This window comes from Pseudorhodoplanes sp., assembly GCA_032027085.1.
GTDB lineage: Bacteria > Pseudomonadota > Alphaproteobacteria > Rhizobiales > Xanthobacteraceae > Pseudorhodoplanes.
Window position 1 is genome coordinate 4,882,098 of record JAVSMS010000001.1, and the last position, 57,671, is coordinate 4,939,768.

Sequence of the window (57,671 nt, forward strand, 5' to 3'; positions counted from 1 at the left end):
GCGTCGGCGATGCGCCGGTGACGCAATATGAATTCGCCAAAGCCGGCGTCGTCACCAAGGAGATGATCTATGTCGCCGAGCGCGAGAATCTCGGCCGCAAGAAGATGCTCGAGCGCGCGGAAGCAGCCCTGGCCGACGGCGAAAGCTTCGGAGCGTCCATTCCGCCGTTCATCACGCCGGAATTCGTGCGCGAGGAGATCGCGCGCGGCCGCGCGATCATTCCCTCGAACATCAATCACGGCGAACTCGAGCCGATGATCATCGGCCGCAATTTCCTGGTGAAGATCAACGCCAATATCGGCAACTCGGCTGTCACCTCTTCCGTCGAAGAAGAGATCGAGAAGATGGTGTGGGCGATCCGCTGGGGCGCCGACACGGTGATGGACCTCTCCACCGGCCGCAACATCCACAATACGCGCGAATGGATCATCCGCAATGCGCCGGTGCCGATTGGCACGGTGCCGATCTATCAGGCGCTGGAGAAGGTGAACGGAGACCCGGTCAAGCTCGACTGGGAATGCTACAAGGACACGCTGATCGAGCAATGCGAGCAGGGCGTGGACTATTTCACCATCCATGCCGGCGTGCGCCTCGCCTATGTGCCGCTCACCGCCAACCGCGTCACCGGCATCGTCTCGCGCGGCGGCTCGATCCTGGCGAAGTGGTGCCTGTCGCGGCACAAGGAAAGCTTCCTCTACGAGCGCTTCGATGAGATCTGCGACATCATGCGCAAGTATGATGTGGCGTTCTCTCTCGGCGACGGTTTGCGTCCCGGCTCGATCGCCGACGCCAATGACCGCGCGCAATTCGCCGAGCTCGAGACGCTCGGCGAGCTCACCCAGATCGCCTGGAAGAAAGGCTGCCAGGTCATGATCGAGGGCCCCGGCCATGTGCCAATGCACAAGATCAAGATCAACATGGACAAGCAGCTGAAGGAATGCGGCGAGGCGCCCTTCTACACGCTCGGACCGCTCACCACCGACATCGCGCCGGGCTACGACCACATCACGTCCGGCATCGGCGCCGCCATGATCGGCTGGTTCGGCTGCGCCATGCTCTGCTACGTGACGCCGAAGGAGCATCTCGGCCTGCCCGACCGCGACGACGTCAAGGAAGGCGTGATCACCTACAAGATCGCCGCCCATGCCGCCGATCTCGCCAAGGGCCATCCGGCGGCGCAATTGCGAGATGACGCGCTCTCGCGTGCGCGCTTCGACTTCCGCTGGGAGGACCAGTTCAATCTCGGCCTCGATCCCGACACCGCGCGCGAATATCACGACGAGACGCTGCCGAAGGACGCGCACAAGGTGGCGCATTTCTGCTCGATGTGCGGACCGAAATTCTGCTCGATGAAGATCACCCAGGACGTGCGCGATTACGCGGCGAGCCTTGGGAACAATGAAAAAACCGCACTCGAAGGCATGGCGGAGATGTCAAGGAAGTTCGCCGAACTTGGCGGCCAGGTTTATGTCGATGCCGACAAGGTGAAGGAGAGCAACAAGGCGCTGTAATTCACAGACCTTGTCAGAGAATTATTTTGTGGCCGGGCTGTTGCCCGGCCACTTTCTTTTTCAAAAGCAACACGAGCGTCAATTCACTCAACCAACCATTAGGGTTGTTATCACGACCCATTTCTCTCAACACACTTCCACGTCTAAATTTGCGCGGATCGCGCAGGATAGTGGCAATGAGAAAATTTCTGGTCATCGGCGTGTCAGGCGTAGCCGTTGCCGCCCTTGCCGCATCGTTGTTCCTGGCCCGGACCGATAGTGGCCTTCCTTGGCTGCCACTCACACGTTCGGACCTCATCAGGCTGCTTGCTGGTGACAAGAGCGGCGACGTCGTCAAAATTGAAACACCGGAAGATCTGTTCGTCACAACGAAAGCTGGCGATCAGAAGGTGATCGCAAAGCTTGAAAGTAGATTTAAAGCTGAAAAGTCGCGGTTGTCCAATGCACTTGCTTCAGGCGAGACAGTTTGGGTTGCGTCCAACCCAGAAATTCCTCTCTCCGTAATCGCGGCAGGTGAGGGTGAACGCATACACACACTCCGGGTAAACTTCCCAATCGTCAATTACACCGAAAGTCAGTCAAAGCGCGCGCTCGACGCGCTCTCAGCTCTATTTATGAGTGTGTATCCGGAATGGACTGAAGCAAATGAATGGCCCAAGCAATCTTTGAAGAATTCGTGGGATACATTCGGCTCAAAAGCGATGAAAAACCCAAACGATCGAATCGTCAAGAAGACATTAAACGGCTTTACAAGCGCGACATTCGGCATCCCACCCGATATTGTCGTTTACACGATTACGGCGCGGGAAAATTGCATACCTAATGCCAACCACGGAAATCCATTTCAACGTATCATCTGTTGAATCGCACAAGTGCAGGCAAGCGTTGAGGTCTAGCAAGCGTAGCCGGATTTCGCTCACGCTAATCCGGGCTGCGCTTTCTAAGAATGGGAAAGCGGCAGCCAAATTCATACAGCAAGTGTAGGCCGGATTGAGCATCGGCGAACGCAAGCGGAGCCCGGATGGAGCGAAGCGCAATCCGGATTCCCATTTATAACCAATTTTCTGCGCCCCACATTTTCCCATCGGGCTATTCGCTTTGAGGCGGCACCGCAGAGCACCGCTCTGGCACCCGCGCCCTACTCCCGCGCCGTGAACAGGAAATAGTCCACCGTGCCGAACAGCGCGCCGGACTTCTGCAATTGCGCGATCTCAGCATCCCATGCCGCGCGCTCGGCCTGCGAGATCGCGCCGTCCTTTTGCGCATTCTCCGCGGTGCTGGAAAAATATTCGGCGCCGAGATCCTGCGGAAAGATCACAACGCGCGTATGCACCGCTATATCGCGCAAGCCGAGACCGGTCAGCATTCCGGCGAGCTGACCGGGCAACCAGCTCTGCTTCACGGCGGTGTCGGCCTCGTGCGCCATCACACGGCGGACCAGCGCCCGGTCGCTGACATTGACCGTGGTCGTTCCGAAGTCCGGCTCGATGAGCGCGATCACGCCGCCGGGCTTCAGCACGCGCTTCATCTCGGAGAGCGCGCGGCGCACATCGGTGAGATAGATCAAGAGGCGCTCCGCGCGCACATGAACGAATGACGCATCGGCGTAAGGCAGCTTTTCCGCCACTCCCGCGCGGTAATCGATCTTAAGTCCCGCGGCCACTGCGCGGCGTTTGGCGACCTCGATGAAATGCGCGCTCTCGTCGATGCCGGCGGCAGGCTGGCCAGGTGCGAGCCGCGCCAGCCGTTCGGTCTCCAAGCCGAACCCGCAGCCGACATCGAGAACGCTTGATTGCGGCGTCACCGTTGCGCGCTCGATGCGCTTCAACTCCTGAAGCTGCTCGATCGCGTCGAACGCTGTCAGTGCGTCGATATAAGTCTGCAGCGCCTTGACCTCGTCCATTGAACGAAATTCGCTGAGCGAGATGTCCTCGGTCATGTCTCATCCCTCCGGGGAAGCCTGACGGGCTGTCGGGGCATCATGCCCGACCAGACGCACCTGCGCTCACCGCGCAGCGGTGCCATCACACGCTTGCGATCAGAGGCCGGTGCGATGGCGCTGATCGCAGCGGCACGGCCCGCATGAGCAGGTGAACCGGCGCAGAGCAAGCGTAGCCCGGATGGAGCGGACCGCAATCCGGTTTTCCATTCGCCACCGATTTGCTGTTCCTACATGTCGCCACGCGGGTACTCGCTTTAAATCCGCAGCACCCATTGAGCGGAGGTTGGCTGTGATCCGCGCGTTTGCGAACGCCATTGTCCATCCAGGCGGCAGGCGGTACGCTGGCGCGCGGCAAACTGGATAGCAGCGTCCGGGCCACCAATGCGTTCCGGTCAGCGCATGGCTATCCAATGGTCTTGCGGCACCCGCGCAATGTCTTCACGGCACCCAGCATGACTCATTTCGCCGCCCGGTTCTTTGCTCCGGAGCTTGCCGCCTGGCGGGGGCAGCAGCCGCTTTGGCGAGTGTTCTGGCTGTACGGGGTAGCGGTCAGCAGCGCGATGATCGCGACATATCTGCTTGCGTTTCTTGCCGAGGCCGTTGCGCTGCGTCAGATTCTCCTGCTTTGCTTTATTCCCTATACCGTCTGGATTCTTGTTTCGATCTGGCGATGCTCGAACAATGTCCACGAGCAGTTCTGGCGCATGCTGGCCCGGCTCTTGACCGTTGCGTGGGCGTGCAACGCGATCTTGATCGTCATATTTGTCGAAATGAATCTGATTACGCATTATTACCTGCAACACTGAGATTTTGGCGCCACACAGCAGCCGTCGCCGCCCTTTTTCTTGCAAGGTGAACCAGTAGTCCGGATGGAGCGTAGCGAAATTCCGGTCTTCCCATTCGATCTCGCGTTCCGATTCGCTTCATGAGTGCTACGCACTGAAGGCCACCGGTGTTCACATCTGTTCGCGGAGAACGAATCGGGCTCGTGCTGTTCGGCTTTGGACAAAAGTTAAGAGACGTTTTCGAGCGCGGTTCTGGCGGCGAGAAAAACCAAATCTTTCATTGCCGTTGCCGTGGCGGACCATGTCCTGAGAGAATTTGCGCGGTTCCGCGCATGGCGTTGCGGAAGGCGTCGTCGAAGCCGACACCGCGCAGCTCCCACTCCTGCGTCCTGCCCTCATGCACGACGCGCCACCGGGCGATCCAGCCGAGCGCCTCTTCGCTGAACATCATCCGGCCGACAAGCGCCGCGTCGCCCCCGCTCTCGCGCGCAAGCGCCAGCGCGTCGGCCATTGTCACATTGGCCAGCGCTCTCGCATCCAGGCCGCGGGCCTCCAGCCGGTCGCGCGCGGGAAATGTCAGCGGAATTGCGAGCTGCTCCGCGGCGGCCGCAAAGGATTCGCGCATGTCCTCGCTGCGGTCGAGGTCGCCATCTGCCGCCAGCATGTAGGCGGCTTTGACGTTTTCCACGCCCAGCATCACGACCACGCGCGGGCGGACGGCACGCCACGGCGTGCGGCCGAGCCTGTGCACCAGCGCATCGATCTTGTCCGCATCGAAAGCAACGGTGAGATTATGCGGCCGGTCATAGGTGCCTTGCTCGTCGCGTAACGGTCTGCCTTCGAGGCGGTCCCGATAGCTGAAGCTCCGCACCAGCGAGACGGCATTTGCCGCCATGTCCGCCAAGCGGCGATCCTCCACAATGGTCGAGTCGCCGGTCAGCTTCACCAGCACATCACGAAGCCCCTGCGCAAAGCCGGTCATGCGGTTCTGTTCGCCGGTCCCGGTCACGACCACGACCGCGCGATACAGCGAGTCCGCCGGCGCGGCGCCCTCGCCCAATGCGCCGGCAGCAGCCACCAGAACCGATGCGGCCAGCATCCAGCTTATCGCAATTGCGTGTCGTCGCATGTCGGCAGCGTACTCCGTGCAAGGCGCGCCGCAATCGGGGGCTTCCGCCGCGGCTATCACCGGAAGCGTTTCACATTGGCACACAGTTCGCATTTGTTCGCGAAGAACGAATCGCGACCCCGATTGGACGCACCCAGCAAATCTGAAGAGAGTATTAGCCGTTTATCCCGATCATCGCGTTCTTCGGTTCGGAGACTCGCATGAAGATTCGTTATCTTGCCGCTGCCCTTGCCCTCGCCGCTCCGCTCTTTGCAGGCCCGGTTGCAACGGCGCAGGAGCAATCACTTGCCGCGCTTCTGGAAAACACGCGCAAGGAGTTTGGTTTGCCGGCGCTTGCCGCCGCCGTTGCAAAGAACGGACGCATCGTCGCGGCCGGAGCGGTCGGCACGCGCATGCTCGGCCGCAACATCAAGGTGACGCTCGACGACCGGTTTCATATCGGCTCGGACACCAAGGCGATGACCGCGACCCTCGCCGGCATGCTGGTGGAAGAAGGCAAGCTGCGCTGGGACTCGACGATCGGCGAGTTGCTCGGCGCCGACCTGCCCGGCATTCATCCGAAATTCGCGGCGATCACGCTGGAACAATTGTTGTCGCATACCAGCGGCATCCCGACGGACACCAAGGAAATCTATGAACTCTATATCAGCGGCGACGCTTACGAAGAGACGCTCCCGCAGGCGCGGCTGCGCATCCTGCGCACTTTCGGCAAGCACGAGCCGGTGGTGAAGGCGGACGCGCCGTTTCAATATTCCAATCTCGGCTACATGGCGGTCGGCGCGATGATCGAGAAGGCGGCGGGCGTCTCCTGGGACGAACTCATTACACGACGTGTTTTCGAACCGCTCGGCCTGAAGACCGCGGGTCTCGGCCCGCAGGCCACCATGGGCCGGATCGACGCGGCGGTCGGCCACGATGTCGATGCGCAAGGCAAGGTTACACCGCGCCCGTGGGGACCCGGCGCGGATGTGCCGGCGGTGATGGGACCGGCCGGCATCGCGCATCTGTCGATCCGCGACTTCGTGCGCTGGGGCGCATGGAACGCGTCACAGGGCAAGCGCGGGCCGGCACTGGTGAAAGCAGACACGCTGAAACGCCTCCACCGCGAGCGCGTTACGATGACCATCGACAACCCGAAACCGGGGACTCCGAAATCCGGCGGCTATGCACTCGGCTGGGGCATCGTTGCCTATGCATGGACCGGCAACCGTCCGGTGCTTACGCATAACGGTTCGAACAGCATGAATCTCGCGACCATTCTGATCGATCCGCAAAGCGACACCGCGATTGTGGTCGCGACCAATTTCCCCGGCGAGAAGGCCGATCAGGCGCTGCAGACAGTGGCCCGGTCCCTTTACGCGCGCTACGCACAGACCACCGCGCGGTGACGGGCGATGACGTCTTAAATGACGAAGCGCTGACGTTGCCGCCGGGAATTATCGCTGTTCGGCACTGAGCAACCGGGCCGCGTCGCTGGCAATCTCGCTGTGATCGAATGCGAGATCAAGCTCGCGCCAGTCGGCCCGGAATTCGGCTTCGGCGGCGTCGTCGCCCGCTCTCGGCGTGGTGCCCTCGGTGACGGCCAGATAGGCAATGCCAATCGTGTGGCCGCGCGGATCGCGATGCGGATGTGAATAAACGCCGACCAGGCGCAGGCTGCGCGCCGCAAGTCCGGTTTCCTCCAGCAATTCGCGCCGCGCCGCCGCTTCGGTACTCTCGCCATAATCGACGAATCCGCCGGGCAGCGCGAACTGGCCGGCGAAGGGTGGGTTGCGGCGGCGAATCAAAAGCAGGCGGCCGTCCTCGTCAAACACAACGCAATCGACAGCTACGCTCGGGCTTTTGCGAGTCATGGCGGCAAGGTAACTGGACCTGCGCTCGCAGCAAGGTGCCGCGGCTTGCCCACACACGCCGGGTTTACACCAACGCGATGCTGGACGATGCTTTCACCCTATTCCTGATTGCAAAATCACCGAAAAGGATCGTGAAATGCTGCACCGTGCCGCGCCCACCGGCCTGTCGAAGCGGACCGGACGCTGGCGTGCCGGCCGCATGGCCAACATGTGCCGCAGCCTGACGCAGCTTCTCTTGAGCGGGCTGACGACGGCATTGGCCGGCGCCGCGCTGATCGCGGTCGCCATGCCGGCACCCGCTTCGGCCTGCGCGTGCTGCACTAATCCCGGCGCGCGCCTTGTGGCGACTGAAAAACTCGACGCGCATCGGCTGGGCATTGTTGAACGGCTGGCTTTCGGCAAGACCGCGCAACGTTATGGCGGCGAAGCCGACGACGAAGACAGCCTGATCGACGGCGCCGGCCCCTTCGCGCTCATGGTGCAGCGGCAGAAGGACAGGCTGGTCTTCACCTTCCGCAACAAGCAGGGCCAGACGGGTGCCGCGACGCTCGTTCTTCCGCGCAGCATCTCGATCTTCGAAGTCGACCCGCACGGCGAGCGCAAAGATGCCGGGCTTGGCCCCAGTCTCTACAAGGAATGGACGCTCACCACGCCGGCCACGGTGAGCGGTATCCTGCAGCGCGCCGGCGGTACCGGTCAGAGCATCAGCCTGATCCTGCATGGCGGCGGCAACGCCTGTACCGACGAGAGCCATTTCACTGACTGGACGTTGCATTTTCGCGGCCCCAAGGGGCAGACGATTGTGTTCGGCCCCCTGCAGTCGGGCGCACGCTAGGCGCTGGCGATCGCAGCCGGAGAGCCGGGCCGCGGTTGTGCGATGCACAAGTACGGGCTGCGCGCATCGGCGATCCGCCCCGCATCTCCGGCAGGACGAACCGGCGTGCGGGTGCGGCGCTGCGTGAGATCGTCACGCCGCGCCGGCTTGCATCGGAGCGAGGTGGTCGTCGACAATCATGGGCGATAGCGACATGAGGGGCGGCCAGCATGACGCGTAGTATCGGACGATGGCGGTTCGCGCCGGCTTTGGCGATGGTCGTCGGCCTCGCCTCGTCTGCCGAGGCGGCAACCGCATCGGCGCCACTTGATCTGACGCGGCATCCGGTCGGCTATCTGTCGCTCCTGATCTTCTTCGTGGCCTACGGCTTTGTCGTCATCGAAAAGGCCATTCAGCTGCACAAATCAAAGCCGGTGATGCTGGCGGCCGGCCTGATCTGGGCGCTGCTCGGCCTCGCCTATGCCATGCATGGCGAGAGCGCCGCGCTGGAAACCGCCGCCAAGCACGTTCTTCTCGATTACGGCGAGCTGATGCTGTTCCTGGTGGTGGCGATCACTTATGTGAACACCATGCAGGAGCGGCGCGTGTTCGACGCGCTGCGCACGCGGCTGGTGACGATCGGCCTCTCCTACCGCCAGCTGTTCTGGATGGTGGGCGGCCTCGCCTTCCTGTTCGGGCCGATCATCGACAACCTCACCACAGCTTTGGTGCTGGGCACGGTGGTGGTGGCGGTCGGGGTGGGCCATTACCACTTCATCGTGCTCGGCTGCATCATCGTCGTCGTCGCGGCCAACGCCGGTGGCGTCTTCTCCCCGTTTGGCGACATCACCTCCCTGATGGTGTGGCAGAAGGGCAAGCTGCAATTCCTGGAATTCTTCTATCTGTTTCTTCCCTCGCTGGTGAATTTTCTCGTACCGGCAGTCTTCATGCATTTCAGCGTTCCGAAAGGCACGCCGCCATCGTCGGGCGAGATCAGGCGTTTGAAACCCGGCGGCGCCGTGGTGATCTGGCTATTTGCGGCCACGCTCGCGACGGCCGTCTCGTTCAAGAGCTTTTTCAATCTGCCACCCGCGCTCGGCATGATGCTGGGCCTCGGATATCTGCAGATGTACAGCTACCTTCTCCAGGTCACTGCGCGTCGCATCGACAACAGCGATATGGCGCTGGATTCCTTGAAAGAGATGCGGCGCGTGGAATGGGACACGCTGCTGTTTTTCTTTGGCATCATCTTCGCGGTCGCCGGACTGGGCGTCATCGGCTATCTCGCGCAATTGTCGAACTATCTTTACATCGATCTCGGACCCACCTTCGCCAATATCGCTATCGGCATTCTCGGTGCGGCCTTCGATAATATTCCGCTGATGTTCGCCGTGCTCACGATGAACCCCGACATGTCGAGCGGCCAATGGATGCTCATTACATTGAGCACCGGTGTCGGCGGCAGTCTTGTGTCCATCGGCTCGGCGGCGGGCGTGGTGCTGATGGGCTTGGTGCGCAACCACTATACCTTCATGAACCACCTCCGCTGGGCCTGGGCCATTGCGCTTGGATACGTCGCCAGCGTCTTGACCCATCTGTGGGTCAATGCCGACCTGATGTAGCTCCTCATTTTGACCCTGCGGCTGCAACATCTCGATACCAGCGGCGAAAGGCGCGCAAAAGCTTCCCACCCGCCGCGCGGCTTAGATCGGGGATCAAGGTCTAAATGGAGGGGCCAAGAAGCTTTGATTTGCGAACGCCATCCGGCATGTCATCGTGGAACATCGTGGCGCGATGAACCCAATCCTTTGATGCACGACTAATGACGGGCGCGCTGGCACTGCGCCGCATGAATTAAGGGGGCTGCTATGGATTCTGTTCGTAGATTGCTGTTCGCCGGAGGCGCTTGCCTTCTCGTTCAACTTCTCACCGTCCCGGCCACCGCGCAGGTACAGGCGCCGCCCTCACCCACGCAGTCGCTCACCGAAAAGATGAACGCCTATGTCGGCTGCATCAACCGATTGTCCGAGCGCTCCTATTCCGCCCGCGCACGCTATTTCAGCTGGGCTGCGAAGAGCGGGCCGACCGGCAAAGAGCGGATCATCTACGGGACCTATACCATCTATGACACGTCTGGCTGCCGCAAGAATGTCGAAAGGGCCAACTCCCTGGAGCCGCGCGATCAGACGCTCGAAGCCGCAGCTTCCGCCTATGCGGACGCGGTAGGCAAGCTTGAGCCGCTTCTCAAAGACGCGGACGACTATTACTCGCAGGAGAACTACAAGGATGACAAAATGGCCAAGGGAAAGGCCATGCATCCGCGCCTCGTTGCCGCCTGGGATGCGTTTGCCGAAGCTGACAAGACACTGCGCGACAAAATAGAAGCCGTCAACGACCGGCGTGCGGCAGAAAGGCTCGCCGAGATCGAGCAGAAGGAGGGGCGCAAGACGCGTTATCACGTCGAGGCAATGATGATCCATGCCAAGCGCGTGCTGCGCGCGCAGAACACGGAGAAGCCTGATCTTGCGGCGCTCACGCAGGCCTTGAACGAGTATGAAAACACTATCAAGGCAACCGAACACCTCGCCGCGTCCGGCGGCGACGCCAAGATAGGTTCAATGTTCATCGGCCACGCCAAAGCCTATCTCACGACATCCAAGAAATTGATGCGCCGTGTGCGCGACAAGATGCCGTATAGTTCCGGCGACCGGATGATGCTCAGCGCCGGCAGCGGCTGGATGGTCGAGGGATCCCCCCAACGCCTGCTGCGCGACTACAATCAGCTTATTGACAGCTACAATCGCGGGTACGGGATTTAGGTCGATTGAGCGTTCCCCGACCTTGCACTCGTGGCGTGACAGGTTACGCTTCTTCATCAGCGAGCTCTGACACGCCTCCCGATGGCCGATCTCACCCTTGCCCGCGCGCTGCACGTTCTGTCAGTCGTGCACTGGATCGGCGGGGTTGCCTTCGTCACGATGGTGCTGCTGCCGGCGGTACGGCACCTCGCTGCGTCGCGTGAGCGCGTGGCTCTGTTCGAGAAGATCGAGCGCCGCTTCGCCGTACAGGCACGCATCTCGACACTCACTGCCGGCCTGTCCGGCATCTGGATGACCGCGCGGCTCGACGCTTGGTCGCGCTTCGCTGACCACCGCTTCTGGTGGATGCATGCCATGCTCGGCCTCTGGGCGATCTTCACCCTGATGCTGTTCGTGCTGGAGCCCCTGGTGCTGCACCGCTGGTTCATGGCGCGGGCGCAGAGCGATCCCGAGGCAATCTTCACGCTCATCCAGAGGCTGCACATCGCTTTGTTGAGCGCAAGCGCCTTCACCGTTGCCGCCGCCGTGCTCGGCGCGCATGGTTGGCTATGAGCGGAGTCACCTGCCGGCGGTCCTACGCCCCGGACGCCGAGACAAATCATGATGCAGACGACAACGCCGCCGGATGCTCAACTCCGCAACTGGCATGACACCGTCGTCATTCTCATTCTCGGCTCCGCCAATCTTCTCGCTGACGGTTCTTCCATGGGCGTGACAACGTGTTGTCGCGCCGCTCGATACCGGAGCGGAGGCGCTGCCAACCTGGCGGCACGCGGCGCCACACGGCATCGCGACCTTTGCCGGTTTCGTTGTCGCCGGTATCGTGCCGCTGGTTTCCTATCTTGTGCGCTGGGTCGTGACCATCCGCTTTGCGGCGGCGACAATACTGGCTCTGGCGGCATTGTTCGCGGTCGGCGCCGGCCGAGCGCGCTTCACCGCACGCGGCCGGCTGGTTTCGGGGCTGGAAATGCTCGTGCTGGGCGCGCTCGCAGCCGCGGTGGCATACGGCGTCGGCGCAATGGGCGCATTCATCATCGGCAACACGCAGGCTGAAAGAGCATGCGTTTTCAGCCGGAATCGCCGGCCGCGGCGAAGATTGCCCCTAAATCGTGTGCGCCATCGGTTCGAAAGTCCGACCAGCTATTTGGTCAGACCCAGCCAGCGACCCGCCGTCCGCATCGGCACAAACAGGCAGCGCGTATTCGCGCCCTGATGCCTGATCCAGTGCTTGTCGCCCTGATCGTAATCGCAAGCGCAACGATAGAACTTGCCGTCGGGCGACCAATCGGTGCGCTTGCGAATCTGGCCGGTGGCGACGATCTGCCATTCATCGTTCGGCAGCGGCCGCACTTCGCGCTCCGATATTTCCCAGCAGCAATCGTTGGTCACGCAACAGGTCGCCGGGATCCACGACAGCAGCCATGGATTCGAGTGGTATTCCTGCGCCACCGCCATGCCGGCGATCGCGAGCGCAATGGCCGACGCTGACACGACGGCAGCTCTCACTCGCGGCCAGCGCAACCGCAAGAGAGGAAACCACGCCCTGAAACGCGCAGTTGGGTAGGCGGGTGTTTTGCCCCGTATTCCGCCGGAGTTGGAGAGCCGATGTGACATGACTTTTCTTTTCTTGGTCGTGCACCTCCGCCACTTCTCTGGACAACCAAGCACCGCGTCAACTTGCCGCAGAGGTTGATTGTTCCATGTTGGCAGGGATGCATTTTTGAAGGAGGTCGTACGATGAGCGCGCACGCCAGCGTCAAACCGAAAATTGCCCGCGTCTGGCGCGGACAGGTCCCCGAGGCCAAGGCAGATGACTATGCCCGGTATCTTTACGAGCAGGGCATCCGCCCGCTTGAAGAGAAGGCGCTGGCGGTTCAGCTCTTGCGCGAGGACCGCTCCGGAGAGAGCGAGTTCATCACAATCTCCTATTGGGAAAGCGTGGAAGCGATGTCGCGCTTTGCCGGACCGGATCCCCAGCGCATCCACCACCTACCGCGCGATGCGGAATTTCTTATCGAATTGCCAGAGAGCGTACAGGTGCTGCAGATCGCGGCCTCGAAGGGCCTTTTCGATACGATTTAATCATTGCAGTATACACGCATAAGTTGCAGAATGTCCGCGGAAGCAGGAGGGCATCTTGCAGGCGCCTGGCGGCCCTGTTCGGATCTTGCGCGGGGCCTCGTACTCGGCGGCCTTCACGCTGCTGTCCCTGTGTCTCGGCGCCTGCGCCCAGGACCTGGTCCGCACCGAGCCCGAGCCACAAGAACCCGACACCGGTCAGTGGAAATTCGAGCGGCGCCACGATCCTGTAGGCGGCTCGGAGGTGACCACCGCCTGGCTCTCAATCAGCCGATTTCACATCCTCTCCGGGAATTTTTACGAGGGCGAAGTGCAGCTTATGTGCTTCCGGACCCGGCCGGTGATCCGTCTTCGCTTCAATACGCGAATTGGCTCCGACCGCACCGCCGCCCTTGCCTACCGCTTTGACGAGAAGCCCGGCCGCTTCCCCAAAGCCAAGTTCTTCGCGCGCGAAAAGCTGATCATCATCGACGACAAAAAGGAAGTCTCGGAGTTCGTCGATCAACTGCAATCCGCGCAGAATCTGCTGCTGCGTGTCACCAGACTGAGAGCTGGCACCTTCACCGCGAAATTTCCGGTGCATGGCGCGTCACATGCGATCGAGGTGGCGTTTGCCGAATGCCCGGTCACGGAGAAGTCGAAGCTCCGCACCAGCGAAATCTTCGGGCCCAGGTCTTCGGCTAGCTGACCAGAAGCTTGATGATGCGCGCCGCGCAAACGGAGCCAGCAGCATTGCCGTCAACACCGCTGCCATTGCAGCCAGGATCAGCATGTCTCGTGCTCACCGCGCTCGGCTTGCCGTCCCTTCCTGAACTTCAACAGTTCGCGCACGACATTCACCGCTTCGCGCGGCGTCAGCAGCCGGCCTTCCTCACCATCAAGGACGCAGCCCTCGGTCGCGCGCGCATAGGCGGCGCCCGCCATATAGGCGCAGATGCATTCGTCGATGTATCCGCCGAAACGGAGAGCCAGAACATGCCGCCACCGGCGGCTGAACTCGATGTCGGCAAAACCATCCATGATCTCGCCGGCGTCATAATGATCGCACTCGCAACCGGAGCCCCGGCCTTCGAGCTGCATCGGCAAAAAGCCGCTCAGTGCGGCAAACGGCCTCTTGTCCGAAATGCGCAGGGCGAAGCTCTCGGCATCGACGGCCCCTTGCCACTCGGCAATGGAGCCCAGCCGGCGATCTGAAAAGACGAAAATTTCCATCGACATGGCACCCCTCCCCTTTCGTGTCCCTCGACGCATTAGAACAAAAAGGGAACAATAAATCAATCATAAGTTGTATTATCCAATGGCACAATGTGCCTGCCGAGTCGATCCAGATGGCAGCGAAGGCGGGGTCCTGCCAAATATAACTCAGCCCCTGATCTTGGGTGACGTCTGTCGCGTGGCGTTCAGTTCGCGCCCTGTTGGGGATGCCGCCAGCGAACTGTTGAGTGCTGGACTCTCAGCGAAATGGCCGGGCATGGAGCACATTCTTATTTCAGCTACAATGCGGGGAGTGATGACAAAGCCCCGCATCGAAGGTGCGCGGTGAGCCAGAATATCGGCTGATCGATGAACGCCCACCTTCTTGGTGATCGATTCCGTAAATCGAACATCGCAAGGCCCGACCTCGTCGACCGTCCACTCAATCCCACGACGCAGTTGACGATCCACTTGCACAGGAATCTCGCGATTGGCGACGTCATCATCGATCAGCATTGTCGTGTCGTGGAATTGGTCGACGGCGACCTATTTCTCTGAGCTTGCATTCATTCCAACTGCGGAGACGCGATCGAATAATAGCGGCTCAGCGCCTCGAAATTCAGTTCATGACCAATTACACGTGAGCAGAATGGCGGAGATTGAATGCGCTGTCCTCGTCTCATAATGACACAAGGTTCGCTTCTGTTCGCGCCGAACGAATCGCGTCCGCGAATCTGAGCGCGCATCACATCTTAAGAGAGTCTTGCGTGATATCGCGCCGCTGATGCCTGCAGATATTTCGACCGGGCATGAGTGAGCGAAGCGGACGAGGATGCGGCCAAAGGCGTCAATGAGTCCTGAAAGGATGTGAGTTCACCATCACGCGGACGAGATATCGCTGGAGCTCAGCGCGGCAAGACTGGAGCTCTCCGCGCGACTTGAGGCCCGATCATCAGGATCGCCGGCATCGTGCCGCAATCATGCCATCCCAGGCCAAGCAACCCTTTGCAAACCATCACGAAAACGTCACCGCTCGGCCGGCCGGGACGTTCAGACATTGTTCACACGCAAAGCGGGAACCTGTCGGCAAGGAAACCGTTGTATTGCGCTAAACTCGCGTGAGGAACGCCATGACCAAAACCATGACTGCCGTCGCAGCCGCCGCGCTTGTTGCTGTTGCGGCGATCGCCTCTCCGACCGAAGCCGAGGCCCGCCGTGGCTGGTGGGTCCCCGGCGCCGTGATCGGCGGACTGGCGGCCGGCGCCATTATTGCTGGTGCAGCCGGTGCCTACGGGCCCTACGGCTATTACGGACCAGGACCATATTATAGCTATGGTCCGGGTTATGGCCCGGGCTGCTACATCCAGCGCCAGCGCGTCTGGAACGGGTACGGCTGGGTCGTCCGGCGCGTCCGCGTCTGCTACTGACGCCTGTCCCCCTGTTGATAACGGGGCGCCGAAGGGCGTCCCGGCCATCAACGCTTTGTCCATCAATTTTACGCCAGAATTGCCGCCCAAGAGTTCCGCCGGGAGCGGGTTGACGCTATAGACCCAGAGGGACGAGGCGCCCGGCGATTCCGCCGGCGCCGCTTCAGGAGAACACTGATGAAGAAGGTTTTCATTGCACTCGTTGCCGCCGTGACCCTGACGGGTTCGGTGATTGCGTTGTCGAGTGAGGCCGAGGCCAGCAAGAGCGGCCGCGCCCTGACATATGGCATCCTCGGCGGCGTCGCTGCGGGTGCACTGATTGCCGGTGCCGCCAGTGCCGCGCCGCCCCCGCCGCCCGCCTATTACGCGCCGGCGCCGACCTATTACTACGACGAGCCGGTCTGCCGCATCCGCAGGGAACGTTTCTGGGACGGTTATGCGTGGCGCACCCGCCGCGTCGAGGTCTGCCATTAATTTACGTAGCACAGCCTGATTTGAAGAAACCCGGCGAGCATCCGCTCCGCCGGGTTTTCTCTTGGTCTGTTCAGCGTGCATGTGGTCGCCTCTGCATGTGCTCGAGCACCGAGACATGCGGCCAGCAATCCACCTTCAGGCCGCTGGCCTTCTGGTAGGCGCCGAGCGCCGCCCGCGTCAGCATGCCGGCCTTGCCGTCGATCTTGTCCTTGTACAGACCACGCGCGGTCATGATGCGCTGCATCTCCTCGACCTGCGCCGTCTTCATCTGTTCGGACTTGCCCCAGGGCTGGACGAAGCCTCTGCCACCGGCGATGCGGTCCGACAGATTGCCGACGAACAACACGTAGAGATCAGAGAAATTGTAGTCCTTGATGACGAAGTAATTCTTCGTCGTCAGGAAGGACGGCCCGAGACTGCCTTCCGGCTGCAAGACGGAAGCAGTCTCAGCAACTTCCGCATTGCTCAGCTTCTGCCCCGAGACCGGCGCGAACCCGCCCTTGATCCAGACATGAATGGGATGCTGCACCTCCGGCACGGCCAGCATACAATCGAAACGCGGCGGCGCCTTCACCTCATAAGCCCAGCGCAAACCGCGCTGCCAGCCCTTGTTCATTAATTGCTTCGCGGCGGAGGCGAGCGCGTCGGGCACAGATTTGAAAATATCGGCACGGCCGTCGCCGTCGAAATCAACGGCGTGCTTGTAGAATTCGGTCGGCAGGAATTGCGTCATTCCCATCGCGCCGCCCCATGAGCTTTTCATGTCGGCGCGTTTGACCAGACCGTCCTGCAACATTTTCAACGCGGCGATGAATTCAGCGCGGAACATGTCCTTACGACGACCGGTATAGGCCTGCGTCGCCAGCACGCGGATTGCATCGTGTGAAAGTCTTGCGTTGCCGAATGCCGTCTCGCGGCCCCAGATTGCCAGCACGACAGCCGGTGGAACGCCGAATTGCTGCTCGATCTTGGCCAGCGTGGCGCGATGTTCGTTGAGCAATTTGCGGCCTTGATCGGCGAGACGGGCGAGCGAGGCTTCTTTCAGATAGTCGGCCGGCGTCTGCACGAATTCGGCCTGATCGGGTTGCCGTTCCGGCCGCCCGGGCAAGACGAGATCCGGCAATGAAAGGTCCGGCTCAAGCCCGCGCGTGACCTCGTCGAAGACTTTGCGTGCGACACCGAGCTTTTGCGCTTCCGGCCACAGCCCGTGTAGCCATTGCTGGAAAGCCACGTTTCCGGTCTGCGCAACCGCGGCACCGAAGAAAATCGGGATTGCAAAAATCGTGGCAGCGACGATCCGGCTTGCCTGAGAAGCGATCCGGATCACGCCGCGCCCCATCAATGCTGGTGCCCGTTGGACGCGCGCGCTGCAGGGGGATTGCTGATGCGGTCCACAACCGAAATGCCGATCGCCGAGAGGATGAACACCACATGGATGATGGTCTGCCACATCACGCCTTCGGCGGTGAAATTCGCACGCGAGGTTCCGAGATTGCCGGCCTCGATGAAGGTGCGCAGCAGATGGATCGAGGAGATGCCGATGATCGCCATGGCGAGCTTGATCTTGAGCACGCTGGCATTGACGTGGCTGAGCCATTCCGGCTGGTCGGGATGGCCTTGCAGGCCGAGCCGCGACACGAAGGTCTCGTAGCCGCCGACGATGACCATCACCAGAAGGTTCGAGATCATCACCACATCGATCAGGCCGAGTACGACCAGCATGATCTGCTGTTCGGAGAGATCGGCGGTGTGCTGGACGAGATGCCACAGCTCCTTGAGGAACAGGAAGACATAGACGCCCTGGGCGACGATAAGGCCGACATAGAGCGGCAATTGCAGCCAGCGCGAACCGAAGATCAGCTGCGGCAGCGGGCGCAGGGTGCGATCCGCGATAATGGGCGTTTCAGGCGTCATCGACATGGGTTCTTACCAGTTTGAAAAATCCGAGTTCTGCTGTTGGGAGATGGCGCGGGTATAGCGGGCGAGAAGGCGCCGCTCAGCTTCATCCTGTGACAATTGAGAGCCAAGCAATCGCTCGACCGACCAGCCTTCATGCTTGATCATATAGGCAACAAGAAGCCGATAACGCGCGTAAAGGCCCGAACGACGAGGATCAAGATCGGGTTCCTCGGCCAGGAACGCTTTGGTCAGTGCATCGATATCGGCCTCGCGCCCGAAGCCAACATAATCGGCCAGCCCTTCGCGGATCCATACCGGCAAACGCCAGTTGGCGAGCATGCCGATTTTTTCTCCAATCAACGAATGGCCGATCTCATGCGCGCCGAAATAAGCAAGCGTGCGCGGCAACGGCACCGGGCCGGCATCGCGCAGCACGCGATTTCCGTCAATGTCCGATTGCCGGATAAAGACATTGCGCAGCGGATAGTAATTCACGCCGCCTGCGCCATAATTCCACAGAAACACGAGCCGCCGCCATTCGGTATTGGCGACGAAGATGCGATGCGCGTTCTCGCCAAGCGCGAGCGGCGACGCCTCGATGCGGCCGGCAATATCAGCCAGCACACGCCGCCCCTGTCGCTCGTCAAACGGCTGATCCGACCAAAGCTGCAATTGTCCGTATTCAACGTGATAGGCGAACAGAGGCTGCGGAAAGGCCAGCACGCCGACCGCAACCGCGGCAAGCATAACGGCCGAAACAGCCATCCTCGGCATCGTCCGTCGCAAATATCGCAGAACCCGCATGAGCCGCTCTTTCAACACTCATCGTGTCAATTTTTTGTACTTGATGCGGTGGGGAATGGTGGAATCCGTGCCCAGGCGCCGCATCTTGTCGGCCTCGTAGTCCTGGAAATTGCCCTCAAACCATTCGACATGGCTGTCGCCCTCGAAGGCGAGCATGTGGGTGGCGATGCGGTCGAGGAACCAGCGGTCGTGGCTGATGATCACCGCGCAGCCGGCGAAATCCTCCAGCGCCTCTTCCAGCGCGCGCAGGGTGTCGACGTCGAGATCATTGGTCGGCTCGTCGAGCAGCAGCACGTTGGCGCCGGATTTAAGCATCTTGGCAAGATGCACGCGGTTGCGTTCGCCGCCGGAAAGTGAGCCCACTTTCTTCTGCTGGTCCGCGCCCTTGAAGTTGAAGGCCGAACAATAAGCGCGGCTGTTCACTTCGCGCTTGCCGAGCTGCAGCACATCGGCGCCGCCGGAGATTTCCTCCCACACGCTCTTGCTGCCGTCGAGCGCGTCGCGCGACTGGTCGACATAGCCGAGCCGCACCGATTCGCCGATCTTGATCGTGCCCTTGTCCGGCTTTTCCTGGCCGGTGATCATGCGGAACAGAGTCGTCTTGCCGGCGCCGTTCGGGCCGATCACGCCGACAATGCCACCGGCCGGCAGCTTGAAGGTGAGGTTGTCGATCAGGAGCTGATCGCCAAAGCCCTTGGTGAGGCCGTCAAAGTCGATGACATTCTGGCCGAGCCGTTCGGCCACGGGAATGACGATCTGTGCGGTCTGCGTCTGCTTCTCGCCGGCCTTGGCAAGCAATTCCTCGTAGCGCTGATAGCGCGCCTTGGATTTTGCCTGACGCGCCTTGGGCGAGGCCGCGATCCATTCCTGCTCGCGCGCCAGCGTGCGCTGATGCGCCGCTTCCTCGCGCCCTTCCTGCTCCAGACGCTTCTGCTTCTGCACCAGCCAGGACGAGTAATTGCCCTCGTAGGGAATGCCGCGGCCGCGATCGAGCTCGAGAATCCAGCCGGTGACGTTGTCGAGGAAGTAGCGGTCGTGGGTGACGATCAGGATCGCGCCCGGATAATTGCGCAGATGGCCTTCCAGCCACGCCACCGACTCGGCGTCGAGATGGTTGGTCGGCTCGTCGAGCAGCAGCAGTTCGGGCTGATCGAGCAAAAGCTTGCACAGCGCCACACGGCGGCGCTCGCCGCCCGAAAGCTTCGCGACATCGGCGTCGTCGGCCGGGCAGCGCAAGGCATCCATCGCCTGATCGACCTTGGAATCAAGATCCCACAGCCCCTTGGCCTCGATCTCGTCCTGCAATCTGGTCATCTCGTCGGCGGTCTCGTCGGAATAGTTCATCGCAAGCTCGTTATAGCGATCCAGAATCGCCTTCTGCTTGCCGACGCCTTCCATGACATTTTCGCGCACGGTCTTTTTCGGATCGAGCTGCGGCTCCTGCTCGAGATACCCGACGCGGGCGCCCTCGGCGACCCAGGCCTCGCCTGAATAGTCCTTGTCGATACCGGCCATGATGCGCAGGAGCGTGGATTTGCCGGCGCCGTTCACGCCGAGCACGCCGATTTTCGCGTCCGGGTAGAATTGCAGATGGATGTTCTCGAGCACCTTGCGGTTGCCCGGATAGGTCTTGGTCAGACCCTGCATGAAATAGACGAACTGGCGACCGTTCATTCCTGGTTCCTGTTGGAGGCAACACGGCATCCCCGCGCCCGGGGCGCTCGGCGACGCAATGTCTGGGAAAAACAGCGCTGATGTAGCCACGCGGGGCTGAAAGGGCAAGCTTCACTCCTGGTCATTCCGGGGCGCGCTGTCAGGCGCGAACCCGGAAATCCAGAGGCGGACGCTGAGTTTGCATCTGGATTCCACGTCCAGCGCTTTGCCCTCCCGGAATGACGACGTGACTCATCGCCCGTATTGTTTGAGGCGCCGGGTTCGCCTTCATTCCGAAGGACCGTTCCTTCCTTGCCCCATTTACAAGGGCGCGCGGAACGCCGGGCTCTCAGCCTGCCCGCGGCCTCGTGCAGCAAGCCGTTGTTGGCCACACGAGATTTCTAGTCACCACGGAAAGCCGGAAACGACGGCGTTCCGCGCGCGGTGTGTGAGGCTTGCTCCGCGACAACCCCGGAGGACAGACACCGTGGACCGGCATGGCCGGGCGGCTGGTCTTGGTATCCTCCGCTGGTGACCCACGGCCGGTGGGCCGGATCGCCGCGGCTTGGGCCTCCGCGACGGGCGTGCGTCTCACGCCCCTTCGCGGCCACCGCACCCTGCCCCGCATCTCATGACGCTGATCAGACGCCCCTTGCGTGGAGCAGGATGGCAGGAGGATAGTCCTAGATAGGAATGAAGTCAAGACGGCGGGTCGAGGTTTTTCGACACCGGCGCGGAAGAGACCCCGCTATTCCGCCGCTTGCATATGCCCGGCCGAACCTGGCTGCCAGGCGGCGACGGTCGGAAGATCCGCTTCCACGCGCCATGGACCCGTACGGCCCGGCTGACTGACGATGCCGGGGAGACGGGCAAGATAGTCCCCCCGCGGGATCACACGGAAACCCATCTCGAGCACATGACGCGCCGGGCCTTTGTTGTCGTTCAGCGCGAATCCCCAATGGGCAAGGTGCCAGTTGAGAACAGAAAAGCCGATCTTGGAGGCGTTGTCCTCGCGCGCGAATTGCGACTCGACGATGAAGATGCCGCCGATCGCCACGCCATAACCGCCGCCGACCAGTTCGCTGTCCCTGTTCCAGACTTCAAAGGAATGCGCAAAGCCGCCGTCATGTAACGCTGCATAGGCGTGCATCAGCTTTGGCGTGATCCAGGTCACCGGCCATTTGCCGGGGCGCGGCTCGGCGCAGGCGGTGATGACGGCTTCAAAGTCGCGGTCGAAGGTGACCGTATGACGCGCCTGGCGCAACCGCGAACGCAGGCGCTTGGACATATGAAACTCGTCGAAGAAAAGCACGCAGCGTTCCGGCGGGGACCACCACTTGACCGGCCCCGCATGCGATGCCGGATGCAGCCCGTGCGAATGCGCTTCCAGCAACGTACTCACAGACAAATCACGGGCGGTGCCGCACAAGCCGTCATGCGATTTTGGCGCGCTGAGCGGATCGGGAAGGCCTGCCCCGCCCAGCAAATCGCGGAGCATGAAGCGGGCGGTCAACGCCACGCTGCCGGCGCGCTTCGGCTGGATCGCACGCAGCGAACCGAACACGGCGCGCTGCAGGCGCTGGCCTGTCGATTCCCGGAACAGCGCTGCGCGGCGGGATGCTTTATCGTTTGCGGAATCGGCCTGGGTCATGCCGCGAAACAACCAGACGGCGGCTAACGACCGGTTATTTCAATCCATGCGTGTCAAAGGGTCGCAGTGCCGCCGCGCATGAATTCCGCAAACGCGGCTCGCATCGCGTTTCGCAGCGCTCCCGAGGACCGCGAACGCGACATTTTAAATTAACTACGCGCGACTTTGGTCGCCGGGCATTCACCGCGTTCCCTAACGAAACCTTAAAATCGTGCGACGCACTATCGCCCCCGCAAGTTTTGAAAAATTGGTTTCGATACACAACGGGATCGCGTGGATACCGCAGTCACCATAAAGCCAACGGCAATCGTCGCAGGAGCGGTCCTGCCTCGCCCGGATTCTGCGCCGGTGCGCCAGGCTGTGGCGACCGAACTCGCGGCTCCCAAAGCCGTGACCGCAGCTGTCGATTCCGCGCGTCCACAATCCACGACGCTGCAACAGCAACCGATGCTGACGCGAGAAGTCTTCATCGACGCGCAAACGCGCGAAGTGATCTTCCGTGTCATCGACGAACGCTCGCGCCGTGTCGTCCGCCAGGTGCCGGACCAGGCACTGCTGCGCATGCGCGCCTATAACCAGGCGCTCGTCAGCGGCGAGACTCCGACCGAAGCACGCCAGATCGCAGACCAGATCGGCTGAAACAACCTTATAATTCGGATACGCATCCAGTGTCATGCCCCCGCGCAGCGGGGCATCGAGTAATGTCGGAATGCATTGTGTTTACTGAATCGCCCGCTTTCGCGGGCGATGACAGCGGGTGTGTTTGCCTACGGCAATCTTGGCAGACCCGGGATGGACGGCAGGCCCGGGATCGACGGGATCTGCGGCGCGCCCGGCAGGTTGCGCGGATCGAGGTTGCGCAGGTTGAGCCGCTGATTGATGAGCTGGCGGCCGATGCCCTGCAGCGAGAAGACCTGGCGCACCAGGTTGCGGTCGCGCAGCAACTGCTCCGGCGAAATATTCAGCGGCACGGCAACCAGCCGCTGCGCGGCCAATTGAATCGCAAGACCGGTCGCCGCGCGCGTCAATTCGCCAAGCCGCGTACCGTCACGTCCGAAAATTTCGATACGTCCAACCGCGCCATTCGCATCCGGATAGAGCTTGACGTTGGTGGGCTGGCCGGCCGGAACCTCAACGACGCCGGTCGTGCCGCGGATGGCCAGCGTCGCGGTGGGCGTCGTGATGCGCATGTTGCCAGTTTTCGCGACCTGTGCCGCAACGAAGCCGACCGTGCCGCGGGTCACGTTGATCACCGCATTGCCCTTCGCTCCTTTGCGATAGACGAACTCGTCGACCACGATGTTGGCATTGGCTGTCAGGCTGAACGTGGTTTCGTCGTCGAAGGTGACGCCGAGCGCGCCGCCGGCGCCGGTCTGCAGGCGGTCGCCCTTCTTGATCTCATCGCCTTTCCTGAGCGCCGATGAATTGCCGCCGCGCGCCACGGTCGCTGGCTGTGTGACATTGGCGACGCTGCCGATCGCGTCCTTCGAGGGCTGCGGCTTTGACGGCTGCGCCTGCTGCGGCCGCGGCTGCTGCGCCTGCACGGGCGACAGGCCGGCGAACATAACGCTGCACAACATGAGCGTGGCAAGGGTCTTGAACCCGGCCATGGCCGATCCTCGATAGTGACGTTGACGGGGAAGCAGACAGGATGCGGCAGCTAGCTAGCGGAAGGCAGGCGCCCCGGCAAGTGGCCCGACTGACCTCTGCACTGCAACGTTACTGGCAGATGATGCGCGGGGCGCCGCCGGTGTCGTGGGTGCAGCATTGGCGGCCTCCGACGGTGATCGGCGTTTCGCAGGCGGCGGCACCGCTGCTGCGGGGTGCACCGGTGCGACGCTCCTCACTGCGGCGAATGTCGCGCGCCGGCGGACGGTCGCGCAGCGCGCGATCGGGCTGCGGCGGACGAGCGGCCTGCGGTTTGGTCTTGCCGGGCGTGGGAATGGCGACGCAGGTTTCGCCCTCGCGCCGCGTGCCGGCACCGCAAACGAGCGGGCACACGCGCGTCTCCTTGGCACGCACCGCCTCGAGTGCGGCAAGGCTCGCGACCCTGGTGTCGAATCTGGCCCCGGCATGCTTGTTGAAGAGGCCGAGCGCCTGGCGTGATTTGGCCGACCATTTGCCGTCTTCGGCGCCGGGATCGCAGCCGACGCGTTTCAATTCGGCTTGCAGGCTCCGGGTCAGCGTGACCGGGTCAGGCGCGGGCGTTGAGGGCGCCGCGGCATTATCCGGTGCCGGCAAGGCGGCGATGGCGGTGCGCGGCTCCGCCGCGCCCGCGGCGGACGCTCCTGGAGAGGTCGCGGCAAGCTTGGCACGGGCGGCACGGGCAAGATCGGCATAGAAGCCGCTCTTGTAGACGGCGAGAAACGAGTCCCAGGCTTCCGCAGTACCGACACGTTCGGCGAGTTCGTAATCGCGCCGGATGTCGTTGGCGCTGGCCGCGGGCGGCGCAGCGCGCTTCGGTTCCTGCACCAGCGCCACGGTCGAACCGCCGAGCGAGCCATAGACGAAGGGCTCCTGGCGGCTGCCGGTGCTTTGCAGCACATCATCGCGTACGCGGCCGAAGGCTAGACGCACGTCGAGGCCCGGCACGGCAAGATTCTTCAGAAGCGCGGCCGTGAACGGGGAATGGACACCGTCGCCGTCGGCAGCCGTCGAGCCCGCTTTCGCCGCGAACGCAATCAGCGTGTCGCTGGAGGCGGGCTCGACCTTGGCGAGGCCGCCGACTACCGCGCGGGTCGCGATCGTGCGCTGCATGGTGCGCAAGAAAGGATTGTCGCGGCAGGCATCCAAAATAATGAGGCGCAGCCGTTTTGCGGGCTCGAGCGCGCGCACCACGCGGTCGAGCGCCAGCGCCTCGTCCTCGGCATCGAAATCATTGGCGAGCTTGGCGTCGACCGGAACGAGGTAATTGGTCCCGGAGACCTCGATGCCGTGGCCGGCAAAATAGACCACCGCGATATCGGCATTGCGCGTCTGCGCGGTGAATTCGCGGATCGCGCGCTTGATCTCCAGGCTGCCGAGATTTTCGCGTTCGTCGACGATGTCGAAGCCGGCCTTGCGAAAGAGGTCGGCCATCGCCTTGGCATCATTGATCGGATTGGAGAGCTGGACGGCGTTCTGATAGACGCCGTTGCCAATGACGAGCGCCACGCGCCTTTCAGCGCGCAGATCGGTGGCCGACAATGTCAGCGCCGCCACAATCAGGCCAAGGACCATCGCCAGACGCATCCACCCTCCTCGCAGCCTGTTCGCGCCTGCGAGCTCAGGCTAGCATCCCGCCGCGCCCGGACCAAGGCTCAGACCTTCCACCGACGGATCGGCTCCCGACTTTGTTGTTTCAGCCAACGGAAAGGTTCAAGCGGGCGCGCGAAAAATTTGCGGAAAGGCAGCCGGCAGTCAGACGGATGTGATCGACACCCGCATGTTGCCGTCGTTGCGCAGGACGTGAACGGACAGGTCGCTCGCGTGCTGGCGAACGGCAAAATCGATGCGCGAATTGCCCAGCCGCAGATTTCGTATCGTTACCTCGTCGAGGAAGTCAGGCAGATGCGGATTGTGCAGCAGGATTTCATTTCCCGACGGGACGAACCACAGGCCAAGCGAGGCCTGAAGCAGCGCGAAGGGAGCGGCCGCCGCCCAAGCCTGCGGCGCGCAAGCCACAGGATAAAGCGTCGGCCCGTGTCCGCGGCCGCGGCGGAAGCCGCAAAACAATTCAGGCAGACGGTTGAGATCGAAATAGGTCGCCGCCTCAAACAGTCCCTTGAAGATGCGCCTGATCGGGTCGCGCAATCCATACCGCGCAAAGCCGAGCGCGATCAGCGCGTTGTCGTGCGGCCAGACCGAGCCGTTGTGATAGGACATCGGATTGTAGCGACGTTCTCCGCGTGTGACGGTGCGAATGCCCCAGCCGGTGAAGGACGGACGCAACATGAGAGAGGCGGCGACGGCCTCCGCCCGTTCTTTCGGCGCAATGCCGGAGAGCAGCACCTGGCCGGCATTGGAGGTGCGCACGCGGCATTGCCGCTTGTCTCCGTCCAGAGCCAGCGCATAGGTGCCGATTTCCTCGCACCAGAATGCCTCGTCGAAACGTCGTGCCAGAACCGCCGCCTGCGCATCGAGCGTATCGGCAAATTCGGCATGGCCGAGGCGGCGTGCCGCCCGCGCGGCCAGTTGCTTGGCGGCGAAAACGTAACCTTGCACCTCGGACAGCGCGATCGGCCCTTCGGCAAGATCGCCGTTGGCGTGAAACACGGCGTCATGCGAATCCTTCCAGCCCTGATTGGCAAGCCCTTTTTCGGTCTGGCGTTCATATTCAACGAAGCCGTCGCCGTCGCGGTCGCCCCATTTGTCGATCCACTGCAGCGCCGTTTCAATATTCGGCCACAACTGGCGCAGCGTCTCGTCGTCGCCCGTGCGCTCCGCGTAAGCTCCCGCCAGCAGCACAAACAGCGGCGTTGAATCGACGCTGCCGTAGTATTGTGCGAAGGGCACCTCGCGCAGAGCGGCCATCTCGCCGGCGCGCATTTCGTGTAGAATTTTTCCCGGTTCCGCGTCGTTCAGCGGATCCCGCTCGCGGGCCTGATAGGCGGCCAGCCGCAGCAATACGCCGCGGGCTATTTCCGGATCGCACCAGAGCATCTGCAATGCGGTCAGCAGGCCGTCGCGCCCGAACGTCGTCGAATACCAGGGAATGCCGGCATAGGGATAGCGGCCATGCGGCGTCGTCGTCATCAGCATGTTCAGATCGGCCACCGAACGCTGAAGGACCTGATTGAAGACGTCATTCGACGTCTTGACGCATGCGATGCTTTCGCAGTTGCGTTTCTGCTCGCGGGCGGCAGAAATCATGCTGCGAAAGAACACCATTGGCGGCGAGCCGCCGATACGATCGCACGTCACCGCCAGAAAGAGCGAGCAATGCTGATTGCTTTCGAGCGAGACATCCAAGGATGCGACGCCGGATGACAATTCGGTGGGCACAGGATCAAAGCTCAGGGTGCTGACCCGCTCGCGTCCATCAAGGCCGACATATCTGAAGATCACCTGCTTGTTTTCTCTGAGCTCCGTGAACGAGCGTCCGCGGCGCTCACGGCGGACCCCGCGCACCTCGAAAACGTCGGCAAAATCATTGCCAAAGGCCATCGACAACCGCACGCTCAGCGGCTTGTCGTCGTGATTGCGGATGCCGAGACGCTGATAGAAGGTATCGCGCCACAAAAATATGGTGCGCACGACATGCAGCTTGTCCTTTGGCAACACCAGCGTCTCGCCGGAAAAGATATCCGGGTTGGTCAGATCGATGGTCAGCAATGAATTGTCGTCGTCGATATTCGAGCCCAGCAGCAGCATCTGCATGCCGTTGAGCAGCAGCTCAAATCGCGACAGGTAACGGGTGTCGGCGTGGAAAATGCCGTCAGACCCGCCGGCGCTGGCGCCGATATCGCCATGGCTATCCACCACGGCAAAAGTGTCGTTGTGCTTGAGAGTCCGCCGCGGCCTTGTCGCTGGTCCGACAAGGGGAATATAAAAATCTGCTTCCGGCGACGACTCAACAGCTTTGGTCACAAAAGCCGTTGCTTTATCAATCAACGTCCAGCTCCGCGTTCCGGTCGAGCTGATCGGCCACCAAAATCTCGTCCTGTTCCGGCACGAAGGCCGGGCTCTTCCTGACCATCGAACGATACAGATTTATGTATTCCTGCGCCATCCGGTTGACGCTGAAGCGTTGTTCAAATCTGCTACGGACCACACGATGGTCGAGCGCGAGCACCCGCGGCAAGGCGGTGACCGCTTCGTCGATGCTGTCGACAATCACGCCGCTAATGCCGTCATCAAGGATTTCGGGTACGGAGCCGCGGCGGAAGGCGAGGACCGGCGTGCCGCAGGCCATCGCTTCGATCATCACCAGACCGAACGGTTCGGGCCAGTCGATGGGAAAGAGCAGAGCTTCGGCCTCGCCGAGGAATTGTGTCTTCTGGCGTTCGTTGATTTCGCCGATGAACTCGACGCCCGGCTCCGACAGAAGCGGCTCCACAACTTCGCGGAAATAGACCTTGTCCACATAGTCGACCTTGGCCGCGATCTTCAGCGGAAGACCGCTGCGCTGCGCAATCCTGATCGCGCGGTCGGCGCCTTTTTCAGGCGAGATTCGCCCAAGGAATGCAAGATAGCCGCCGCGTCGGCCGTAATTCGGCTTGTGCAAGTCGAGAGGTAATCCATGATGGATGGTGCGCACATAATTGGCGTGGGGTAGGTGCTTGCGCTGCGCGGCGGAAATCGAGACCAGCGGAAAATCGTCAAATCCGAGATAAAACGGCGGCAGATCCGGCAGGTCCAGCCGCCCGTGCAGGGTCGTTACCGTGCGCGATGCGATCGGACGAAAAATGGGAAATGGAAAAAAATCGATATGAAAATGCAGGATGTCGAATTCGCCGGCGCAGGCGCGAGCCCTGTCCAGCATTAACATGTAGTAGGGGATGGAATCCTGAACCTTGGCATCCAGCCGCAGCGCCGTCGGGACGCAAGGGACGAGCCGTGCGGACGTCACCGAGTCACCGCTCGCAAACAGCGTCACGTCATGACCTAGCCGGACCAGTTCCTCGGTCAGGTAGGAGACAATTCGTTCACTGCCGCCATAAAGCCGCGGCGGTACGCTTTCAATCAGGGGAGCAATCTGGGCGATTTTCATTTTACATGCGACAAGCTTTGGACTCCCGCCCCGCAACCAGCGTGCAGAGAACGGAAAACAACGGCCGAACGTTCCATCAAAGGCAAAATTTAGTTTTGCCTTTCCGCTACGCAAGCGTTGCCGAATGTCCCCTGGCCGCTATTCTGGCACGTTTCGAAATTCCATAACGGAAATCCAAAATGCTTTATCGCTGTGCCGTCCTCGACGACTACCAGAATGTCGCCATGTCCTTTGCCGACTGGTCGAAATTGAAGGGCGACGTCGAGGTCACGGTTTTCAACAAGGGATTGGGCGATCTCAACGCCGTGGCGCAGGCGCTGCAGGGCTTTCAGATCGTCTGTGCCATGCGCGAGCGCACGCCCTTTCCACGCGCCTTGCTTGAAAAGCTGCCCGATCTGAAACTTCTGGTCACAACCGGGCTGAAGAACGCTTCGATCGACGTCGCGGCGGCCAAGGAGAGAGGCGTTCTGGTCTGCGGAACCGAGAGCCTCGGCTATCCCACCGCGGAACTGACCATCGGTCTATTGGTCAGCCTGGCGCGCAGGATCAGCTTCGAAAGCGCGCGCATGAAAGCGGGAGAGGCCTGGCAGGTGACCGTCGGCGGCGACCTCCACGGCAAGACGCTGGGCGTGCTCGGGCTCGGCAGGCTTGGCAGCCGGGTGGCCAAGGTCGCCAAGGCGCTGGACATGAAAGTGGTCGCGTGGAGCCAGAACCTCACTCCTGAAAAATGCGCCGAGCTCGGCGTCGAATATGCAACCAAGGAAGAACTGCTGAAGCAGTCCGACTTTGTCACCATCCATATGGTGCTGAGCCCGCGCAGCAAGGGCCTGATCGCGGCCAGAGAATTCGGGCTGATGAAAAAGTCCGCCTATCTGATCAACACCTCGCGCGGGCCGATCGTCGACGAGAATGCGATGATCGACGCGCTCACCAACAAGACCATCGCCGGCGCCGGGCTCGACGTTTATGACACCGAGCCGCTGCCAAAAGGACACCCGCTGCGCAGCCTGCCGAATGTGCTGCTGACGCCGCATCTCGGCTATGTCACGCGCGACAATTACCGCCTCTTCTACGGTCAGACGGTCGAGGCGATACGGGCCTGGCTGGACGGCAAGCCGGTGCGCGTTATTTCATAATGTCCAAATGAACCCTGGCGCGGCGCGCATGGCCAGGGTGACGCGACGACGCTTGAACCGCGACACGCAAACCTGCGAAAGTCAGCCGGCTTCCGCATTCACGAGTCATTCCATGTCCTCCCCCATGCTGCCGCGCGAGCGCGCCGAATATTCCGCCATTGTCGACCGCCCGCCGCTGAAGCTGCCCGGCGACGCGCGGGTGGCGGTCTGGACCATCGTCAATCTGGAAACCTGGGACATTTCCCGCGCCATGCCGCGGCAGGTGCTCACCCCGCCGATGGGGCAGCCGCTTCTGCCCGACGTGCCGAACTGGGGCTGGCACGAATACGGCATGCGGGTCGGCGTGTGGCGCTTCTTCGATCTGTTCCGCGAACTCGGCGTGCAGTGCTCGGCTGCCGTCAACGGCAAGATGCTGGAGGACTATCCGCGCATCGCCCGCGCCATCAAGGAGGCGGGCTGGGAATTCCTGCCGCACGGCTACGAGCAGATGCCGATGCACAAGGTCGAGGACCAGCCGGCCGCGATCAAGCGCACGCTAGATGTGATCGAAGGCATCACCGGGAAGCGGCCCGTGGGGTGGCTTGCGCCCGGCATGAGCCAGACGCTGGAGACGATGGATCACGTCGCTGCGGCCGGCATCAAATACACCGGCGACTTTGTGCATGATGATGAGCCATCGACCATCAAGACGGTGCATGGTCCGCTGGTGACCGTGCCCTACACCTTCGACATGAACGACATCACCATCATGGCGCTGCAGCACCACGAGGGAAAACATTTTTACGAGCGCGGCGTCGACCAGTTCGAGCAGCTCTACAAGGAAGGCGAGAAGCGCGCGAAGATCATGGCGATCCCGATTCACGCCTACATTTCGGGCCAGTCGCACCGTTTTGTGCATCTGGAGCGGCTCTATCGTTTCCTGAAGCGGCCGGGTGTGACATTCATGAGCGGCCAAGACATCTATGAATGGTACCGCGACGCGGCCAAGACGGCCGCCGTCCGCTGACAATCTCACATTCACGACAAGAGCACTGGCACAACAAGAACACTGGAGGTTTCAATGCCCATGCACCCGCGCGAGCGCATGTCCTATTCGGCGATCGAAGGACGCGCGCCGCTGAAATTTCCCGACGGCGTGCGCATGGTAATCTGGCCGGTGCTGGCGCTGGAGGAATGGGACATGTCGCGGCCGATGGCGCGCATGGTGATCTCGCCGCCGCAGGGTCAGCCGATGCTGCCCGACCATCCGAACTGGAGCTGGCATGAATACGGCATGCGCGTCGGCTTCTGGCGCATGAAGAAGATGCTGGAGCGCGTGGGCGCCACGCCGACGGTCACGCTCAATGCCAAGGTCTGCGAGACCTATCCGCAGGTGGTGCAGGCCTGCGTCGACGCCGGCTGGGAGCTGAACGCGCATGGCTATGAGCAGGTCCCGATGCACAAGCTCGAGGATCAGCGTGCGAGCATCATGAAATCGATGGACACGATCGAGAAGTTCTGGGGCAAGCGGCCGCGCGGCTGGTTCGGTCCGGGCCTGACGCAGACCTTCGATACGCTCGATTATCTCAGCGAAGCGGGCGTCGAATATATCGGCGACTGGGTGCTGGACGATGAGCCGGTGACGCTGAAGACCGCGCACAAGCCGGTCGTGGCCCTGCCCTACAATTTCGAGATCCACGACATCGTGCTGATGGCGCTGCAGAACCACACCTCCGACATGATGTATGTGCGCGCCATGGACCAGTTCAACTGCCTGTATGAAGAGGCGGCCGAACGGCCGAAGATCATGGCGATCGCCTGCCATCCCTATCTGTCGGGCGTGCCGCACCGCATCGCCCATGTCGAGCGCACCTTCCGCGAATTGCTCGCCAAGCCGGGCGTCGTGTCGTGGAACGGCGCGCAGATCCTTGACTGGTATCTGGCGCAGCAGACGTGAGCACGGCCGTCAGCAAGGCGGACCGCCGCTCGCCCTTCGTGCCGCATGATCTGGCGCGGCCGATTGCCGGATCCGACAGCGGCTTGCTTGCCGGGCTGACCGTCGCGATCAAGGACATGTACGACATCGCCGGCGAGCGGACCGGAGGCGGCAATCCTGACTGGCTGGCTGCGCAGCGTCCCGCCGCACGCAACGCCAGTGCCGTGCAGAAGCTGCTCGATGCCGGCGCGACGGTGATCGGCAAGACGATCTGCGATGAGTTTTTCTACAGCGTCGCCGGCGTCAACGAGCATTACGGTACGCCGGTCAATCCGCGCGCCCCCGGACGTATTCCGGGAGGATCCTCGAGCGGTTCGGCATCCGCGGTTGCGGCGGGCACCTGCGATTTCGCGCTCGGCAGCGACACCGGCGGTTCAGTGCGCATCCCCGCCGCCTTCTGCGGCGTTTATGGCATCCGTACGACGCACGGCCGCGTCGACGCAACGGGTGCAATGGCGATGGCGGCCTCGTTTGATGCGATCGGCTGGTTTGCGAATGGACCGGGCGTTCTCCGCAATGTCGGTACGGTTTTGCTTGATGGCAACGCACAGCCGGCCGCGGTGGAGCGCTTGCTGGTCCTCGACGACGCCTTTGCCGAAGCCGATAGCGATGTTGCCGCCCTGCTCCGTGCGGCACTCGCCGCGATGACGCCGGCACTGCCGGGCCCGCAACACAGACGTATTGCGCCCGAGGGCTTCGACGCGTGGCGCGAGGCGTTCCGCATCATTCAGGCGCACGAGATCTGGCAGGTGTATGGCGACTTTGTCACCGCCCGCCGGCCGCAGCTCGGATCGGGCATTCGCGAGCGCATGCAGGCGGCCTCGCAGATCGGCGCCGACGAACTCGGCCGTGCACGCGACGTCTATGCGACGGCACGCGCCCACCTGAGAGAGATTGCACAGCCGGGCACCCTGCTCGCGCTACCCACGGCGCCGAGCATTGCACCGCGGCTGGACGCCTCGCCGGCGGAACTTGATTCCGTGCGCACCCGCATCATGCGGCTGACCTGTCTTGCCGGGCTTGCCGGATTGCCGCAGCTATCGATCGCGGTCGGGACTGTGGCAGGATGTCCGGCGGGACTGTCGCTGATCGGCTGGCCGGGCGGCGACGAGAGCCTGCTCGAACTCGGATTGTCGCTGTCGCGCTATTGCGGGCTGGAAGCATGACATCAAAGACGCAGGACATTGCGATCATCGGCGGCGGCATTTGCGGATTGGCGCTGGCGCTCAACCTGCACCGGCTCGGCATTGGCTGCAGGGTCTATGAACGCGCGCCGGAGGTGAAGGAGCTCGGCGTCGGCATCACCCTCCTGCCGCATGCGATGCGCGAATTCACCGCGCTCGGCATCGCCGACGAGCTGTTCAAGGTGGGCATCGAGAATGCGGAGAGCTGCTTCTTCAACCGCTTCGGCCAGCTCATCTACCGGGAGCCGCGCGGCAAGTTCGCCGGCTATCAATATCCGGAGGTCGGCATCCATCGCGGCCGCCTGCACCTGATCCTCTATCAGCAGGCGCTGCGCGAGCTCGGCGCCGAGCGCATCATCACCGACCGGGATTGCGTCGGCCTCGAACAGGATGAGACCGGCGTCAGCCTCGCCTTGCGCGAGACCTCATCCGGCCGCTATCTCGGGAGCATGCGCGCGGCCGCGGCCATTGCCTGCGACGGCGTCAATTCCACCATCCGCAAGTCCTTCTATTCCGACGAAGAGGTGGCTTTTGCCGGCATCAATACGTGGCGCGGCGTGACGCGAAGACCACCGATCCTGACCGGCCGCAGCTATATGCGGATCGGTTCGATTCTCACGGGCAAGATCGTGATCTATCCGATCATCGACAATGTCGACGCCAGCGGCAACCAGCTCATCAACTGGATGGCCGAAATCAAGACGGACAATCTCGCCAAGAACGACTGGAACAAGCCGGGCGATCTCGACGACTTCTTCCATATCTACAAGGATTGGCGCTTCGACTGGCTGGACGTGGCGGAGTTGATCCGCAATGCCGACCAGATCCTCGAATATCCGATGGTGGACAAGGATCCGGTCGCGCGCTGGACATTCGGCCGCGTCACCTTTGCCGGAGATGCCGCGCACCCCATGTATCCGCGCGGCTCGAACGGCGCGGCGCAGGCCGCCATCGACGCCCGCACGCTGGCCGATTGCCTGACGGCGCACGACGACGTGCGCGACGCGCTGAAGGCCTACGAGGAGGCGCGCCTCGCGCCGACCGCGAAAATCGTCCGCACCAACCGGGAATTCCCGCCGGATTTCATCAACATCAAGGTGGAAGAGCTGGTCGGAGACCAACCGTTCGACGACCTCGACAAATATATCACGCAGGACGAATTGCGCGCGCTGTCCGAGAATTACAAGAGGATTGCGGGCTTTGCGCTATCCGACATCGCGCGTCCGGCCGGGAACTGATCGCCGGTCCGGCGGTTGGAATGGGCTGACGTTCGACGGGGCACATTCATGTTCAAATGGGCGGTGCTGTTCCTCATTCTCTCGCTGGTCGCGGGCGCGATGGGATTCGCCAATATTTCGGAAATCGCCAAACGCATTTCCATGGTGCTGTTCGCGCTGTTCTTCCTGATGTTCCTGGGACTGCTGCTGTTCGCGTGGCTGGTTGCGAACGCGTTGCAGGGAAGCGGCGTGGTCGAGCCCTCGACCGGAGACCTCATCAAAAGCGCGATCGCGCTAGGCTCCCTGCTGGCGCAACACGTGCCGCTGGATCTTGCCGGAATCCGTTTTCGGTAAAGCGGCCAGATAGCGGATGGCGCGCGGATATTTGTAGGGCGCGATCGAAGACTTGACGTAATCCTGCAGGCTCTTGGTCATTGCCTCATCACCGGCCTTGCCATCGCTCAACACGACAAAGGCGGCCACGATCTGCCCGCGTTCCGCATCCGGTAGGCCGACAACGGCGCATTCCCTGACATCCGGATGACCGAGGAGAACCTCTTCGATCTCGGCGCCGGAAATATTGTAGCCGGCGCTGACGATCATGTCGTCGGAACGCGCGTGATAGCGGAAATAACCCTCGTCATCGACGAGGAAGGCGTCGCCGGTGAGATTCCAGCCCTGGCGGACATAAATCTGCTGGCGCTCGACGTCATCGAGATAGCGGCAGCCGGTCGGGCCACGCACAGCGAGGCGCCCGACAGTGTTGGGCGGCAGCGGCTTCATCTCATCGTCGACCACCATGGCCTCGTAGCCCGGCAACGGCTTTCCGACCGCGCCCGGCCTCGTCTCTCCCTCAGGCATGGCCAGGAAAGCATGCAGCATCTCGGTTGAACCGATGCTGTTGCGCAAGGTGAGACCGGTTGCCTTTTTCCATGCGTCGAACACCGAGGGCGGCAGATGCTCGCCGGAAGAAATGCAGGTTCTGAGACTTGTCAGGTCGTAATTCGCCCTCTGCGCGGTCATCGCGCGATAGAGCGTCGGTACGGTGAACAGCCGAGTGACACGATGCCGCTCGATCGCGCCCAGCAAGGCCTCCGGCGTCGGCTGCTCCAGCAACACGCCGGACGCGCCGAAGCGCAGCGGAAACAAGAGCATGGCGCCGAGCCCGAAGGTGAATGCGAAGGGTGCGCTGCCGGCAAAGACATCGTCTTCCTGAATGCGCAAGAAGCGCGGAAAGCAATCGGCGACCGCGAGAATGTCTCGATGGAAATGCATGGTCGCCTTCGCGGATCCGGTAGTGCCCGAGGTGAAGGCGATCAGTCCGACATCGTCGTGCGAGACAATGACGTTCTCAAAAATGCCGCTCTGCGCCGTCATGCGCGTTTCGAGGCTGTCGGGTGCCTCGCCGTTGAAATACAGCGTGCGTACCTGCGGCGCGGCCTCGACGGCGCCTTGCCATTCGCCGGCCAGCCGCGCATCGCAAATCGCAAATTGTACGGCTGCCTTTTCCAGAATGTAGGCCAGTTCCCGCGAGCGCAGCAGCGGCATGGTGGAGACAACAATTCCGCCCGCCTTCAGCACGCCTAGCCATGCCGCCGCCAGCATCGGATTGTTGGCCGAGCGCAGCAGCACGCGGTTTCCCGGCACGAGGCCCACATCGTGGACCAGCACCGCGGCGATACGGTTGGTGCGCTCGAGCAGTTCCGCATAGCTGACAATGCCGTCGCTGCTGCGAATGGCAGGCCGCGTGCCCCACCCGCGGGCAATGGCGGTATCGAGCAATTCGCCCGCCGCATTGAACCGCTTCGGATAGTCCATCGCCTGCTCTTCCCCATGGCGAAGCAAGGGCCACAGTTCAAAGGGCGGGAGATGATCGCGTGCGAAGCTATCGGCGTAAACGGACGGATCAAGCATGGTGTGTTCGCTGTGTATCGGCCGCGCCGGGGGCCGGTCAATGACCGCGCAGCAGAAACCGTTGGCCATCGTCACGTGCATGGCTCGGAGATTGACGGCGTCCCTGCCGGCTCCTAGACCAGACGCATCATGTGGCGCCCCCCGCAACGTATCCGCTTCGAGGCAAAGCCCGGCCGCATTCCGTCGCGGCAGGAAGCCGAAGCGTCGCGCCTGTTTTCACCGGTGCAAGTCGGCCCCGTGACGCTCGAGCAGCGGACCTGGATTCCGGCCATGGTGCCCTGGCGCGCGACCGAGGATGGTTTTGTCACGCCGGACGTGATCGAGTGGTACGCCCGCTTTGCGCGCGGCCGGCCTGGGGCGATCGTCGTGGAAGCCACCGGCATTCGCGACATCCCGAGCGGGCCGCTGCTGCGGATCGGCCATGACCGCTATGTCGACGGCTTGCGCACGCTCACCCAGGCCATCCGCGAGGCGAGCGGCGGCGAAACAAGGCTTTTCATCCAGCTCATCGATTTTCTCGCCATCCGGCGGCGGCCGGACCGCGCCAAGTTCTTTGCGCGGTTTCTGGAGATCACCGACCGGCATCGCCAGGCGTTCGACGATCCCGGCATGAGTGAAGCGGATGTCCGCGCCGCGCTGGCGGCGTTGAACGACGAACAGCTCCTGCAGACGCTGACGGCACCGGAATACGAGGCCCTGCAGTTCGGTTATCGTGAGCGCGTCACCGACATGCATCTTGAGCACATTCGCAATCTGCCCAAGGTGCTGCCCGGCCTGTTTGCGGACGCCGCCATGCGTGCCCGCGACGCCGGATTTGACGGTGTCGAGCTGCATTACGCACATGCCTATACGATGGCCTCATTCCTTTCCCGCACCAATACGCGAGAGGACGGCTATGGCGGCTCACGCGAAAACCGGCTGCAGCTGCCGCTGGAAGTGTTCGCGGCCGTTCGCGAGCGCGTCGGCAAGGATTTTGCGGTGGGATGCCGCTATCTGGCGGAAGAATGCATCGAGGGCGGCAACGAGATCGACGACACGGTGCCCTTCGGCGTCGCCTTCGCGAAAGCCGGGATGGATTTCATCTCCACGTCGCGCGGCGGCAAATTCGACGATGCCAAGCAGCCGAGCGTGGGCGCCGCCGCCTATCCCTATACGGGACCGAGCGGCTATGAATGCATGCCGCAATTCATTTCCGACGAGCACGGGCCTTTCGGCCGCAACGTCGTCGCAACCGCCGCCATCCGCAAGGCGATCCGCGACACCGGCCATGACACGCCGGTGGTTTGCGCCGGCGGCATTCACAATTTCGAAATGGCGGAAAGGCTGCTTGCGGAAGGTGTCTGCGACATCGTCGGAGCCGCAAGACAGTCGCTCGCCGACCCGGACTGGTTTCGCAAGATCAAGCTGGGACTGGGCGACCAGGTGCGGACCTGCGAATACAGCAATTACTGCGAAGGCCTTGATCAAAAGCACAAGACCGTGACCTGCCAGCTTTGGGACAAGGAAGCGCTCGATGCGCCGGGCGCACGTTTGACGCCGGACGGCAAGCGCCGCCTCATCGCGCCTGACTGGCAGCCGCCGCAGAAGACCTCATGAGCGGATTGTTTTGCTTCGGCCTAAGCTACACGGCCGCAGCCTATATCGAGCGCCATGGCGCACAGTTCAGCCGCATTGCGGGCACGGTGCGCAATGCGGACAAAGCCGAGCAAATCGCCAAGAACGGAATTGCCGGCCGTGCGGTCGACGCTTTTGCCTTTGACGATATGCGGGCGGCGAAATCGTTGTCAGATGCCGCGCTGCTGATCGTCTCGATCCCGCCGGATGCGCATGGCGATATTGCACTGCGCGATTATTCCGACCGCTTGCGTCAGACGAGCGCGCTGCGATCGATCATCTATCTCTCCACCATCGGCGTTTATGGCGATCACGCCGGCGCCTGGGTCGACGAGACGACCATGCCCAATCCGAAGTCTGCGCGCAGCCGGGAGCGGCTCAAGGCGGAATTGCAGTGGCAGGATTTCGGTCGCGCCACCGGCATCCCCGTCGCAATCTTTCGGCTGCCGGGCATTTACGGGCCGGGGCGTAACGCGCTCATCAATGTCGCGCGCGGGGAAGCCAGGCGTATCGTGAAGCCGGGCCAGGTTTTCAACCGCATCCATGTGCACGATATCGCGCAGGCGATCAAGGCGGCGTATATCCGGCGCGCGAACGGCATTTTCAATATCTGCGACGACGAGCCGGCACCGGCACAGGATCCCATCGCCTATGCCGCCGACTTGCTCGGCGCGGTGTTGCCGGCGGAAGTCGCCTTTGATGATATCAAGCCGACGCTATCCCCGATGGCGCTCAGCTTTTATGCTGAGAGCAAGCGTGTACGGAACACGCGCATGAAGGATGAGCTCGGGGTCAGTCTGCTTTATCCAAGCTACCGGGAAGGCCTGCGCGCCCTGTTTGAGCAGGGTGACGCAGCCAACCTTCGCTAGGCCGCGTATTCCGGCCGCTGCGGTGTGAAGACGTCGAGATTCAGAACCGGCTCATCGCCGACGACTTCGCCCCAATGCTCCACATTGGAGGGAATGAAAAGGACGCCGCCCGGTCCGAGCAGGTAGGACTTGTCGCCGACATGAAAGCGCATGGTGCCGGAGATAATGTAGGCGATCTGCTCGTGCACGTGGCTGTGCGGCTGCGGCTTGTGTCCCGGCATCAGGCGATGCAACGCCACAGTCGCGCTGGCACCTGAGAATGCCTTGCGATCAACGCCCTCGCGTACCGGCGTCCAGGGAATCGAGCTCCAATCGATTTGCCGCACATCCATTGCATCCTCCTTCACTTTCAGACCCGGTTGTTACCTCATTTCGCCGAGCCAAACAGCCCGGACGGACGAATGAACAGAAACAGCAGCAGGATCGACAGCGCAGCGACATTCTTCAGTCCCGCGCCGAAGGTGACAATCGCCAGCGATTGCGCAAGGCCAAGCATGATGCCGCCGAGGAACGCGCCGAGCGGCCGGCCGAACCCGCCGATAATGGCGGCGATGAATCCGCTGATTGCGAAGGGCACGCCCACGTTGAACGCAGTATATTGCGTCGGGGTGATCAGGATGCCGGCAATGGCGCCGAGACCGGCGCTGAGCGCGAAGGCCAGCGCCAGCATGCGGTTTACGGGGATCCCCTGAAGCGCCGCCGCTTCATGATTAATGGCACAGGCGCGCATGGCCTTGCCGACCTTCGTGCTTTTGAAGAACAGCCCGAGCAAAGCGACGATCAGCAGCGAGGCGCCGACGATCCAGAGGATCTGATAGCTGATCGCAATGCCCGCGATTCGCAGTGGCGGCAGATCGGTGAAGACCGGCAGCGCCTTCGGCTGGTCGCCGACACCGATGAGCGTTGCGCGCTCGATCACGATTTGCGCCGCCAGCGTCGCCAGGATCATGACGAACATCGTCGCGTGACGATCCCAGAGCGGTCGCACGACGACCCGTTCGATCGCAACGCCGAGCGCCGCGCCGAATGCGACCGAGGCCAATGCCGCCGCCGGCATCGGCATGCCCTTCTGCATCAGTGTATGCGTGACAATGCCGCCCAGCATCACGAAAGCGCCTTGTGCGAAATTCACGATGCCGCTGGCGTTGTAGATAACACAGAAACCAACGGCGATCAGGCCGTAGATGCAGCCGACACTGATGCCGCTGATGAGAATCTGCGCAATATAGCCGAAATCACCCATGGCCGGCCTCGCCGAGATAAGCCGTCAGAACCGCGGGGTTTGTCCGGATTTCGGCCGGTGAGCCTTCGGCAATCTTCTTTCCGAAATCCAGAACGATGATGAAATCCGCCGTATTCATCACGAGATTCATGTCGTGCTCGATCAGGACAACCTTGGTGCCGCCGCCGGCAATCGCCCGGATCAGCGCAGAGAGCCTCGCGGATTCCTCCGAATTCAGACCCGCCGCCGGTTCATCGAGCAACAACAGTTTCGGATCGGCGGCAAGACCGCGCGCGATCTCCAGGAGACGCTGCTGCCCGTAAGGAAGAACCGACGCCTGCTGGTCCGCCTGGCCGGACAGTCCGACGCGGTCGAGCAACGTCCGCGCCGTCTCGTCAAGCGCAGCCTCCTGCTGGCGTGCCCAGCGCGGGCGGAAAACGGCCGACAGAATGCCGCCGCTGGTCCGCAAATGCCGGCCGACCTTCACATTCTCGATCGCGGGAAGATCAGGAAAAAGCTGAACAAGCTGGAAGGTGCGCACGAGGCCGAGCGCCGCCACGTCTTCCGGCTTTGCGCCGGTGATGTCGCGACCGCCGAAGGTCACGCGGCCGGCGGTCGGCACATGGAAACCCGAAATCATGTTGAAGAGCGTGGTCTTGCCGGCGCCGTTCGGCCCGATGATCGCCGTCACGCCACGGTCCGGTATGTCGCAGCTCACGGAATCGACCGCGGTGAGTCCGCCAAACCGTTTCGTCAGGTTGTCGAGCTTGAGGGTCATGACGGCAACGCGCTTTTCCGGTCGCGCATCAGGAGCGACGACAGCGACGCGATGCCCTTGGGCGCATAAATCAGCAGCAAGATCAGAACCGCACCATAGATCAGGTCCTGATAGTCCTTGAACTGCCGGAACATTTCCGGAAGCAGGCTGATCACGATGGCGCCGATCAGCGGCCCGACGATGGTCCCGATACCGCCGACATAGAGCATGGTGAAGGCAAGCACGACCATGTGCATGCCGTAGACTTCCGGACTCACGAAACCGACGACATGCACGAAGAGCGAGCCGGCGAGCGCGGCATAGCCTGCCGAAATCAGGAATGACACGAGCTTGTAATGGGCGACGTCGATGCCGAGCGCGCGGGCGGCATCTTCGCTGCCGGCGACCGCGACAAAGGCTCGCCCGAGCCGCGAGTTGCGGATCCGCCATGCGATGAAAAGCATGATGCAGGCGACAATGACCAGCAGCAGCAGCTGACTCTTCTCGGAGGTCACTTCGTAGCGGCCAATGCCGAGCGGCGGGATGCCGGAAATGCCCATATAGCCCTGGGTCACTGACTGCCAATGCACCGCGACTTCATAGACAATGAGGCCGACCGCAAGCGTCGCCATCGCAAGGTAATGGCCCTTGAGGCGCAGGGTCGGGTAGCCGATGAGCAGAGCGAAGGCGAGCGCGCCGGAAATGCCGATCGCCATGCCGACAAGCGGCTCCATGCCATAGGTGGTCGTCAGCACAGCCGATGTGTAGCCGCTGATCGCGGCGAAAGCGTTCTGCCCGAACGAAACCTGCCCGGCGAAGCCCATAAACACATTCAAGCCGGCCACGAAGATCGCATAGATCAACGCAAAGGACATGACGGTGACGAGGTAGCCGCCGGAAAACCAGGCATAGGCGATCAATGCCGCACCAAGCAGCCACGGCGCCAGCGCCGCGATGCGTGCCGGTTCAAGCGAAGTAATATTGCGCGAGGTCGTCATGGGACTTGATCTGGCGTGGATCGATTTCGGCAACGACACGGCCGACCGCGAACAGATAGGCGCGATGCGCGAGTTTGAGCGCGAGCGGCGCCTTCTGCTCGACCAGGATCACCGGCAGTCCCTGTCGATTGAGTTCGCCGAGCGTCTCGAGAATTTCCGACGTCACGCGGGGCGCGAGGCCGAGCGACGGCTCGTCGAGAAGCAGAATTTTCGGTTCGGCCATGAGAGCACGGCCCACCGCAAGCATCTGCTGTTCGCCGCCTGACAAAGAGCCGGAAGTCTGCGACAGGCGCTCCTTCAGGCGAGGAAACAGACCGAGCACCCGTTCCAGGCGGCGCTCGAATTCGGACTTGCTGTTGAGACGGTAGGCGCCGAGTTCAAGGTTTTCGCCAACGGTCATGGGACCGAAAATGCCGCGGCCTTCCGGAACGAGCACGACACCCCTGCCCGCCACGGCGACCGGGTCGCGGCGCGGCAATGCTTCGCCCTGGAAGCGCACGGCGCCGGAATTGTCGACCAATCCCATGATCGCGCGCATCAGGGTTGATTTGCCGGCGCCGTTCGGCCCCAGCACGGCGACGAGTTCACCGGCGCCGACCTGGATATCCGTCCGGTGCAGAGCCTCGACGCGCCCGTAGCGCGCCGAGATCCCGTCCGTTTCCAGTATCCTGTCTCTCGCCGGCGACGCGGTCACTTGGCCAGCCTGACCTTGCCGTCGATGATGGTGGCCAAGAGCAGCGGATTTTCCGTGATGCCCTGGTGATTGTCAGGCGCGAACTTGTAGAGGCCGGTCGTGCCCTGGAAGTTGCTCAATGTTTCAATGGCGTCACGAACTTTCGGTCCGTCGAAGGATTTCGCCTTCTCGATCGCCGCCTTGGTGATCATGACGGCGTCCCAGCCGCGCCCGGCCCAGTTCGGATCGCGATCCTTGTGCTTGGCGCGCCAGGGCGTGAGGAACTTGCCAATCTCGGCTTTCAGCGGACCCTCCGGCAGCGCGTCATAGACCTGCGAGGGCGAGGCAACAAAGAAGAACTTGTCTCCCAGCACCTCCGCCACCGGCCGGAACACTGCGATGTCCTCGAGACTGGTGAGCAGCAGCATGTCCAGACCAAGCTGCTTGATGTTCTTCGCTGCGGTCAGCGTCGTGCCGCCGAGGCCGATCTTCAGGATGGCACGGGCGCCGGCCGCATGCATCTTGCTGATCTGCACGCTCAAATCGGCGTCGTCCTGCTTGTATTGCTCGATGCCGACAATCTCGAGGCCGTAACTTGCCGCGCTTTTTTCAGCCGCCTGCTTTTGCAGATTGGCATAAGGAGTCGGATCGTGCAGCACGCCGATTTTCTTGATCTGCGTCTTGTCTTTCAGATAGGCAAGACGGGTCTCCACCTCGAAGCGGGGCGGCGGAATGGTGGTGAACGCCCATTTCACATGATCGGGCTGCTGCGGCAGAATCGAGCAAAGCACCATCGGAATTTGCGCGCGCACGACGAGCCCGGCGGCCGCGAAATTGCCGGCCGAGACGCAGCCGCTGGTGAACACCTCGGCCTTGTCGGAAATCATCTTCCGATAGACCGTCACGGCTTCCTGCGGCTCGGAGCGATTGTCCTCGGTGATGACCTGGATTTTCCGGCCCATGATGCCGCCCTTGGCGTTGATCGCTTCGGCGGCGATTTCCACGCCATCGCGCCAGGCTCGGTCGACGGTCGCGGCATAGCCGGTGAGGCCGGCGGAAATTCCAATCTTGTAGACATCCTGGGCATTGGACGGCGTTGCGAGTGCGAGCAACGCGCATCCCACGCCCAATGCACTGAACAGCGTTTTTATTCTCATGATCTTCCTCCCTTCATCGTCAACTCAAGCCGGCGGGCCGTAGCCGCCGCCGCCCGGCGTTTCGAGCAACACCACATCTCCGGGTTCCATGGTGAGCTTGCGAGCCTCGCTCACGGATTTTCCGTTCACCAGAAATTTCCCGGCGTCGCCGGTGCCACCCCCGCCGATGCCATCAGGCCCCGCATCGAGCCTGCTCGGCACTGCATTCAGCAGCCATTGATCTCGGGTGCGCATGTGAAACTGGATCGATTGGCCGTCGCCACCGCGCATGCGGCCGGCGCCACCCGAGCCAATGCGCAATTCCTTGCGGTCGAACACGATGGGCATGGTGGCTTCAAGAATTTCGACCGGCACGGCGGCGACGCCGGTCGGATAGCAGGTGGCGCTCGGGCCGGGCTTGGTCGCCCGCGCACCCATGCCGCCCGAATAATTGAACATCGAGGATGTGAAGGGCTCGCCGTCCTCGCGGCGGCCCTGGATCTGGATGGTCCAGACCGCGCCCGAACCTTCGGCAAGAACCTTGTCCGGCATCACCTGATAGAGCGCCTTGAGGATCGGCATCGGCACATACATGCCGACCACATGGCGTGCATTGACTGGTGCGGGGTATTTGCAATTGACGATCGAGCCTTCCGGGGCAACGACCTTGATCGGCGCAAGGCTGCCGGTGTTGTTCGGCAGATCGGGATTGAGACACGAGCGCACGGCGAAGGTGGAATAGGCGTGCGTGTAGTTGAGCACGACATTGATGCCGGTCGTGGTCTGCGGCGAAGATCCAGTGAAATCGACAGTGATCTCGGCCGCCTTGGCATCGACCGTGACGGCCGTCTTCAAAGTGATGATCTGGCCGCCGGGGACGTCAAACCTGCTTTCGCCGAGATAGGTTCCTGGCTTGAGCTTGCGGATTTCATTGCGCGTTGCTTCTTCCGAACGATTGATGACCTCGTCCGACAGCCCCTCAATATCCGGCAGATCGTGCCGGCGGCACATTGCGATCAGCCGCTCGCTCGCCGCCTGCCCGCTCGATACTTGCGCGGCAAGATCGCCGAACACGGCATCGGGTGTTCGCACATTGGCACGTATGATGGCGTGCAGAACCTCATTCGGAATGCCGCGCTCGTAAAGCTTGAGCGGCGGAATGTAGAGACCCTCCTCGTGCACGTCGCGCGCACCCGCGCCGATGCCGTAACCGCCGATATCGGTATGATGAATTGTCGAGCCGATATAGGCGAGCAGCTTGTCGCCGTCATAGATCGGCGTCAGCACGGTGATGTCGAAGAAATGGCCGGCGGAGAGCCAGGGATCGTTGGTGATCAGGACATCGCCCGGCTCGATTCGGTTGTTGAAGATGCGCGCAAGATGCGCGCCGGCAAAGGCGAGTGAATTGATGTGGCCGGGCGTTCCGGTATTGGCCTGCGCAACCATGCGGCCGCGGCGGTCGAACAATGCGCAGGCAAGATCTCCGGCTTCGCGCACGATCGGGCTGAACGCGATGCGCTGCAGAGCCTTGGCGCGCTCGGTTACAATCCCGATCAGATTGGACCAGAGAATTTCAAGCTCGACGCCGTCCATCGCGTTTCTCACGACACCACCTGCTTGCGCGCAACGATACAGCCGACGACGTCGATCTCCGCGACCCAGCCCGGAGGCAACGCGGTTGTGGTTTCGCGCTCTTCAATAATTGCAGGGCCCACGATCGACTGGCCCACGGCCAGGTCTTTTCGCGCAAAGACCGGCACATCGGCATTAAGGTCCCAGGCGTCAACGTGCCGCGTGCGGTTCGGCCGACCTGGCGTGGCCGGCAATCTCGCGGCGGCATGAAACGGCACCTTCGGGCCGCGCGCCGTCAGCCGCCAGGATACAAGTTCGATCGGAACATGCGAGGGGTTGACGCCGTAGAGCTTGCGGTACTCGCTTTCAAACTCGGCCGAAATGTCCTGCGTCGAACGCTGCGACCGCGGATCGGCGGAGAATGTCACCGTCAGCTCGTTCTGCTGGCCGAAATAGCGGAGGTCCGCACCGAAAACCAGCGTGACATCTTCCGGCGCGCATCCGGCTTCGCGCAAAGCCGCCTTCGCCTCCGCGATCATCTGGTTCAGCGTTCTGCCCGCGCGCTCCCAGTCAAGGTCCATCAGCTTGACCAGATCGCTGTGCACCAGATCGAGCCGCACCGGCGTCACCAAAGTTCCGAAGGCCGACAGCACGCTTGATTGCGGCGGAATGATCACGGTGCTGCTCTGCAGGAGCGTGGCCACCCCGCAGGCATGGATTGGGCCGGCTCCGCCGAAGGCGAAAAGCGGAAGCCCGCGATAGTCGACGCCGCGATCGGTGGCATGCGTGCGCGCGGCGGAGGCCATGGCTTCTGTCACCACGCGAAAAATCCCGCGCGCCGTCTGCACCCCGGTCAGACCGAGTTCGCCCGCCAGGCGGCCCACCACGGCGCACGCCGCTGCCGCATCGAGCTTCATGTCGCCGCCAAGGAAATTGTCGGCATCGAGCAACCCGAGAACCAGATCGGCATCGGTGACTGTCGGATTTTGTCCGCCACGGCCATAGCAGGCCGGTCCTGGATCAGACCCTGCGCTTTCCGGGCCGACCTTCAGCAGGCCGAGAGAATCCACATGCGCAATGCTGCCGCCGCCGGCACCGATCTCGATCATGTCGATCGAGGGCACCGTCACCGGCAGGCCACTGCCCTCCTTGAAGCGATAGCGGCGATCGACTTCGAACAGCCCGGTGACCAGAGGTTGCCGGTCCTCGATGAGACAGGCTTTGGCCGTCGTGCCGCCCATGTCGAAGGACATCAGGCGGTCGATGCCGAGCACCTCGGCGTAATGGCACGCAGCCAGCGCACCGGCCGCCGGGCCGCTTTCGATCATGCGCACGGGATTGCGGCCCGCCGTGTCGGCGCCGACAATGCCGCCCGAACTCAGCATGATCAGCGGCGAATTGGCATAGCCGTCACTCTTCAGACGCTCGCACAGCCGGCGCAGATACGGCTGAGAAATCGGCATCGTATAAGCGTTGACGGTCGCGGTCGACGCGCGCGGGTATTCCCGGATCTGCGGTGCGACGTCGGACGATGTGCAGATGAAGACGTCCGGCAGCAGCTTGCCGAGTTCGCGCGCCACGACCAGTTCGTTTTCGGGATTGGCGAAGCTGTTCAGGAAACAAATGGCGACGGCACGGGCGCCTTTGTCGGCGAGTTCTCTCGCCAGGGCCTTGATGTCGGCCATGTCCGGCTTGCACAGAATGGTGCCGTCCGACAGTGTCCGTTCCGCGACGCCGAACGTCATGTCCCGCGGCACCAGCGGATCGGGAAATTCGATCTGCGGATCGTACATCTCGTAGCGGTGCTCGTTGCGGATGACGAGCACATCGCGGAATCCTTCGGTAACCACCAAGGCGGTCGGCAGGCCCTTGCGTTCAATCAGCGCGTTGGTGACGACCGTCGTGGCGTGCACGACCACGCCGTCGATCGATTGCGGCTTGGCGCGGGCTTTCGACAGCACCGACTCGACGCCGCGGAAAAACCCAACGAGCAGATCGTCATGCGTGGTCAGGGTCTTGTCGACGGTGAGAACGCCGTCATCACCCCGCAGGACAATGTCCGTGAAGGTTCCGCCGATATCGACTGCAAGAGAAAAGGACATCTTCACGCCTTCCACCCGAGCGCACGCGAAATCCGCTGCGCTGCGGCCAAAACTTCATTGACCAGCGCGTCGCTCGGCCGGTCAGGAATGAACTGTGTCGATCCAACGATGGCGATCGATCCGACCAGACGGTTGGTGTGGTCGAAGACCGGCGCCGCGATCGTGTTCACGCCGGTCACCGTCTGATTGGGAGCCGTCGCCCAGCCGCGCTTCTTCACCGCACGGACTTCATTTTCCAGCGCCTTCGCATCGGTCAGCGTATGCGGCGTCCACGCCTTGCGTGGGCGGCCCAGCACCTGTTGCAACAGTTCCGACGGCCCAAATGCGAGCCAGGTCTTTCCATGCGCGCTAGCATGCAGGTCGAAGCGGGTACCGGGGCGCGTTGCGAATTCGACGATGGTGTGACCGTGCACCAGGTCAAGCACTACCAGCTCGCCATCGATCAGCGCGCACAGCGAGATCGCCTGATGTGTCGTGTCGCGCAGGCGCATCAGCTCCTTGCGCGCCACGCCGGCAATCTCAAAATGACTGCGGGCGGATTCACCGAGCACCATCAGCTTCACGCCGACAGCGTAACGTCCTGTCACCTCGTCGCGCCGCACGAAACCGTGCCGCGCAAGTCCCTGCAGGTGCCGATACACCGTCGCCTTCGACGCCGAGAAAGTATTGGCAATCGTCGTCAGCGCAATCGGCTGACCCTGTCCGGCCAGGAATTCGAGGATGCGCAACGCAAGGTCAAGCGTGCCGGTCTCGCTCTTGACCGGTGTTGCCGCGCGCGCTCGTGGACGCCGCTCGAGACCGCCGGAGGCAGCAAGACCAAGGTTCGGTGCCGTAACTTGTTTCATTATTCAAAACTCTGTTTTGAATTCTGGAACAACGATGACCACTGAAAATGAAATGTCAATTTGAGAATGTTGTGCGGCGCAAAACGGTCGACGCTGCGGCCGCCACGGAATGATTTCCGTCCAGAAGCTTTGCAGACTCGATGACAACAGGCGCGACGACTTTGTCGCCGCGCCCTGCTTCACTCAAACGAGCATTCCTGCGTCAGAAAGAAATATTGGCGGCCTTGACGATCGGCGACCACTTCTCGATTTCGTCGGCGACAAATTTCTTCAAGTCGGCCGGCGTTCCGCCTGCGCTCTGCACTCCAAGCTTGCTGAACAGATCCTTCGCCTTGCTCGTCTTCAAAAAAGCGTTTGCCGCGGCATTGAGCTTTGCGACGACGTCAGGTGGTGTGCCTGCCGGCGCCAGCAGCGCGTACCAGACCGACGCTTCGAAACCCGGAAGACCGGACTCAGCAACAGTCGGCACATCGGGCAAACCAGGCCAGCGGCTGGTGCCGGCAATGGCCAGCGCGCGCAACTTTCCTTCCTTCACGTTGCTGACATAAGGCGCCATCGAATCCATCGCGACATCGATATGTCCGCCCAACAGATCATTGATGATCGCGGCGCTACCGCGATACTGAATGCCGCCCATCTTCACCTGCGCGCGCTGCTGGAACAATTCGCCGGTGATATGGCCGAGCGTGCCATTGCCGGGATAGCCCGCATTCAGCTTGCCGGGATTTGCCTTCAGATAATCGGTCAGCTCCTTCAGCGACTTCGCCGGCACACTCGGATTGGCTGCGATGATGACCGGCGACTTGCCGATCAGCACGATCGGCTCGAAATCCTTCTGCGGGTCGAAAGTCAGGTTCTTGTACATCAGCTTGTTGGTCGCCGCAGGACCGGTGGTCGCGAACAGGATGGTGTGACCGTCTGGGTCTGCCTTCGCGACCGACCCGGCGCCGAGATTGCCGCCCGCCCCGCCCTGATTGTCGACAACGACAGGTTTGCCGATCGCGCCCGCGATATCCTCGGCGACCGCGCGCGCGAGAATGTCGGAGGTCGTGCCGCTGGTGAAGGGCACGACGAACTTCACCTCGCGCGCGGGCCAAGTCTGCGCATTAGCCTGCGGAGACGTGAATGCAACGGCGCCGGCGAATGCCAGCCAGACATATCTTAAAGCACCCATCATTTCCTCCCTGGTTGTTGCGCCCGATTCCGGGCGTCTCAACGGCTAGCGTTTCGGAACGTATCGCTTCCACTCGTCCTGCAGTGGCGGAAGCTCGGCGAAGGTTTTGCGAGCGTCGGCAGCCCGGCCGACCAGATCGCATGCGCTTATATTTTTCCGGCCAAGATAGGCTTTGAACTCGGTCACGGCATCCGAAAGAACATCAAAGCCGCGCAGCATGACGGCCGATGCAATCTGCACGGCATGCGCGCCTGCCAGCATCATGCGCGCGACATCAAGACCCGATTGCGCGCCGTTGATGCCGATCAGCGGCTTGTCGGCGCCCATTCTGGCACGCGAGAGGGCGAGCCAGTGGCAGGTCAGCGGCAAATTCCAGAAGCCGCCGATGCCAAGACTCGTTCCCAAGGCGGGCTTCAATGTCTCCACGTCCGGGATCAGCCCGAGCAGCCGCCCGGCCATGATCACAGCACTGCCGCCGCCCTCGAACGAGGCCTGCACCAGATCCGGCACCCGCTCGCTCTGTCCGGTCAGCTTGACCCAGACAGAAAGCGACACCGCGCCGGAGACCGCGGCAACCATCGCAGTCGCGCGCGCGGGATTAAATTCGGTGGTGACGGCGCCCTTCTTGGCTTCGGTGGCATAGGGCGTTCCGATATTGAGCTCGAGCGCGCGCAAGCCCGCCTGCTCGACGCGCCGCGCCATCTCAACGGCGCGATCGAGATCGGCGACAATGATGCTGGGAATGGCATACGCCTCCTGCTCCTTCGCCTCGCGGTCCAGCGCGACGGCGTCATCCAGCCATTGGTCAAAGGGAATGCGCGTCAGCCCGGAGCGGCTGGCAATGGTGGCGCTTGCTGGCGCGTCCGGCCCCCAGGGCACCGAGCGCCATTGCTCATCGAACACGGCGTATTCGGCGCGCTCCAATTGTTCGCGCGCGCCTTCCGACTCGTTGGTCGACTTGAGCACCACCGCGCCGACCCCAGTGTGCAACGCACGGCGGACATTATCCGGATCAATCAAATGCTCCGCCGGTCCGGCGATCACCGGATTTTTCAGATGCAGGGAGCCGATGCGCGTTTCGAGCCGGGCGGTCATTTTTTGTTTCCGGTCACGCCGCGACCGGCAGATCGAGCAGGCCCGCGGCATTGGTGCTGACCAGCTTGCGAATGTCGGCGGGTGAGAATTGCAGCGCCAGGAGGTGAGCGACGATCTGCCGGAATCCATCGACCGGGCGCGGCGCCTCGGTGAGGCCGAGATCGGAGCCGAGAATGGTGCGATCGACGCCGGCGACCTCGACCAGATGCACCAAATCGCTCGGCTCGAAATGCTTCACCCGACATTCGAGGAACATGCAGATCGAATGTTCGAGATAAGCGCCAAGCGCGACCAGGCCGCGCATGTCCTCGTCGCTGCACCCGACCACATAGGTCGGGTGATTGACCAGCATCTTCTTGACGCCGCGCCGCTTGGCATCCTCGAAGAGCACAAATAGTTCGCTGACGTGAAGGTGGCCGCCGGCGAGAATGATGTCGGCGGCAGCAATGATGTCGAGCACCTGCTTGGTCTCGTCGGTCAGTTGCTTGTTGGCGTCGAGCACGGTCAAAGGGGTGGGCTCGAGCATGCGTTGCGCAGTCTTTGGAAAGCTCTTGGCTCCGGATTCGTTCTGGTAAATGTGGTTCGCCGCCGAGAAGGTCGGCATCCAGACGATCTTGCCGCCAAGCTTGACGCAGTGATCGACCGCATAGGGATTGACGCCGCCGGTCGCATTGTTCAGCGCGACGCCGGAAAACAGCCGCACGCCAGTCCCGGGGAACAGTTTTTCGAGCACGGCTGCATGCGCCATCCCCGGATAATAGTGATCCTTGTAGACGACCGCCGCGAATTTCGCCTCTGCCGCGTCCATCAGCGCGTCGTGATGATCCAGAATGCGCGGCATCACCGACGGACCGCTGTGACAATGCAGGTCGACGGCGCCCTTAAGAAGATCGGCGACCTCGTCCTGGCGTCCATTGGGGCTTGATGTGATCATGACTGCCTCTGTGCAATCAAGCTGCTGGCGGCTGACGCAGCGGCGCGAAATCCGTCAGAGTCCTGAGCGCGGCCTGTTGCAGGAATCCCTGGTCCGACGAAACGAGAAACGCGCTTGCTCCGTGCGCTTTGAATGCATTCGCTTCCGCGGCGGAACTGACCATGACGCAGACCGGCTTGCCGGCCGAGCGCGCCGCCTCGATAATTTTCTCCGTCGCCGCCTGAATGGCGGGCGCGTCGAGGAGGATTCGCTCAGGGCTCACCGGCGCTGCCCTTTATCTTGTTTCGAACAACGAAACATTGTATTGTATTGCAGAACAGCTAAGCGGTGCCATTCCGGGGAGTCAATGCCGAAAATCACCGGGCCAGCGCAAACGGGCGTTCAGGCGGCCATCCTGATGCTGCGCACGATCGAATATCTGTCGGAAACAAAACGGCCCATCGGCGTTACCGCGCTCGCGCAGGCGCTCGGAACAACAAAAAGCCGCATCCACCGGCATCTGCGGACGCTGATGCAGCAGGGCTACGTCGCCCAGGGCGCCGAATCCGAAAAATACGAAATCGGCCCTCGCCTGCTGACGCTTGCCCGCCACATCAATGACAATTTCAACCTCGCCGGTTTTGTGTCGCCGGCGCTGCAGGAATTGCGTGACAGCCTCGGACATTTCGCCGTCTATTCGCAGGTGGAAGACGCGGGCATGCGCGTTCTGGCCACCGTATCGGGAACTTCGCCGATCGAGATCGGCGTCAAGCAAGGCTCGCTTCTGCCGTTCCACGCTTCGGCGCAAGGGAAGCTTGCACTCGCCTTCGGGCCCGACGAAATCCGCCACCGCACGCTCGGATCAAAACTTGAGAAATTCACGCCGCGCACGATCGTCAAAGCGGCAGCGCTTGATCGCGAAATCGAAATCATCCGGCGCCGGGGATGGGCGGTGGCTCCGGACGAAGTCGCCGTCGGCCTCAATGCCCTGGCTGCGCCGGTGCTGGATGCAACCGGCCGCCTGGTCGGAGCTGTCGGCATCGTTGATCTGACGCAATTCATTCCGCCGGAGCCTATGAAAGAGCAAACTACGCAAACGCTTTCCATCGCCGGGCGGGTTTCGAGAATGCTCGGCTATAAGAACAGTCACGACGCCACCTAGTCCGCGATGCGTCAGCCATGCGTAGAATTCAGAAAGCCGATGCCGAGCCATCACCAGCGCACATTGCTCAAGCCCGTTCATGGCCTTGCTGTCGACCCTTGCTCGCGGCAAACTCGCGCCGCCTTCTAAGCACAAGGAACAATGATGGACATCCGCGGGGTTGAGGCACCCGTGACAGTTGGTCACACGCGGGCCGCGCCGCTTTTTGAACTGCGCGGCATCAGCAAACAATTTCCCGGCGTGAAAGCGCTGGACGATGTGTCATTCGACATCAGGGCCGGCGAAACACACATGCTGCTGGGCGAAAACGGCGCCGGCAAATCCACATTGATGAAGATCCTCTGCGGCGCTTACGAAAGCGACGCTGGCGCCTTCTTTCACAATGGCGAAAAGGTCGAAATCGCTTCGCCCACCGACGCGCGCAAATTCGGCATTGCCGTCATTTTCCAGGAATTCACGCTCGTTCCCTATCTCGACATTGCGCAGAATATTTTTCTTGGCCGCGAGTTTCCCGGCCGCATCCCCGGCATCACCGACCGACGGCGGCTATACAAAGAATCCCGCCGGGTGCTCGACATGATCGGATTCGACATTGATCCGAAGCGTCCGGTCCACACGCTCGGTATCGCGCAGCAGCAGATGGTGGAGATCGCCAAGGCGCTGTCGCAGGATGCCCGCATCCTGGTGATGGATGAGCCGACCGCCGCCCTTTCCGATCGCGAAACAGAATTGCTTTTTGCGATGATTGCACGGCTGAAGGCGCAGGGCGTGGCCATCGTTTACATTTCGCACCGCCTGCCGGAAGTCTTTGCGCTCGGCGACCGCATTACCATTCTCCGCGACGGCCGCAAAATTGCATCGATGCTGCCATCCGAAACAACGCCTGACGCGCTGGTGACGCTGATGGTCGGCCGCTCAGTGGATCATACCTATGCGCGCGAATTTGTTGCGCCGGGCGACGTGGTTCTTGAAGTGAAAGATCTTGCGGCAGAGAACGGAATTTCCGGGATCAATTTGACCGTTCGCACCGGAGAGATCGTCGGTCTCTGCGGACTTGTGGGATCAGGACGCACCGAGGTCGCGCGCGCGATTTTCGGCGCCGACCGCGTCACCTCGGGGGAAATCCGCCTGTTCGGCGAGAAGGTGCGCGGTTTGCCCGAAGATTCCGCGCGCCGCGGCATGGGCATGATCCCGGAAAACCGCAAGGCCCAGGGTTTGGCTCTTGGCCGTTCGGTCCGCGACAATATCCTGCTGGCCGGCCTGTCGCGGATATTTCCGAGCGGGCTTTTCTCACCCGGTCATGGGCGCCGGATCGCGCAAGGCATGATCGAGCGGCTGCGCATTGCCACTCCAAGTCCGAACCGCCCCGTCAGCGTTCTGTCGGGGGGCAACCAGCAGAAAGTGGTCGTCGGAAAATGGCTGAACGCCAATTCCCGCTTCTTCATATTCGACGAGCCCACACGCGGGATCGACGTCGGAGCGAAGGCGGAAATCTTCGCGCTGCTGGACCGGCTTGTGCGTGAAGGCGCAGCCGTGCTGATGATCAGTTCCGAGCAGACGGAAATCGTCCACGTCTGCGACCGCGCCTACGTGATGCGCGACGGCCGCATCGCAGGAGAACTGGCCCGCAACGAACTTACGGAAGAAAACATCGTGCGACTGGGAATGCATCAATGACCGCTTCTCAATCGGCCACGGCCGGCTTTTCCCTCATCTCGAGAATTCCCGGCGTGGCCATCGTGCTCGCGGCCCTGATCATCGGCTTCGGGATCCTGAGCGCGAACTTCCTGAGCGCCGGCAACATCAGCAATATTCTGGTCCAGTCGACCATCCTGCTGCTGGTCGCGCTGCCGATGACGCTGATCATCATGACCGAAGGCCTCGACCTTTCGGCCGGCGCTGTTCTGACATTCGCTTCGATCATTCTCGCCAGTGTCAGCATCTCGACCGGATCGGTCTGGATGGGCATCCTCGCCGGGCTCGGAGCCGGTCTTGCCTTCGGCGTACTGAACGGCTCGCTGATCGCATTGCTGGGCATTCCACCCTTCATCGTCACGCTCGGCACCTTAGGCGTGGCGCAGGGACTCTCCCTCGTCGTCACCGACGGACAAAGCATTGTCGGCATCCCGGCCGTCATCGAAGGTCTCTATTCAGCCAGCGCCTTGGGCATCCCTCTGCCCATCATCATCAGCGCGATCGCCTATCTTCTGATCCACACACTGCTCTATCACACCCCCTTCGGCACCTATATTTTCGCGCTCGGCGGAAACCGCGAAGCGCTGCGGCTCGCCGGCCTGCCTGACAGAGCAATCCTGATCGCGGTTTACAGCCTGGGTGGATTAATGGTGGGCTTCGCCGCGCTGCTGATGACCGCACGCATGAATGCGGCGCATCCGACGGCTGCGATCGGAATGGAATTCGATGCCATCGCCGCCGTCGCCGTCGGCGGCACGTCCTTTGAGCGCGGCGACGGCTGGCTGCTCGGAACATTGCTCGGCGTTCTCGCCGTCGGCGTGTTGCGCAACGGACTTAATCTGTTGGCTGTCCCCTCGTCGGTTCAGGTGGCTTGCATCGGGGGATTGGTGCTTGCCGCGCTGCTGATTGACGGATTGCGGAGCCGCACATGAGCACGGCCGAGACTGCAGCCGCGCCGCGCCGTTTTGCGCTGCCTCCCGAGCTGGCACAGATGGCCTATCGCCTTCTCGCTGCGGCGATCGTTTGCGTCGCCCTGTCATTCCTCAGCGATGCCTTTTTCACGGCCAACAATCTGCTCAATATTCTGAGGCAGACGGCGCTGCTGTTCCTGCTCGCATCCGGCCTCACCCTGGTGATCCTGACCGCCGGCCTCGACCTTTCGGTGGGAGCGAATGTTGCTCTCTCCGCCTGCCTTGCCGCCACAGTGATCAAAAGCACCGGCTATGCGTCGCTCGGTTTCGTGGTCGGACTTGGTTGCGGTGCGCTGATCGGCTTCATCAACGGCATTCTGGTGACGGCGCTGCGCATCCCGTCCTTCATCGCAACCTACGGCATGCTCTGGATTCTTTCCGGCATCACATATTACTACATGGCCGGCGAAACCATTCACGGCTTCCCTCCGGCGTTCCGGCAGCTCGGCAGCGGATATCTCTTCGGAATCCCGATGCCGGTTTATATAATGGTCTTGTTCCTGCTGCTCGGTAGCTGGTTTGCGCAGCGCACAGTCTGGGGGCAACAGGTTTATGCCATCGGCGCCAATCCGGTGGCGGCGCGCCTCTCGGGCGTGCCGGTGGAGCGGCGGTTGGTGCTCGTCTACACCTTCAGCGGCGCCATGGCGGGCCTCGCCTCGCTGATCATTCTTGCACGCATCAACTCGGCGCAGGGCGATATCGGCGAAGAACTCACATTGCCAGCCATCGCCGCGGTGCTGATCGGCGGAACCTCGCTGTTCGGCGGATTCGGATCGGTGGCCGGCACGCTGATCGGCGCGCTGATCCTGACGCTGGTGCTGAACGGCATGAACCTGCTGCAGGTCAACGCATCCTGGCAACCGCTCGTCACCGGGGTCATCGTCATCCTTGCCGTGTGGATCGACAGCCGCACGCGCAAGCTCACCGAATAGCAGAACATTCAACCCAAGTACGAGAAGGAGATTTCAATGAAGCATCTTGCAACCGGCATGGCCGCCATCCTGGCATTGGCGGGCTCATTCGGCACCGCCCGCGCCGACGGTGAAACCATCGCCGTTTTCACCAAGAACCAGACCAATCCCTATTTCCAGGCGGTGCGGGTCGGCACGGAAACCGCCGGCAAGGCGCTGAAGGCCAAGATCATCCAATATGTCCCGACCAAGCCGGACAGCATTCCAGAACAATTGTCGCAGGTCGAAGACGTCATCGTCAAAAAGCCCGACGCAGTCGTCTTCATCCCGGTCGATTACAAGGCACTGGTGCCCGCCGTCGCCAAGATCGATGGCGCCAAGATTCCTATCGTCAACATCACCGACCGCATCGCCAGCGGCAATGTCGTCGCCTATGTCGGCGCCGACGACTACAATATTGGTCTGGAAACGGGCCGCTATCTGCTGAAGGCCATGGGCGGCAAGGGTAACGTCATCATTCTCGAAGGCGTGAAAGGCTCGCTCACCAATATCGACCGCGTGCGCGGCTTCACCGATGCGCTGAAGGAATTCCCCAATGTGAAGCTGGTGGCGCAGCAGCCGGCCAACTATCAGCGCCTGCAGGCGCTGCAGGTGATGGAAAACCTGATGCAGTCGCACTCACAGATTGACGGCGTTCTCGCCGCCAATGACCCGATGGCGGTCGGCGCGATCGAGGCGCTCGACGGCGCCAATCGCAAGGCGATGGTCGTCGGCATCAACGGCAGCAAGGAAGCCGTCGACCTGATCAAGTCCGGCAAGCTTCTGGCGAGCGGCGATTTCAACGGCTTCATCCAGGGCTGCCTCGGCACCGAGATCGCCGTGCGCCATCTGCGCAAGGAAAAGACGCCGAAGGAGATCATTCTGAAGCCGGTGGTGATTCAGAAGAGCAACTATCAGCCCTATGAGACCCCGGTCGAGCAGCGGCAATGCCCGAAGCTCGCCGACGTCGCGAAGTGAGTCTCTTGCCTGATCTTGAAAGTGAACGCGCGGCGCGGCGAGACAAGGTTCTCGCCGCGCTTCGCCATTTAATGGGCGAACGGGTGACCGCCGCCGCCGCGGTCCTGGCGGCGCACGGACAGCAGGAATCCTATCACGCCCCGCATGCGCCCGATCTCGTCGCATTTCCGGAAAGCACCGCAGAAGTTGCGGCGATCGTGCGGGCTTGCGCGGAAGCCGGAATGCCGATGATTCCCTACGGCGCCGGCACGTCGCTGGAGGGCAATGCCAACGCGCCGCAAGGTGGCCTCTGCATCGACTTCGCGCGCATGAAGGCCGTTCTCGCGGTCAACGCAGAGGATATGGATTGTCGCGTGCAGCCCGGCATCACGCGCAAGGCGCTGAATGCGGAACTGCGCAACAGCGGCCTGTTCTTTCCGATCGATCCCGGCGCCGACGCCTCGATTGGCGGCATGACGTCCACACGCGCGTCAGGCACCATGGCGGTGCGTTATGGCACCATGCGCGACAATGTGCTGTCGCTCGAGGTTGTGCTCGCGGACGGCCGCGTCACCCGCACCAGTCAGCGGGCGCGCAAATCGGCTGCCGGCTACGATCTGACGCGGCTGTTTGTCGGCGCCGAAGGAACGCTGGGCATCATTACCGAGATCACGCTCAAGCTGCATCCGGTGCCGGAAGCTGTTTCCGCCGCGGTCTGCCCGTTCGAGTCGTTCGAGGGCGCGGTCTCGACCGCCATCGCCGTCATCCAGGCGGGCATTCCCGTCGCCCGGCTGGAACTGCTCGACGAAGTAATG

56 protein-coding genes (2 of these 56 cut by a window edge) are annotated in these 57,671 nt (G+C 62.1%); 27 read left to right on the forward strand and 29 right to left on the reverse strand.

Translation table 11 applies throughout. The annotated features are described in order from the left end of the window. Positions 1-1,511, forward strand: the 3' portion of a protein-coding gene (thiC, locus tag RO009_23985) for a phosphomethylpyrimidine synthase ThiC (GenBank protein MDT3688091.1). Its footprint begins 364 nt before the window's first position; the window shows 1,511 of its 1,875 coding nt (coding positions 365-1,875); its start codon lies beyond the left edge, outside the window; its stop codon occupies positions 1,509-1,511. Positions 1,512-1,687: 176 nt separating this feature from the next. Next, positions 1,688-2,374, forward strand: coding sequence for a hypothetical protein (locus RO009_23990; protein MDT3688092.1), 687 nt, complete (start codon positions 1,688-1,690; stop codon positions 2,372-2,374). 275 nt (positions 2,375-2,649) lie between these two features. Here the strand turns inward: RO009_23990 and RO009_23995 are convergent, their stop codons facing one another. Then, entirely contained in the window at positions 2,650-3,450 is an 801-nt protein-coding gene (locus RO009_23995; protein MDT3688093.1) for a methyltransferase domain-containing protein, read from the reverse strand. Between the two features lie 317 nt (positions 3,451-3,767). On the opposite strand from RO009_23995, the gene RO009_24000 reads away from it, so the two are divergent. Then, positions 3,768-4,259 carry a hypothetical protein gene (locus RO009_24000; protein ID MDT3688094.1) on the forward strand — a complete coding sequence of 164 codons (492 nt, stop codon included), beginning with the start codon at positions 3,768-3,770 and terminating at the stop codon, positions 4,257-4,259. A 256-nt stretch (positions 4,260-4,515) separates the two neighbouring features. Here RO009_24000 and RO009_24005 read toward each other — a convergent pair whose 3' ends face one another. Then, positions 4,516-5,367, reverse strand: coding sequence for a DUF2066 domain-containing protein (locus tag RO009_24005; protein MDT3688095.1), 852 nt, complete (start codon positions 5,365-5,367; stop codon positions 4,516-4,518). Between the two features lie 200 nt (positions 5,368-5,567). Between RO009_24005 and RO009_24010 the strand changes: the two genes are divergently transcribed. After that, positions 5,568-6,755, forward strand: a complete 1,188-nt coding sequence (locus RO009_24010; protein MDT3688096.1) for a serine hydrolase domain-containing protein — start codon at positions 5,568-5,570, stop codon at positions 6,753-6,755. A gap of 48 nt (positions 6,756-6,803) precedes the next feature. Here RO009_24010 and RO009_24015 read toward each other — a convergent pair whose 3' ends face one another. Beyond that, positions 6,804-7,220 carry an NUDIX hydrolase gene (locus RO009_24015; protein ID MDT3688097.1) on the reverse strand — a complete coding sequence of 139 codons (417 nt, stop codon included), beginning with the start codon at positions 7,218-7,220 and terminating at the stop codon, positions 6,804-6,806. Between the two features lie 136 nt (positions 7,221-7,356). On the opposite strand from RO009_24015, the gene RO009_24020 reads away from it, so the two are divergent. The 4 genes from RO009_24020 (at position 7,357) to RO009_24035 (ending at position 11,405) form a co-directional block, all read left to right on the forward strand. Then, entirely contained in the window at positions 7,357-8,055 is a 699-nt protein-coding gene (locus RO009_24020; GenBank protein ID MDT3688098.1) for a hypothetical protein, read from the forward strand. A 209-nt stretch (positions 8,056-8,264) separates the two neighbouring features. Beyond that, positions 8,265-9,656 (forward strand): sodium:proton antiporter NhaD, encoded by a 1,392-nt coding sequence (gene nhaD / locus RO009_24025; GenBank protein MDT3688099.1) that lies wholly within the window; start codon positions 8,265-8,267, stop codon positions 9,654-9,656. A 246-nt stretch (positions 9,657-9,902) separates the two neighbouring features. After that, positions 9,903-10,853 (forward strand): YiiG family protein, encoded by a 951-nt coding sequence (locus RO009_24030; protein ID MDT3688100.1) that lies wholly within the window; start codon positions 9,903-9,905, stop codon positions 10,851-10,853. Between the two features lie 81 nt (positions 10,854-10,934). Then, on the forward strand, positions 10,935-11,405 hold the full coding sequence (locus tag RO009_24035; GenBank protein MDT3688101.1) for a hypothetical protein: 471 nt from the start codon (positions 10,935-10,937) through the stop codon (positions 11,403-11,405). A 588-nt stretch (positions 11,406-11,993) separates the two neighbouring features. Here RO009_24035 and RO009_24040 read toward each other — a convergent pair. Continuing rightward, complete coding sequence (locus RO009_24040; protein ID MDT3688102.1) at positions 11,994-12,344, reverse strand: hypothetical protein; 351 nt, start codon at positions 12,342-12,344, stop codon at positions 11,994-11,996. A gap of 246 nt (positions 12,345-12,590) precedes the next feature. On the opposite strand from RO009_24040, the gene RO009_24045 reads away from it, so the two are divergent. Beyond that, complete coding sequence (locus RO009_24045; GenBank protein MDT3688103.1) at positions 12,591-12,935, forward strand: hypothetical protein; 345 nt, start codon at positions 12,591-12,593, stop codon at positions 12,933-12,935. A gap of 55 nt (positions 12,936-12,990) precedes the next feature. After that, positions 12,991-13,620, forward strand: coding sequence for a hypothetical protein (locus tag RO009_24050; GenBank protein ID MDT3688104.1), 630 nt, complete (start codon positions 12,991-12,993; stop codon positions 13,618-13,620). 77 nt (positions 13,621-13,697) lie between these two features. Here the strand turns inward: RO009_24050 and RO009_24055 are convergent, their stop codons facing one another. Together RO009_24055 and RO009_24060 are read right to left on the reverse strand one after the other, a co-directional pair. Next, complete coding sequence (locus RO009_24055; GenBank protein MDT3688105.1) at positions 13,698-14,150, reverse strand: hypothetical protein; 453 nt, start codon at positions 14,148-14,150, stop codon at positions 13,698-13,700. Positions 14,151-14,294: 144 nt separating this feature from the next. Beyond that, positions 14,295-14,642, reverse strand: coding sequence for a hypothetical protein (locus RO009_24060; protein MDT3688106.1), 348 nt, complete (start codon positions 14,640-14,642; stop codon positions 14,295-14,297). 614 nt (positions 14,643-15,256) lie between these two features. Here RO009_24060 and RO009_24065 point away from each other — a divergent pair. Then, positions 15,257-15,553, forward strand: a complete 297-nt coding sequence (locus RO009_24065) for a hypothetical protein (protein MDT3688107.1) — start codon at positions 15,257-15,259, stop codon at positions 15,551-15,553. 177 nt (positions 15,554-15,730) lie between these two features. Then, positions 15,731-16,027 (forward strand): hypothetical protein, encoded by a 297-nt coding sequence (locus RO009_24070; GenBank protein MDT3688108.1) that lies wholly within the window; start codon positions 15,731-15,733, stop codon positions 16,025-16,027. Positions 16,028-16,097: 70 nt separating this feature from the next. Here RO009_24070 and RO009_24075 read toward each other — a convergent pair whose 3' ends face one another. The 5 genes from RO009_24075 to RO009_24095 form a co-directional block, all read right to left on the reverse strand. After that, a complete protein-coding gene (locus RO009_24075; GenBank protein MDT3688109.1) occupies positions 16,098-17,300 on the reverse strand; it encodes a lytic murein transglycosylase in 1,203 nt (400 codons plus the stop codon). A gap of 65 nt (positions 17,301-17,365) precedes the next feature. Continuing rightward, positions 17,366-17,947 (reverse strand): TIGR00645 family protein, encoded by a 582-nt coding sequence (locus RO009_24080; protein ID MDT3688110.1) that lies wholly within the window; start codon positions 17,945-17,947, stop codon positions 17,366-17,368. A 6-nt stretch (positions 17,948-17,953) separates the two neighbouring features. Beyond that, a complete protein-coding gene (locus tag RO009_24085) occupies positions 17,954-18,691 on the reverse strand; it encodes a hypothetical protein (GenBank protein ID MDT3688111.1) in 738 nt (245 codons plus the stop codon). 57 nt (positions 18,692-18,748) lie between these two features. Continuing rightward, positions 18,749-20,404, reverse strand: coding sequence for an energy-dependent translational throttle protein EttA (ettA, locus tag RO009_24090; protein ID MDT3688112.1), 1,656 nt, complete (start codon positions 20,402-20,404; stop codon positions 18,749-18,751). A gap of 727 nt (positions 20,405-21,131) precedes the next feature. Beyond that, on the reverse strand, positions 21,132-22,034 hold the full coding sequence (locus RO009_24095) for a leucyl/phenylalanyl-tRNA--protein transferase (protein ID MDT3688113.1): 903 nt from the start codon (positions 22,032-22,034) through the stop codon (positions 21,132-21,134). A gap of 360 nt (positions 22,035-22,394) precedes the next feature. Between RO009_24095 and RO009_24100 the strand changes: the two genes are divergently transcribed. Then, positions 22,395-22,673, forward strand: coding sequence for a hypothetical protein (locus RO009_24100; GenBank protein MDT3688114.1), 279 nt, complete (start codon positions 22,395-22,397; stop codon positions 22,671-22,673). A 128-nt stretch (positions 22,674-22,801) separates the two neighbouring features. Here the strand turns inward: RO009_24100 and RO009_24105 are convergent, their stop codons facing one another. The 4 genes from RO009_24105 to RO009_24120 all read right to left on the reverse strand — a co-directional run bounded on the left by RO009_24105 (position 22,802) and on the right by RO009_24120 (position 28,725). Continuing rightward, a complete protein-coding gene (locus RO009_24105; GenBank protein MDT3688115.1) occupies positions 22,802-23,644 on the reverse strand; it encodes a FecR domain-containing protein in 843 nt (280 codons plus the stop codon). 109 nt (positions 23,645-23,753) lie between these two features. Further along, positions 23,754-25,265, reverse strand: a complete 1,512-nt coding sequence (locus RO009_24110) for a caspase family protein (protein ID MDT3688116.1) — start codon at positions 25,263-25,265, stop codon at positions 23,754-23,756. 168 nt (positions 25,266-25,433) lie between these two features. Next, entirely contained in the window at positions 25,434-27,602 is a 2,169-nt protein-coding gene (locus RO009_24115; protein MDT3688117.1) for an amylo-alpha-1,6-glucosidase, read from the reverse strand. Between the two features lie 16 nt (positions 27,603-27,618). After that, positions 27,619-28,725, reverse strand: a complete 1,107-nt coding sequence (locus RO009_24120) for a glycosyltransferase family 4 protein (GenBank protein MDT3688118.1) — start codon at positions 28,723-28,725, stop codon at positions 27,619-27,621. 179 nt (positions 28,726-28,904) lie between these two features. Here RO009_24120 and RO009_24125 point away from each other — a divergent pair, with 179 nt between their 5' ends. From RO009_24125 to RO009_24150, 6 genes are all read left to right on the forward strand, one after another. Beyond that, on the forward strand, positions 28,905-29,861 hold the full coding sequence (locus RO009_24125; protein ID MDT3688119.1) for a D-2-hydroxyacid dehydrogenase family protein: 957 nt from the start codon (positions 28,905-28,907) through the stop codon (positions 29,859-29,861). A 112-nt stretch (positions 29,862-29,973) separates the two neighbouring features. Continuing rightward, entirely contained in the window at positions 29,974-30,867 is an 894-nt protein-coding gene (locus RO009_24130) for a polysaccharide deacetylase family protein (protein ID MDT3688120.1), read from the forward strand. 54 nt (positions 30,868-30,921) lie between these two features. Continuing rightward, positions 30,922-31,797, forward strand: a complete 876-nt coding sequence (locus RO009_24135; protein MDT3688121.1) for a polysaccharide deacetylase family protein — start codon at positions 30,922-30,924, stop codon at positions 31,795-31,797. Then, a complete protein-coding gene (locus tag RO009_24140) occupies positions 31,794-33,002 on the forward strand; it encodes an amidase (protein ID MDT3688122.1) in 1,209 nt (402 codons plus the stop codon). The genes RO009_24135 and RO009_24140 overlap by 4 nt, the downstream gene beginning before the upstream one ends. Beyond that, positions 32,999-34,258: a flavin-dependent oxidoreductase gene (locus RO009_24145; GenBank protein ID MDT3688123.1), complete on the forward strand. Its 1,260-nt coding sequence runs from the start codon at positions 32,999-33,001 to the stop codon at positions 34,256-34,258. The genes RO009_24140 and RO009_24145 overlap by 4 nt, the downstream gene beginning before the upstream one ends. Positions 34,259-34,306: 48 nt before the next feature. Further along, positions 34,307-34,591: a DUF1328 family protein gene (locus RO009_24150; protein MDT3688124.1), complete on the forward strand. Its 285-nt coding sequence runs from the start codon at positions 34,307-34,309 to the stop codon at positions 34,589-34,591. On the opposite strand, the gene RO009_24155 is transcribed toward RO009_24150, so the two are convergent. Further along, a complete protein-coding gene (locus RO009_24155; protein ID MDT3688125.1) occupies positions 34,532-36,055 on the reverse strand; it encodes an AMP-binding protein in 1,524 nt (507 codons plus the stop codon). The two genes, RO009_24150 and RO009_24155, sit on opposite strands and share 60 nt — an antisense overlap. A gap of 225 nt (positions 36,056-36,280) precedes the next feature. Here RO009_24155 and RO009_24160 point away from each other — a divergent pair, with 225 nt between their 5' ends. Together RO009_24160 and RO009_24165 are read left to right on the forward strand one after the other, a co-directional pair. Beyond that, positions 36,281-37,747 carry an NADH:flavin oxidoreductase gene (locus tag RO009_24160; protein MDT3688126.1) on the forward strand — a complete coding sequence of 489 codons (1,467 nt, stop codon included), beginning with the start codon at positions 36,281-36,283 and terminating at the stop codon, positions 37,745-37,747. Further along, positions 37,744-38,634 carry an SDR family oxidoreductase gene (locus RO009_24165; GenBank protein MDT3688127.1) on the forward strand — a complete coding sequence of 297 codons (891 nt, stop codon included), beginning with the start codon at positions 37,744-37,746 and terminating at the stop codon, positions 38,632-38,634. The genes RO009_24160 and RO009_24165 overlap by 4 nt, the downstream gene beginning before the upstream one ends. On the opposite strand, the gene RO009_24170 is transcribed toward RO009_24165, so the two are convergent. The 13 genes from RO009_24170 to RO009_24230 all read right to left on the reverse strand — a co-directional run bounded on the left by RO009_24170 (position 38,631) and on the right by RO009_24230 (position 51,404). Further along, positions 38,631-38,966: a cupin domain-containing protein gene (locus tag RO009_24170; protein ID MDT3688128.1), complete on the reverse strand. Its 336-nt coding sequence runs from the start codon at positions 38,964-38,966 to the stop codon at positions 38,631-38,633. The two genes, RO009_24165 and RO009_24170, sit on opposite strands and share 4 nt — an antisense overlap. A gap of 35 nt (positions 38,967-39,001) precedes the next feature. Further along, positions 39,002-39,877 carry a branched-chain amino acid ABC transporter permease gene (locus RO009_24175; protein ID MDT3688129.1) on the reverse strand — a complete coding sequence of 292 codons (876 nt, stop codon included), beginning with the start codon at positions 39,875-39,877 and terminating at the stop codon, positions 39,002-39,004. Then, complete coding sequence (locus RO009_24180) at positions 39,870-40,634, reverse strand: ABC transporter ATP-binding protein (GenBank protein MDT3688130.1); 765 nt, start codon at positions 40,632-40,634, stop codon at positions 39,870-39,872. The genes RO009_24175 and RO009_24180 overlap by 8 nt, the downstream gene beginning before the upstream one ends. Further along, on the reverse strand, positions 40,631-41,611 hold the full coding sequence (locus RO009_24185; GenBank protein MDT3688131.1) for a branched-chain amino acid ABC transporter permease: 981 nt from the start codon (positions 41,609-41,611) through the stop codon (positions 40,631-40,633). Before RO009_24185 ends, RO009_24180 begins: the two co-directional genes overlap by 4 nt. Next, positions 41,580-42,305, reverse strand: coding sequence for an ABC transporter ATP-binding protein (locus RO009_24190; protein MDT3688132.1), 726 nt, complete (start codon positions 42,303-42,305; stop codon positions 41,580-41,582). The genes RO009_24185 and RO009_24190 overlap by 32 nt, the downstream gene beginning before the upstream one ends. Continuing rightward, on the reverse strand, positions 42,302-43,441 hold the full coding sequence (locus RO009_24195) for an ABC transporter substrate-binding protein (GenBank protein MDT3688133.1): 1,140 nt from the start codon (positions 43,439-43,441) through the stop codon (positions 42,302-42,304). Before RO009_24195 ends, RO009_24190 begins: the two co-directional genes overlap by 4 nt. A 24-nt stretch (positions 43,442-43,465) precedes the next feature. After that, positions 43,466-45,025 (reverse strand): hydantoinase B/oxoprolinase family protein, encoded by a 1,560-nt coding sequence (locus RO009_24200; protein MDT3688134.1) that lies wholly within the window; start codon positions 45,023-45,025, stop codon positions 43,466-43,468. After that, complete coding sequence (locus RO009_24205) at positions 45,022-47,094, reverse strand: hydantoinase/oxoprolinase family protein (GenBank protein MDT3688135.1); 2,073 nt, start codon at positions 47,092-47,094, stop codon at positions 45,022-45,024. Before RO009_24205 ends, RO009_24200 begins: the two co-directional genes overlap by 4 nt. A gap of 2 nt (positions 47,095-47,096) precedes the next feature. Then, on the reverse strand, positions 47,097-47,939 hold the full coding sequence (locus RO009_24210) for an IclR family transcriptional regulator (protein MDT3688136.1): 843 nt from the start codon (positions 47,937-47,939) through the stop codon (positions 47,097-47,099). A gap of 202 nt (positions 47,940-48,141) precedes the next feature. After that, the gene (locus RO009_24215) at positions 48,142-49,113 is read right to left on the reverse strand and encodes a tripartite tricarboxylate transporter substrate binding protein (GenBank protein ID MDT3688137.1); all 972 of its coding nucleotides are present in this window, start codon (positions 49,111-49,113) and stop codon (positions 48,142-48,144) included. 45 nt (positions 49,114-49,158) lie between these two features. Further along, positions 49,159-50,208: a hypothetical protein gene (locus RO009_24220; protein MDT3688138.1), complete on the reverse strand. Its 1,050-nt coding sequence runs from the start codon at positions 50,206-50,208 to the stop codon at positions 49,159-49,161. Between the two features lie 13 nt (positions 50,209-50,221). Continuing rightward, entirely contained in the window at positions 50,222-51,142 is a 921-nt protein-coding gene (locus tag RO009_24225; protein MDT3688139.1) for a DUF6282 family protein, read from the reverse strand. Between the two features lie 16 nt (positions 51,143-51,158). Then, positions 51,159-51,404 carry a hypothetical protein gene (locus tag RO009_24230; GenBank protein ID MDT3688140.1) on the reverse strand — a complete coding sequence of 82 codons (246 nt, stop codon included), beginning with the start codon at positions 51,402-51,404 and terminating at the stop codon, positions 51,159-51,161. An 84-nt stretch (positions 51,405-51,488) separates the two neighbouring features. On the opposite strand from RO009_24230, the gene RO009_24235 reads away from it, so the two are divergent. From RO009_24235 to RO009_24260, 6 genes are all read left to right on the forward strand, one after another. Further along, entirely contained in the window at positions 51,489-52,283 is a 795-nt protein-coding gene (locus tag RO009_24235; protein MDT3688141.1) for an IclR family transcriptional regulator, read from the forward strand. A 171-nt stretch (positions 52,284-52,454) separates the two neighbouring features. After that, positions 52,455-53,960, forward strand: a complete 1,506-nt coding sequence (locus tag RO009_24240; GenBank protein MDT3688142.1) for a sugar ABC transporter ATP-binding protein — start codon at positions 52,455-52,457, stop codon at positions 53,958-53,960. Beyond that, positions 53,957-54,910, forward strand: coding sequence for an ABC transporter permease (locus RO009_24245; GenBank protein MDT3688143.1), 954 nt, complete (start codon positions 53,957-53,959; stop codon positions 54,908-54,910). The genes RO009_24240 and RO009_24245 overlap by 4 nt, the downstream gene beginning before the upstream one ends. Further along, positions 54,907-55,881 carry an ABC transporter permease gene (locus RO009_24250; protein ID MDT3688144.1) on the forward strand — a complete coding sequence of 325 codons (975 nt, stop codon included), beginning with the start codon at positions 54,907-54,909 and terminating at the stop codon, positions 55,879-55,881. The genes RO009_24245 and RO009_24250 overlap by 4 nt, the downstream gene beginning before the upstream one ends. A 36-nt stretch (positions 55,882-55,917) precedes the next feature. Next, positions 55,918-56,877, forward strand: a complete 960-nt coding sequence (locus RO009_24255; protein ID MDT3688145.1) for a sugar ABC transporter substrate-binding protein — start codon at positions 55,918-55,920, stop codon at positions 56,875-56,877. Positions 56,878-56,948: 71 nt separating this feature from the next. Continuing rightward, positions 56,949-57,671 carry the 5' portion of an FAD-linked oxidase C-terminal domain-containing protein gene (locus RO009_24260; protein ID MDT3688146.1) on the forward strand. It continues 606 nt past the right edge of the window, so only the first 723 of its 1,329 coding nucleotides appear in the window; the start codon lies at positions 56,949-56,951; its stop codon lies beyond the right edge, outside the window.

Coding starts and splice junctions, on each gene's coding strand:
- RO009_23990 (MDT3688092.1), top strand. CDS start 1,688: ATGAGAAAATTTCTGGTCATCGGCGTGTCAGGCGTAGCCGTTGCCGCC.
- RO009_23995 (MDT3688093.1), bottom strand. CDS start 3,450: ATGACCGAGGACATCTCGCTCAGCGAATTTCGTTCAATGGACGAGGTC.
- RO009_24005 (MDT3688095.1), bottom strand. CDS start 5,367: ATGCGACGACACGCAATTGCGATAAGCTGGATGCTGGCCGCATCGGTT.
- RO009_24010 (MDT3688096.1), top strand. CDS start 5,568: ATGAAGATTCGTTATCTTGCCGCTGCCCTTGCCCTCGCCGCTCCGCTC.
- RO009_24015 (MDT3688097.1), bottom strand. CDS start 7,220: ATGACTCGCAAAAGCCCGAGCGTAGCTGTCGATTGCGTTGTGTTTGAC.
- RO009_24020 (MDT3688098.1), top strand. CDS start 7,357: ATGCTGCACCGTGCCGCGCCCACCGGCCTGTCGAAGCGGACCGGACGC.
- nhaD (MDT3688099.1), top strand. CDS start 8,265: ATGACGCGTAGTATCGGACGATGGCGGTTCGCGCCGGCTTTGGCGATG.
- RO009_24030 (MDT3688100.1), top strand. CDS start 9,903: ATGGATTCTGTTCGTAGATTGCTGTTCGCCGGAGGCGCTTGCCTTCTC.
- RO009_24035 (MDT3688101.1), top strand. CDS start 10,935: ATGGCCGATCTCACCCTTGCCCGCGCGCTGCACGTTCTGTCAGTCGTG.
- RO009_24045 (MDT3688103.1), top strand. CDS start 12,591: ATGAGCGCGCACGCCAGCGTCAAACCGAAAATTGCCCGCGTCTGGCGC.
- RO009_24055 (MDT3688105.1), bottom strand. CDS start 14,150: ATGTCGATGGAAATTTTCGTCTTTTCAGATCGCCGGCTGGGCTCCATT.
- RO009_24060 (MDT3688106.1), bottom strand. CDS start 14,642: ATGCTGATCGATGATGACGTCGCCAATCGCGAGATTCCTGTGCAAGTG.
- RO009_24065 (MDT3688107.1), top strand. CDS start 15,257: ATGACCAAAACCATGACTGCCGTCGCAGCCGCCGCGCTTGTTGCTGTT.
- RO009_24070 (MDT3688108.1), top strand. CDS start 15,731: ATGAAGAAGGTTTTCATTGCACTCGTTGCCGCCGTGACCCTGACGGGT.
- RO009_24080 (MDT3688110.1), bottom strand. CDS start 17,947: ATGTCGATGACGCCTGAAACGCCCATTATCGCGGATCGCACCCTGCGC.
- RO009_24085 (MDT3688111.1), bottom strand. CDS start 18,691: ATGGCTGTTTCGGCCGTTATGCTTGCCGCGGTTGCGGTCGGCGTGCTG.
- ettA (MDT3688112.1), bottom strand. CDS start 20,404: ATGAACGGTCGCCAGTTCGTCTATTTCATGCAGGGTCTGACCAAGACC.
- RO009_24095 (MDT3688113.1), bottom strand. CDS start 22,034: ATGACCCAGGCCGATTCCGCAAACGATAAAGCATCCCGCCGCGCAGCG.
- RO009_24105 (MDT3688115.1), bottom strand. CDS start 23,644: ATGGCCGGGTTCAAGACCCTTGCCACGCTCATGTTGTGCAGCGTTATG.
- RO009_24110 (MDT3688116.1), bottom strand. CDS start 25,265: ATGCGTCTGGCGATGGTCCTTGGCCTGATTGTGGCGGCGCTGACATTG.
- RO009_24120 (MDT3688118.1), bottom strand. CDS start 28,725: ATGAAAATCGCCCAGATTGCTCCCCTGATTGAAAGCGTACCGCCGCGG.
- RO009_24125 (MDT3688119.1), top strand. CDS start 28,905: ATGCTTTATCGCTGTGCCGTCCTCGACGACTACCAGAATGTCGCCATG.
- RO009_24130 (MDT3688120.1), top strand. CDS start 29,974: ATGTCCTCCCCCATGCTGCCGCGCGAGCGCGCCGAATATTCCGCCATT.
- RO009_24135 (MDT3688121.1), top strand. CDS start 30,922: ATGCCCATGCACCCGCGCGAGCGCATGTCCTATTCGGCGATCGAAGGA.
- RO009_24145 (MDT3688123.1), top strand. CDS start 32,999: ATGACATCAAAGACGCAGGACATTGCGATCATCGGCGGCGGCATTTGC.
- RO009_24150 (MDT3688124.1), top strand. CDS start 34,307: ATGTTCAAATGGGCGGTGCTGTTCCTCATTCTCTCGCTGGTCGCGGGC.
- RO009_24155 (MDT3688125.1), bottom strand. CDS start 36,055: ATGGACTATCCGAAGCGGTTCAATGCGGCGGGCGAATTGCTCGATACC.
- RO009_24160 (MDT3688126.1), top strand. CDS start 36,281: ATGTGGCGCCCCCCGCAACGTATCCGCTTCGAGGCAAAGCCCGGCCGC.
- RO009_24165 (MDT3688127.1), top strand. CDS start 37,744: ATGAGCGGATTGTTTTGCTTCGGCCTAAGCTACACGGCCGCAGCCTAT.
- RO009_24170 (MDT3688128.1), bottom strand. CDS start 38,966: ATGGATGTGCGGCAAATCGATTGGAGCTCGATTCCCTGGACGCCGGTA.
- RO009_24175 (MDT3688129.1), bottom strand. CDS start 39,877: ATGGGTGATTTCGGCTATATTGCGCAGATTCTCATCAGCGGCATCAGT.
- RO009_24180 (MDT3688130.1), bottom strand. CDS start 40,634: ATGACCCTCAAGCTCGACAACCTGACGAAACGGTTTGGCGGACTCACC.
- RO009_24185 (MDT3688131.1), bottom strand. CDS start 41,611: ATGACGACCTCGCGCAATATTACTTCGCTTGAACCGGCACGCATCGCG.
- RO009_24195 (MDT3688133.1), bottom strand. CDS start 43,441: ATGAGAATAAAAACGCTGTTCAGTGCATTGGGCGTGGGATGCGCGTTG.
- RO009_24205 (MDT3688135.1), bottom strand. CDS start 47,094: ATGTCCTTTTCTCTTGCAGTCGATATCGGCGGAACCTTCACGGACATT.
- RO009_24210 (MDT3688136.1), bottom strand. CDS start 47,939: ATGAAACAAGTTACGGCACCGAACCTTGGTCTTGCTGCCTCCGGCGGT.
- RO009_24215 (MDT3688137.1), bottom strand. CDS start 49,113: ATGGGTGCTTTAAGATATGTCTGGCTGGCATTCGCCGGCGCCGTTGCA.
- RO009_24220 (MDT3688138.1), bottom strand. CDS start 50,208: ATGACCGCCCGGCTCGAAACGCGCATCGGCTCCCTGCATCTGAAAAAT.
- RO009_24225 (MDT3688139.1), bottom strand. CDS start 51,142: ATGATCACATCAAGCCCCAATGGACGCCAGGACGAGGTCGCCGATCTT.
- RO009_24235 (MDT3688141.1), top strand. CDS start 51,489: ATGCCGAAAATCACCGGGCCAGCGCAAACGGGCGTTCAGGCGGCCATC.
- RO009_24245 (MDT3688143.1), top strand. CDS start 53,957: ATGACCGCTTCTCAATCGGCCACGGCCGGCTTTTCCCTCATCTCGAGA.
- RO009_24250 (MDT3688144.1), top strand. CDS start 54,907: ATGAGCACGGCCGAGACTGCAGCCGCGCCGCGCCGTTTTGCGCTGCCT.
- RO009_24255 (MDT3688145.1), top strand. CDS start 55,918: ATGAAGCATCTTGCAACCGGCATGGCCGCCATCCTGGCATTGGCGGGC.